The 57,671-nt window shown below is 45.6% G+C and carries 51 protein-coding genes and 1 tRNA gene (2 of these 52 cut by a window edge); 7 read left to right on the top strand and 45 right to left on the bottom strand.

Annotated features, from left to right (window positions below; genetic code table 11):
- The 18 genes from QBE54_RS01705 to QBE54_RS01620 form a co-directional block, all read right to left on the bottom strand.
- A protein-coding gene (locus QBE54_RS01705) for a WecB/TagA/CpsF family glycosyltransferase (protein ID WP_369018637.1) crosses the window boundary here: on the bottom strand, window positions 1-447 show its 5' portion. Its footprint begins 306 nt before the window's first position; the window shows 447 of its 753 coding nt (coding positions 1-447); it begins with the start codon at window positions 445-447; its stop codon lies beyond the left edge, outside the window.
- Window positions 437-1,528 (bottom strand): polysaccharide pyruvyl transferase CsaB, encoded by a 1,092-nt coding sequence (gene csaB, locus QBE54_RS01700; RefSeq protein WP_369018636.1) that lies wholly within the window; start codon window positions 1,526-1,528, stop codon window positions 437-439. The genes QBE54_RS01705 and csaB overlap by 11 nt, the downstream gene beginning before the upstream one ends.
- Window positions 1,529-1,532: 4 nt before the next feature.
- On the bottom strand, window positions 1,533-3,398 hold the full coding sequence (locus QBE54_RS01695) for a DUF5693 family protein (protein ID WP_369018635.1): 1,866 nt from the start codon (window positions 3,396-3,398) through the stop codon (window positions 1,533-1,535).
- Entirely contained in the window at window positions 3,398-3,766 is a 369-nt protein-coding gene (locus tag QBE54_RS01690; RefSeq protein ID WP_369018634.1) for a biotin/lipoyl-containing protein, read from the bottom strand. The genes QBE54_RS01695 and QBE54_RS01690 overlap by 1 nt, the downstream gene beginning before the upstream one ends.
- 6 nt (window positions 3,767-3,772) lie before the next feature.
- Window positions 3,773-3,973 (bottom strand): hypothetical protein, encoded by a 201-nt coding sequence (locus QBE54_RS01685; protein ID WP_369018633.1) that lies wholly within the window; start codon window positions 3,971-3,973, stop codon window positions 3,773-3,775.
- Entirely contained in the window at window positions 3,954-5,513 is a 1,560-nt protein-coding gene (locus QBE54_RS01680; RefSeq protein WP_369018632.1) for an acyl-CoA carboxylase subunit beta, read from the bottom strand. The genes QBE54_RS01685 and QBE54_RS01680 overlap by 20 nt, the downstream gene beginning before the upstream one ends.
- Window positions 5,514-5,535: 22 nt before the next feature.
- On the bottom strand, window positions 5,536-6,384 hold the full coding sequence (locus QBE54_RS01675; protein ID WP_369018631.1) for a hypothetical protein: 849 nt from the start codon (window positions 6,382-6,384) through the stop codon (window positions 5,536-5,538).
- Window positions 6,381-7,476, bottom strand: a protein-coding gene (prfB, locus tag QBE54_RS01670) for a peptide chain release factor 2 (RefSeq protein WP_369018630.1) whose coding sequence is annotated in 2 segments (ribosomal slippage) — window positions 6,381-7,409 and window positions 7,411-7,476 — 1,095 coding nt in all. Because the reading frame shifts where the segments join, the coding sequence is not laid out codon by codon here. The genes QBE54_RS01675 and prfB overlap by 4 nt, the downstream gene beginning before the upstream one ends.
- An 18-nt stretch (window positions 7,477-7,494) precedes the next feature.
- Window positions 7,495-10,062, bottom strand: coding sequence for a preprotein translocase subunit SecA (gene secA, locus QBE54_RS01665; protein ID WP_369018629.1), 2,568 nt, complete (start codon window positions 10,060-10,062; stop codon window positions 7,495-7,497).
- Between the two features lie 38 nt (window positions 10,063-10,100).
- The gene (rsmA, locus tag QBE54_RS01660) at window positions 10,101-10,913 is read right to left on the bottom strand and encodes a 16S rRNA (adenine(1518)-N(6)/adenine(1519)-N(6))-dimethyltransferase RsmA (RefSeq protein ID WP_369018628.1); all 813 of its coding nucleotides are present in this window, start codon (window positions 10,911-10,913) and stop codon (window positions 10,101-10,103) included.
- 6 nt (window positions 10,914-10,919) lie between these two features.
- Window positions 10,920-11,120, bottom strand: coding sequence for a hypothetical protein (locus tag QBE54_RS01655; RefSeq protein WP_369018627.1), 201 nt, complete (start codon window positions 11,118-11,120; stop codon window positions 10,920-10,922).
- Between the two features lie 35 nt (window positions 11,121-11,155).
- Complete coding sequence (locus QBE54_RS01650; RefSeq protein ID WP_369018626.1) at window positions 11,156-11,503, bottom strand: Asp23/Gls24 family envelope stress response protein; 348 nt, start codon at window positions 11,501-11,503, stop codon at window positions 11,156-11,158.
- 1 nt (window position 11,504) lies between these two features.
- Window positions 11,505-11,987 (bottom strand): TIGR00725 family protein, encoded by a 483-nt coding sequence (locus QBE54_RS01645; RefSeq protein WP_369018625.1) that lies wholly within the window; start codon window positions 11,985-11,987, stop codon window positions 11,505-11,507.
- Complete coding sequence (locus QBE54_RS01640) at window positions 11,977-12,468, bottom strand: bifunctional nuclease family protein (RefSeq protein WP_369018624.1); 492 nt, start codon at window positions 12,466-12,468, stop codon at window positions 11,977-11,979. The genes QBE54_RS01645 and QBE54_RS01640 overlap by 11 nt, the downstream gene beginning before the upstream one ends.
- Before the next feature lie 74 nt (window positions 12,469-12,542).
- Entirely contained in the window at window positions 12,543-13,337 is a 795-nt protein-coding gene (locus tag QBE54_RS01635) for a TatD family hydrolase (RefSeq protein WP_369018623.1), read from the bottom strand.
- Complete coding sequence (metG, locus tag QBE54_RS01630) at window positions 13,334-13,666, bottom strand: methionine--tRNA ligase subunit beta (RefSeq protein WP_369018622.1); 333 nt, start codon at window positions 13,664-13,666, stop codon at window positions 13,334-13,336. Before metG (QBE54_RS01630) ends, QBE54_RS01635 begins: the two co-directional genes overlap by 4 nt.
- 21 nt (window positions 13,667-13,687) lie before the next feature.
- The gene (gene metG / locus QBE54_RS01625; protein ID WP_369018621.1) at window positions 13,688-15,220 is read right to left on the bottom strand and encodes a methionine--tRNA ligase; all 1,533 of its coding nucleotides are present in this window, start codon (window positions 15,218-15,220) and stop codon (window positions 13,688-13,690) included.
- A gap of 90 nt (window positions 15,221-15,310) precedes the next feature.
- Window positions 15,311-16,765 (bottom strand): radical SAM protein, encoded by a 1,455-nt coding sequence (locus QBE54_RS01620; RefSeq protein WP_369018620.1) that lies wholly within the window; start codon window positions 16,763-16,765, stop codon window positions 15,311-15,313.
- A gap of 154 nt (window positions 16,766-16,919) precedes the next feature.
- Here QBE54_RS01620 and QBE54_RS01615 point away from each other — a divergent pair, with 154 nt between their 5' ends.
- From QBE54_RS01615 to QBE54_RS01605, 3 genes are all read left to right on the top strand, one after another.
- Window positions 16,920-18,023 carry an alcohol dehydrogenase catalytic domain-containing protein gene (locus QBE54_RS01615; protein WP_369018619.1) on the top strand — a complete coding sequence of 368 codons (1,104 nt, stop codon included), beginning with the start codon at window positions 16,920-16,922 and terminating at the stop codon, window positions 18,021-18,023.
- Window positions 18,024-18,145: 122 nt separating this feature from the next.
- On the top strand, window positions 18,146-19,276 hold the full coding sequence (locus tag QBE54_RS01610) for a 5-(carboxyamino)imidazole ribonucleotide synthase (protein WP_369018618.1): 1,131 nt from the start codon (window positions 18,146-18,148) through the stop codon (window positions 19,274-19,276).
- 38 nt (window positions 19,277-19,314) lie between these two features.
- Complete coding sequence (locus tag QBE54_RS01605; RefSeq protein ID WP_369018617.1) at window positions 19,315-20,064, top strand: metallophosphoesterase; 750 nt, start codon at window positions 19,315-19,317, stop codon at window positions 20,062-20,064.
- A gap of 37 nt (window positions 20,065-20,101) precedes the next feature.
- Here QBE54_RS01605 and QBE54_RS01600 read toward each other — a convergent pair whose 3' ends face one another.
- The 8 genes from QBE54_RS01600 to QBE54_RS01565 form a co-directional block, all read right to left on the bottom strand.
- Complete coding sequence (locus QBE54_RS01600; protein WP_369018616.1) at window positions 20,102-22,180, bottom strand: methyl-accepting chemotaxis protein; 2,079 nt, start codon at window positions 22,178-22,180, stop codon at window positions 20,102-20,104.
- A gap of 13 nt (window positions 22,181-22,193) precedes the next feature.
- Complete coding sequence (locus tag QBE54_RS01595; protein WP_369018615.1) at window positions 22,194-22,688, bottom strand: chemotaxis protein CheW; 495 nt, start codon at window positions 22,686-22,688, stop codon at window positions 22,194-22,196.
- Window positions 22,689-22,927: 239 nt separating this feature from the next.
- Window positions 22,928-24,166, bottom strand: coding sequence for a uroporphyrinogen decarboxylase family protein (locus QBE54_RS01590; protein ID WP_369018614.1), 1,239 nt, complete (start codon window positions 24,164-24,166; stop codon window positions 22,928-22,930).
- Between the two features lie 12 nt (window positions 24,167-24,178).
- Window positions 24,179-25,048, bottom strand: coding sequence for an ABC transporter permease (locus QBE54_RS01585; protein WP_369018613.1), 870 nt, complete (start codon window positions 25,046-25,048; stop codon window positions 24,179-24,181).
- 49 nt (window positions 25,049-25,097) lie between these two features.
- Window positions 25,098-26,615, bottom strand: coding sequence for a sugar ABC transporter ATP-binding protein (locus QBE54_RS01580; protein WP_369018612.1), 1,518 nt, complete (start codon window positions 26,613-26,615; stop codon window positions 25,098-25,100).
- A 72-nt stretch (window positions 26,616-26,687) separates the two neighbouring features.
- The gene (locus tag QBE54_RS01575) at window positions 26,688-27,878 is read right to left on the bottom strand and encodes a sugar ABC transporter substrate-binding protein (RefSeq protein ID WP_369018611.1); all 1,191 of its coding nucleotides are present in this window, start codon (window positions 27,876-27,878) and stop codon (window positions 26,688-26,690) included.
- A gap of 186 nt (window positions 27,879-28,064) precedes the next feature.
- Window positions 28,065-29,159, bottom strand: a complete 1,095-nt coding sequence (locus QBE54_RS01570) for a uroporphyrinogen decarboxylase family protein (protein WP_369018610.1) — start codon at window positions 29,157-29,159, stop codon at window positions 28,065-28,067.
- A gap of 24 nt (window positions 29,160-29,183) precedes the next feature.
- Window positions 29,184-29,957 carry a DeoR/GlpR family DNA-binding transcription regulator gene (locus QBE54_RS01565; protein ID WP_369018609.1) on the bottom strand — a complete coding sequence of 258 codons (774 nt, stop codon included), beginning with the start codon at window positions 29,955-29,957 and terminating at the stop codon, window positions 29,184-29,186.
- A 249-nt stretch (window positions 29,958-30,206) separates the two neighbouring features.
- Here QBE54_RS01565 and QBE54_RS01560 point away from each other — a divergent pair, with 249 nt between their 5' ends.
- Complete coding sequence (locus QBE54_RS01560; protein ID WP_369018608.1) at window positions 30,207-31,430, top strand: IS256 family transposase; 1,224 nt, start codon at window positions 30,207-30,209, stop codon at window positions 31,428-31,430.
- Window positions 31,431-31,774: 344 nt separating this feature from the next.
- Here the strand turns inward: QBE54_RS01560 and QBE54_RS01555 are convergent, their stop codons facing one another.
- The 3 genes from QBE54_RS01555 to QBE54_RS01545 all read right to left on the bottom strand — a co-directional run bounded on the left by QBE54_RS01555 (window position 31,775) and on the right by QBE54_RS01545 (window position 34,172).
- Window positions 31,775-33,037, bottom strand: a complete 1,263-nt coding sequence (locus tag QBE54_RS01555) for a uroporphyrinogen decarboxylase family protein (RefSeq protein WP_369018607.1) — start codon at window positions 33,035-33,037, stop codon at window positions 31,775-31,777.
- A gap of 99 nt (window positions 33,038-33,136) precedes the next feature.
- The gene (locus tag QBE54_RS01550) at window positions 33,137-33,799 is read right to left on the bottom strand and encodes a peroxiredoxin (RefSeq protein ID WP_369018606.1); all 663 of its coding nucleotides are present in this window, start codon (window positions 33,797-33,799) and stop codon (window positions 33,137-33,139) included.
- Window positions 33,765-34,172, bottom strand: coding sequence for a transcriptional repressor (locus QBE54_RS01545; protein ID WP_369018605.1), 408 nt, complete (start codon window positions 34,170-34,172; stop codon window positions 33,765-33,767). Before QBE54_RS01545 ends, QBE54_RS01550 begins: the two co-directional genes overlap by 35 nt.
- A gap of 295 nt (window positions 34,173-34,467) precedes the next feature.
- Between QBE54_RS01545 and QBE54_RS01540 the strand changes: the two genes are divergently transcribed.
- From QBE54_RS01540 to QBE54_RS01530, 3 genes are all read left to right on the top strand, one after another.
- A tRNA-Arg gene (locus tag QBE54_RS01540) sits at window positions 34,468-34,544 on the top strand.
- A gap of 781 nt (window positions 34,545-35,325) precedes the next feature.
- Window positions 35,326-36,087 carry an HAD-IIA family hydrolase gene (locus tag QBE54_RS01535; RefSeq protein ID WP_369018604.1) on the top strand — a complete coding sequence of 254 codons (762 nt, stop codon included), beginning with the start codon at window positions 35,326-35,328 and terminating at the stop codon, window positions 36,085-36,087.
- A 79-nt stretch (window positions 36,088-36,166) separates the two neighbouring features.
- Entirely contained in the window at window positions 36,167-36,487 is a 321-nt protein-coding gene (locus QBE54_RS01530) for a cupin domain-containing protein (protein WP_369018603.1), read from the top strand.
- A gap of 27 nt (window positions 36,488-36,514) precedes the next feature.
- Here the strand turns inward: QBE54_RS01530 and QBE54_RS01525 are convergent, their stop codons facing one another.
- The 16 genes from QBE54_RS01525 to larB all read right to left on the bottom strand — a co-directional run.
- Complete coding sequence (locus QBE54_RS01525) at window positions 36,515-37,105, bottom strand: YbhB/YbcL family Raf kinase inhibitor-like protein (protein ID WP_369018602.1); 591 nt, start codon at window positions 37,103-37,105, stop codon at window positions 36,515-36,517.
- A 114-nt stretch (window positions 37,106-37,219) separates the two neighbouring features.
- Complete coding sequence (locus QBE54_RS01520) at window positions 37,220-37,606, bottom strand: VOC family protein (RefSeq protein WP_369018601.1); 387 nt, start codon at window positions 37,604-37,606, stop codon at window positions 37,220-37,222.
- Window positions 37,607-37,620: 14 nt separating this feature from the next.
- A complete protein-coding gene (locus QBE54_RS01515; RefSeq protein WP_369018600.1) occupies window positions 37,621-39,897 on the bottom strand; it encodes a glycoside hydrolase family 3 N-terminal domain-containing protein in 2,277 nt (758 codons plus the stop codon).
- 6 nt (window positions 39,898-39,903) lie between these two features.
- Window positions 39,904-40,899 (bottom strand): ABC transporter ATP-binding protein, encoded by a 996-nt coding sequence (locus tag QBE54_RS01510; RefSeq protein WP_369018599.1) that lies wholly within the window; start codon window positions 40,897-40,899, stop codon window positions 39,904-39,906.
- Window positions 40,883-41,887 carry an ABC transporter ATP-binding protein gene (locus QBE54_RS01505; protein ID WP_369018598.1) on the bottom strand — a complete coding sequence of 335 codons (1,005 nt, stop codon included), beginning with the start codon at window positions 41,885-41,887 and terminating at the stop codon, window positions 40,883-40,885. The genes QBE54_RS01510 and QBE54_RS01505 overlap by 17 nt, the downstream gene beginning before the upstream one ends.
- Window positions 41,888-41,894: 7 nt before the next feature.
- Window positions 41,895-42,749: an ABC transporter permease gene (locus tag QBE54_RS01500; RefSeq protein ID WP_369018597.1), complete on the bottom strand. Its 855-nt coding sequence runs from the start codon at window positions 42,747-42,749 to the stop codon at window positions 41,895-41,897.
- A gap of 12 nt (window positions 42,750-42,761) precedes the next feature.
- Entirely contained in the window at window positions 42,762-43,766 is a 1,005-nt protein-coding gene (locus tag QBE54_RS01495; protein ID WP_369018596.1) for an ABC transporter permease, read from the bottom strand.
- A 64-nt stretch (window positions 43,767-43,830) separates the two neighbouring features.
- Window positions 43,831-45,729 carry an ABC transporter substrate-binding protein gene (locus QBE54_RS01490; protein ID WP_369018595.1) on the bottom strand — a complete coding sequence of 633 codons (1,899 nt, stop codon included), beginning with the start codon at window positions 45,727-45,729 and terminating at the stop codon, window positions 43,831-43,833.
- 207 nt (window positions 45,730-45,936) lie between these two features.
- Entirely contained in the window at window positions 45,937-46,944 is a 1,008-nt protein-coding gene (locus tag QBE54_RS01485) for a LacI family DNA-binding transcriptional regulator (RefSeq protein WP_369018594.1), read from the bottom strand.
- A gap of 225 nt (window positions 46,945-47,169) precedes the next feature.
- Complete coding sequence (locus tag QBE54_RS01480; RefSeq protein WP_369018593.1) at window positions 47,170-49,941, bottom strand: family 78 glycoside hydrolase catalytic domain; 2,772 nt, start codon at window positions 49,939-49,941, stop codon at window positions 47,170-47,172.
- A 123-nt stretch (window positions 49,942-50,064) separates the two neighbouring features.
- Window positions 50,065-51,450, bottom strand: coding sequence for an alpha-glucosidase AglA (aglA, locus tag QBE54_RS01475; RefSeq protein WP_369018592.1), 1,386 nt, complete (start codon window positions 51,448-51,450; stop codon window positions 50,065-50,067).
- Between the two features lie 86 nt (window positions 51,451-51,536).
- Entirely contained in the window at window positions 51,537-52,379 is an 843-nt protein-coding gene (locus QBE54_RS01470) for a carbohydrate ABC transporter permease (protein WP_369018591.1), read from the bottom strand.
- Window positions 52,380-52,404: 25 nt separating this feature from the next.
- A complete protein-coding gene (locus QBE54_RS01465) occupies window positions 52,405-53,082 on the bottom strand; it encodes a carbohydrate ABC transporter permease (protein ID WP_369018590.1) in 678 nt (225 codons plus the stop codon).
- 290 nt (window positions 53,083-53,372) lie between these two features.
- Window positions 53,373-54,653 carry a sugar ABC transporter substrate-binding protein gene (locus tag QBE54_RS01460; protein ID WP_369018589.1) on the bottom strand — a complete coding sequence of 427 codons (1,281 nt, stop codon included), beginning with the start codon at window positions 54,651-54,653 and terminating at the stop codon, window positions 53,373-53,375.
- A gap of 35 nt (window positions 54,654-54,688) precedes the next feature.
- On the bottom strand, window positions 54,689-57,157 hold the full coding sequence (locus tag QBE54_RS01455; protein WP_369018588.1) for a hypothetical protein: 2,469 nt from the start codon (window positions 57,155-57,157) through the stop codon (window positions 54,689-54,691).
- A 376-nt stretch (window positions 57,158-57,533) separates the two neighbouring features.
- On the bottom strand, window positions 57,534-57,671 hold the 3' end of the coding sequence (gene larB / locus QBE54_RS01450; protein ID WP_369018587.1) for a nickel pincer cofactor biosynthesis protein LarB. It continues 609 nt past the right edge of the window; 138 of the gene's 747 nt are visible here — the last part of the coding sequence; its start codon lies off the right edge, out of view; its stop codon occupies window positions 57,534-57,536.

The raw sequence follows: 57,671 nt of genomic DNA, 5'->3' as shown, positions 1-57,671 counted from the left end.
AACCACTCTGTGGTCGTCGTCAAAAAAGCCGTGATGAAAACCCACTATCTGCACACCTGGAAAATCCATTCTTGCTCTCTCAACTGCTTTACGCACCACCGCCTCTTTGCTCCCCAGGAAATAGAAAGTCCAGCCCCTTTCCACCCCTCTGGCAAGAAGAGCCCGTAAAAGCTCAATACCTGCTATCCGTTCAGTCGGTTTCTTCCCCAAAAATCTGGAAGCGAGAATGATCCCTTTTCCATCGGGAACCACAAGTTCACCGGAAAGTAAAATATGGTAAAAAGAGGAATCGAGCAAACCATGGGCCATTATTTCGGGATTTAAGGTAATGACATGCATTTTTTCGTTTCGCGAAACTGCTCCTTCGATTAAAGACAGCGCTTCTTGAAAACTTCCTCCAAAAACAGGAACCCCCAGCAGGTCAAACCACCGACTATCAGGAAGCATCCCCACCTGCCCGCCTTTCCATTTCCGCAACCAGATAATTGAGCAGCGATTTTTCCGTCTCAAGATAACTCTCTACCAGGGATTGCCGAACCGCCGAAATTTTCTCTCCGAGAGAAGGGACACACTGCAAGCATTCGCTCAGTTGACGCGCCGCAAAATCGTCAAGAGCAAGCAGGTTGTTAAATCCCAGGCTGTCAGAAAAAGCCGCAATCTTGGGATCTATATCAAAGGCAAACCAGGGTATTCCGAACAAGGTGGCTATTATCAAAGGATGCAAGCGCATTGAAAAAACCATCTTTAGAGAAGAAAAATAATCCCATATCTCCTGCGGTTTAGAAAAAACTCTGTATGAACATCCCGCTCTTCTTGCAATTTCCGAAAGGAAGCGCCCATCTCTTGCTTCGTGAAAAGCCACAATCTCTACCCTTTCCCCACTGAGCTTGGCGAAAGACTGCAGTTCCCGGGAAACCTTTTCCATAGTCAGCCCCTCAGAACGCAGGAAAAAGGCAACTCGTTCGCCCGAAGGGTTCCGAGCTGGCAGGCGATTAGACCAGTAAAGCACCGGATCGCCCCCCAGTACTACTACCTCTTCCAAACCTCTCAAAGAGGTGAGATACTGAAAGGTTTCGGTATCGCGGGCAACGAACAGAGAAACCTTTTGCAACAGTGCATTAACCATCACGCGGCTGAGGGTGCGCTCCAGGGGACCCAGACCGCATCCATAAAAAATGACTTTTTTGCGCCAGCAAAGAGCCAGTCGCAGAAGAAAGAGATAATAAAGAAGAGAACGAAAACTGGTTTTATCCTGAAGCAAGCTCCCCCCAGCAACCATCACGAAATCAGCCCTGCGTAAAGCCCTGAAAATTGCTAACCACTCTTTGCGCTCTACAATTTGGACCTTACCAGGAAAAGCTATCAGCGGCTGTGTTGAAGCATAAAGCACTTCTATGGAAAAAGGCACACCAGTTTTTTCACTAATTTGGGAAAGCGTCTCTATGCTGGCCAGAAGGCTTAACTCGTCACCCCAGTTTCCAAACCCGTAATAACCCAGGAGAAAAAAGCGTACACCCCGAGAAGACAAACGGTTATTCACCCCAGCTTTTTATGTAATCCCATACCCACAAAAAGAATTTCAAGACCAGAAAATACACTGCAAATACTGGAAAGCTCAGCAAAAGGGCGTTAAAGAAACGAAGCAGGGTAAACAAAAAAGGTGTGTGCAGATGACAGAATGAGTTAAAGAACGTCGTAAATCCAATACCAACCGCAATCCAGAGTCCCAAACGATAAACCGGTAAAATCTCCCGCTTTTGCAGCCACCAAACCAGCCAGAGCGCCGGGTATCCTACCAGGAACTCTTTGGTGCGAGGACGAGCAAACAGCAATTTTTCCAGCACCAGACGCATTTTGAGTTCCAGGTCAGAAGCAGGAAGCAGGGGAAAATTGCCCGACCTGAACAGGTAAAAAGCAAAGCCAACTGCAAACAAACCAGCCAGGAAAAGCTCCACTCTCCGTAAGCGCCCCAGAAAAACCTGCTCCAGGGTAACGCCTGACAAACCAGCTCTAAAGTAATAGAGCACTATTATGAATAGAGGTACCAACAAGGATACTTTAACCCCCTGGTACTGCTCTATACGCAGGACAAAAAGAGGATTGTACAGCGTTGATGCGACAATAAAACCCCCTGCGAAGGCTAAACCAAAAGCGGTTAGCAACTTCAAAAGGAATGGTCGGTGTTTGAGTGCAGGGTCCATTAAGAAAAGCACCGGTAAGGCGGGACAAAAAACCCCTGCCAGCATCCCCAGCAAGGTAACGCCCTGGAGCCAGCTTCGGGCAACCACCAAGCATAAAAAGCCCAGCACAGGCAATCCCAACCAAAAGCCCCGGGGGAAGAAAAACCAGAATACCAAAGAAGCAACCACAGATACCAGCCCACAGAAAACAAATAATAAGGGATAAGAAACCCTGAAATCCCGGGGAGTACCTGCTGAACCCAGCTCAAAACCAGCCTTAAGCAACGATGACCTGAGTTTGCTGAGGTATTCCAGGTTCTGTTCCAGAGGCCTGGGAGCGAGATCCCTGAAAAAACGCACATACAAGACACCCACTGAGCGCTCTTTCACCGCCCGCAGAAATCTCTCCACCGCCTCAGGAGGAGTATAGCGCTTGAGTTCTTCAAGGGGAATGCTGTGCACTCTAACCACAGAAGAATAAGGCAGGGAATGAGCCAGATACAGCTCACCGCGCTGGCCCACAAACTCCAGATACCCCCAGTAAAGAGAACGTTTCTGGAAAAACTCTACTACGCTATTCAGGTTTTCAGAGCTACCAAAACCAAGCACTTCCTCCCCACTAAAAATAACGCCTTTACCCAGACCCCAGAATTCTTCCTGGAGATATCTCTTCAAATTGTCAGCAGGAAAAAAGGGCCAGTTTCGAGGACGGAAAATCACCCCATAGCCTTCTTCTTTAAGCTGGGCAAGCAACTCTACATCAAAACCTGTGCCCAGCCGTTCTTCTTCTTCGGGAAAAACATTGCTACCCAGAACATGAGTGTCCACAACCCTGACTTTTTTACCAAGAAGTAAAAGTTGTCTTTCAATACGCTGAGCCAGGTCAGCACTGGAAACGCGAAAATACCGCAAGCCATCCTCTCCATCAGGGAACTGGATTAACTGAATCAAACCTCTGTCTCTCAAATCTTTAAAAGAAGGTTCGCTCACACCCACGGTCTGGAAACCTTGTTTCTTGAGTTCCTGAAGGAGAGAAAAGACGTTAGTGCCTGTGATACCTGCCAGGTAGGTAACATCGTTAAAATCAACTACCAGTTCGACTTTTTTCCTGGAGAGCTCGTCCCGGATCCTAACCCCAAGGAGAGGCAGGCTAAAGAGCAAAGTCAGGATGAGTAGTAACCACCCCAAAAGAAGCCTTTTGTTTTCAACGGAACGCATTAACGCAACTCCTCAATCTCCGCCAGAGGATCTCCATGGTCGACAACGTCATTCTCTTCAACATAAACCTGGGTAACCGTTCCAGCATTCTCAACCACGATTTCGTTCTCCATTTTCATGGCTTCCAATACAAAAGCAACATGTCCTGCCTCAATCTTCTGCCCCTTCTGGACATTAACTTCCAGAATTCTGCCTGGCATGGGAGCCCGCAGTGTAGTGGTTACCTTAAGGGAAGACCCAGAAGTGCTTTGTGACTCCACCTTACGCTCCGGTTTCTGAATTTTCAATTGAGGAACGGTTTCTTCCTGTAGCTCACTGACTTCAACTTCAAATTCTTCTCCATTTATGCGAACTCGAAACCTGCGCATTTCGGGCTACCTCCTTAAAGAGAATTCGAAACATTGCTCCTGCAAGGCAAGCCTTCTCCAGGAGATGCTCTTTCTTTTAACGTAAGTGTAAGCTGGCGAACCAGGAGCCTTTTGCTCCTCCTCAAGATAAGCCAGAATGGCACCAACCACCGCTGCAACTTTTTTGAGCTCAAGGCCCTCGGGCATCTCAAACCGGGAAATTACCATGTTTTTTCCCCTTTCCAGTTTCTCTTTTAGTCCAGAAAACTTCAAGGGCTCGAGCAATCTTGAGCCTGGTATATTGAGGATCAATCACCTGATCCACATATCCCCTTCGGGCAGCCTGGAAGGGATTATAAAACTCTTCTCGATATCTGGCAATAACTTCCTGGCGCTTTAATTCAGGATCCAGAGCCTCCTCAATCTCTTTACGAAAAACGATATTCACTGCACCTTCAGCCCCCATTACCGCTATCTCTGCAGTCGGCCAGGCAAAAACCATATCAGCCCCAAGATGACGACTGCACATGGCAAGATAAGCGCCACCATAGGCCTTGCGAATGATGAGCGTAATCTTGGGCACTGTTGCTTCCGAGTATGCGTAAAGCATTTTAGCTCCGTGACGAATGATACCTCCAAACTCCTGATAGCTACCCGGCAAAAATCCGGGTACATCCACCAGGGTGACCAGAGGGATGTTGAAGCAATCACAAAAGCGGATAAACCTTGAAGCCTTATCGGCAGCGTCAATGTCCAGGCACCCAGCCAAATGCTGGGGCTGGTTAGCTATGATGCCCACCACATAACCCCCTATCCGAGCAAAACCAACCACAATGTTGGGTGCAAAGTGGCGGTGCACTTCCAGAAAAGAATGGTCATCAACCACTTCCTGAATAATTTTTTTCATGTCATAGGACTTGTTGGGATTAGCCGGCATCAGGTCGTAAAATAGAGTATTTCTTCTGTCTACGGGGTCACTGCACTCCTTAAAAGGAGGGTCTTCGGCGTTATTGGAGGGCAAAAAACTCAGCAATTCACGCACCATCCGGAACGTGTCTTCTTCGTTTTTGCCCACGAAGTGGGCAACTCCGCTTTTTCTGGCGTGAGTTTCCGCACCACCCAGCTCTTCAGCGCTTATCTCCTCACCAGTAGCCGCTTTAACCACCTGAGGACCGGTAACAAACATTTTGCTAACTCCCTCAATCATGAAAACAAAATCCATGAGGGCTGGGGAGTACACTGCTCCACCAGCACAGGGTCCAGCAATGACCGCTATCTGGGGGATTACTCCTGAAGCTTGGGTGTTGCGGTAAAATATCTCCCCATATCCAGAAAGCGAGTCAATGCCTTCCTGAATACGAGCCCCACCAGAATCGTTAATACCAATGAGCGGAGCACCAACTTTTTGAGCAATGTCCATCAACTTGCAGATTTTTTTAGCGTGCATCTCACCAAGAGAACCACCCATCACCGTGAAGTCCTGGGAATACACACAAACCAACCTTCCATCCACAGTGCCCAGGCCAGTCACCACACCATCAGCAGGAAGTTCTCTCTTGTCCATTCCAAAATAGGTAGAGCGGTGAGCAACAAAAAGGTCTATTTCCTCAAAACTCCCCGGATCAAGGAGGAGTTCCAGGCGCTCACGGGCAAAAAGCTTACCTCCCGCATGCTGCTTTTCAATCGCTTTTTTGCCTCCACCTTCAAAAAGCACATTTTCTTTCTGTAGAAGCTCTGCTACCAGCTCGCGAAGCGTTTTGTAAGCCATGCTCTTTCACTCCATACAGATCTTATTTACTGACTACTGAAACTTCTCTGGTAACAAAATCAGGCTTTACTCCCACGATACCCTCTATATCCACATCTATCCGGCGCAGCTCCACACCAGTAAGGTACATTACTCGATCCTGCAGACTCTTACGCAGTGTATCACAAGCAGAGGAAATGGACCTTTCTTTTCTGAAAACACATCCCACCACTACCACAACTCCCCCCGCTTCCCAGTGAATATCAATACGATTCACAGTCTCTATAAAGGTCATGCCCGCTAACAATTTAAAAATTAATGAGCGAAGAGCTCGCTTGCTGACCACCAGCTTACCAAGATAGCTGAAAGGGGGCCGCACCACAGTCTTGCCACGATACGAATAAAAGAACCTCCACACCGCAGACGGTAGCGAATCCACAAGGTTACCCCACAAATTGCGCTTAATTTCTACCAATGGAACCGGAATAGTGTGTTTACCTTCCAGCTCCCTTGCTGAGCGAGCCAACTCTATTTCTTCAACACTAACAATATTTTCGATGTTAATCACTTCTTCGGGAAACGGCAACTCCAGCCGTTCACAAATCTTGCAAACCATCTGGTAAGAAATACCCAGTATCAAAATTTTCTCGGGCCTCAACTCTCGAATGGCCTGTTTGACTTGTTCGCGATGTTCAGGGAAATAAAAAACGGCCACTTTAGCCGCCCGTATCTTGCTGATTTCTGCCTTCGCCGAAGTGCCAGCTATGATTTTTCCCTGAGAAATTAACAGACCATCGTCGATAATACAATCAATGCCCAGCTCCTGAGCAATCTGAGGCGCACGATAGCTTTTACCAGTCCCGGTTGCTCCAACCAGCGCGTAAACCTTCATATCTTTGCTTCCTCTTTCAAAAAAGCCTCTATGAAATCATCAATTTCTCCATCCATCACTCTCTGCACATTGCCCACTTCATGCCCGGTGCGATGGTCTTTGACCAGGTTATAAGGATGAAAAACATAAGTGCGGATTTGATTCCCCCAGGCAATATCCTTGTGTTCGCCTTTAATTTCCTGCAACTTTTGTTTCTGTTTCTCTTCATAGTACTTGTAAAGCCTGGCCTTCAAAATCTTCATGGCAACTGCCTTGTTCTGGTGCTGGGAACGTTCATTCTGGCACTGCACAACTATGCCAGTAGGTAAATGAGTAATTCGAACTGCAGAATCAGTAACGTTGACATGCTGGCCCCCATGTCCCCCGGCCCGGAAAGTCTCTATTTTTAAGTCCTGGGGGTTAATCTCGATATCAACTTCCTCGCCCATTTCCGGAATCACATCCACCAGGGCAAAAGTGGTGTGACGTCTACGATTAGCGTCAAAAGGAGAAATCCGAATAAGCCTGTGCACTCCGTGCTCTGACTTGAGATACCCGTAAGCATAGTCGCCCTGCACGATAAACGTGACATGCTTAAAGCCAGCTTCTTCACCCTCTAAAACATCGGTAACCGTTACCGTAAACCCTTTTCGCTCGCAAAAACGAGTATACATTCTGAAAAGCATTTGCACCCAGTCTTGTGATTCTGTACCTCCAGCTCCAGAATGGATGGTCACGATTGCATTTTTAGCATCTTCTTCTTCCTGAAAGAAAATGCGAATTTCCAGGTCTTCACTCATGGCTGAGAGCTCTTTGACCTCTTTAACCAGCTCTGAATACTCCGGGTCAGCAGGCGAAATGAGTTGCGCAAACTCCTTGCTTTCCTCAAGTTTTTTATTCAGCGATTCAAAGCTATCAACCAGGTTACGGTAAAACTTGTATTCCTTTAAAACCCGATTCTGCTTCTGGGGGTCATCCCAGAAGCCGCTCTGGGACATTTCTCTTTCCAGTCTCTCAAGGCGTTCCCGAACTCCGCGCCGGTCAAAGATACCCTCCGATTTCTTTAAGTTTTTCCTCGATCTGCTGCAATTCAACGTTCAACTCGGTGTTCATAACAGCATCACCCTTTCTCTATTTTTTACCGCAACAATATTTATACTTCAAACCACTACCGCAGGGACAGGGATCGTTGCGACCCACCTTTTTTCGTCCTTCTTTCGGAAAAGCACTCGTAGCTGAAGTAATCCGGGAAGAAACTCCGCTCTTCACTTCCTTACCCTGGGAGGAAGAACGCAAAGCCGAAGCTTTGGCAACTTGGGAACTTTGAGAACCACCGGTCTTATCAACTACGCGAATCCGCAAGAGATAACGCAGAGTGTCTTCCCTAATGCGAGCAATCATGTCCTGGAACATATCAAACGCTTCCAGCTGATACTCCACAAAGGGGTCTCTCTGGCCAACAGCACGCAAGCCAATACCTTCCCGAAGGTGATCCATGTTGTGCAGGTGATCCTTCCAATGGGTGTCCACAACCCTTAAGAGAACGTAACGTTCAATCTCTCTGAAAACATCTTCACCAACCGATTGCACTTTTTCCTGGTAGGTGGTTTTCAACTTCTCCAAAATAAGCTCTCTCAGTTTATCCCTATCAAAGGAAGGCCTCTCTGCTTCGGCAATCCTCAAACTCCATCCAAAAAGGTAATACAGCCTCCTATCCAGACCTTCCCAATCCCACTCTTCAGGGTACAGCTTTTCATCGGCATAAGCTCCCAGAATCTCTTCAACCACTTCTTCCATCATTTGCAAAACAAAAGGCCTTACGCTATCAGCAAAAAGAACCATTCGCCGCTGCGAGTAAATAACCTCTCGTTGCTTGTTCATAATGTCATCGTAGCGGAGAAGCGTTTTTCGTAAACCAAAGTGATAGCTCTCCACCTTTTTCTGTGCCGACTCAATCATTCTGGTTACCAGAGGATGCTCAATGGGCACCCCTCGCTCAACGCCAAAGCGGTCCATAATGTTTGCAATTCTTTCGGAACCAAAAAGGCGCAGCAGATCATCTTCAAGAGAAAGAAAAAACTGGGAAGAACCAGGATCGCCCTGCCGACCAGCCCTGCCTCGCAGCTGATTATCAATGCGTCGGCTCTCGTGCCGTTCGGTACCAATTACATGCAACCCACCCAGTTCAGCAACACCCTCACCAAGAACGATGTCGGTTCCCCGACCAGCCATGTTGGTGGAAATGGTCACCGCTCCTCTTTGCCCAGCCTGGGCAATTATTTCAGCCTCTTTCTCGTGGTTCTTGGCATTGAGAACTTGGTGAGGAATGCCCTTTTTATGTAGCATTCTGCTCAACCGTTCTGACTTCTCGATGGAAACCGTACCCACCAGAACAGGCCTGCCCTGGCGGTGCAGTTTTTCTATTTCTTCCACCACCGCCTCAAACTTCTCTTCTTCGGTGCGGTAAATGACATCCTGCAGGTTAGTGCGCCGCAAGGGCTTGTTGGTAGGAATGACCACCACCGGCATCCCATAGGTAAAAATGAATTCCTCTTCTTCCGTCTTGGCAGTACCAGTCATTCCGCATATCTTTTCATACATGCGAAAATAATTCTGATAGCTGATTGAGGCCAGGGTCTGGTTCTCCTCCTTAACCTGTAGCTTTTCCTTGGCCTCAATTGCCTGATGCAAACCATCGCTGTAGCGGCGACCATGCATCAGTCTTCCTGTAAACTCATCAACAATGATAACCTCGCCATTTTTCACCACATAATCCACATCTTTCCGATAAAGGTGGTGAGCCCGCAGAGCCTGCCTCACCAAGTGCTCCAGCGTTCCCTTACCCGTATCTTCATAGAGATTGTCAACGTGGAGTAGCTTCTCTACCTCTCGCACACCTTCTTCGGTAAGCCATACCGCCTTGGTTTTCTCTTCTATGTCAAAGTGTTCTCCCTGGCGGAGCCGCCTGACCACCCGGTCAATCTTATAATATATTTCAGTAGATTCCTCAGCAGGGCCAGAAATAATAAGGGGAGTCCTGGCCTCGTCAATCAAGATGCTGTCCACCTCGTCGATAATGGCATAGTGCAGTTCCCTTTGCACAATATCTTCGCGGCGCACCGCCATGTTGTCCCTGAGGTAATCAAAACCAAATTCAGTGTTGGTACCATAGGTTATGTCACAGCTATAGGCCTTTTTGCGCTCCTCCCGTGAAGAATCGTGTTGAATAAGACCAACGGAAAGACCCAAAAACTCGTAAATAGGTCCCATCCAGAAGCGGTCGCGTTTGGCCAGATAGTCGTTGACGGTGACTATATGTACACCCCGCCCAGTCAGAGCATTCAAATACGCAGGCATGGTAGCCACCAGGGTCTTTCCTTCACCAGTTTGCATTTCGGCGATTTTGCCCTGATGCAGGACCACTGCACCCATGATTTGCACGTCAAAGTGGCGCATGCCCACCACGCGCTTCGCTGCCTCACGAACCACAGCAAAAGCTTCTCGAAGCAAATCGTCAAGCGTCTCCCCCGCTTGAAGGCGTTCCCGAAACTGGTCCGTTTTAGCTCGAAGCTCCGCATCGCTGAGGCGAGCAATATCACTTTCCAGAGCATTGATAGGTACCACATACTCTTCATAAAGCTTCTTTATTAAGCGATCCTGGGTTTTCTTTGACCAAAATTCTTTTAAAACACCAAGCATAAAAATGCCTCCTGAAAAACTCTATCAATTATAGCACATCACTCACCAGAACCCTTTTCCATAGCAGGCAGTGCTTTGATCAAGGAGAGCCAATCTGCTGGCGATAAGTCCTCAGCTCTGGCGTTTTCAAGGCCAAGTTCGTTGAGGATTATTCTCGGACTCAGCTGTGGAAAGCACCTTTTCAAAACCGTACCCACCTTCTTTCTGCGTTCAGCAAAGAGGCACTGAGCAATCCGCCATAATTTATCGAGCAAAGGCTTATCCAGTTTCTCCCGTTTAAAACAAAGCTTAACAATTACCGAATCAACTCTGGGCATAGGCCGAAAGGCGGAGCGAGGAACTGGCCACATTCCTTGCACCTCCACTATGAAAGGCACAATCACCGATAGTGGCCCTCTTTTCCTGCGTGGAATACCCAAAAAAGTCTTTTCAGCAAATTCACGCTGAACCATAAGCACCGCCAGCTGCCAGTCCACGTTACAGAAAAGCACTCTGGTTATAATCTCCGTCGAAAGATAATAAGGCAAGTTGGACACCAGTTTAATGTTGTCCTTCGAAAATCTTTGCAGCAAAAGATCGAGGTCAAGTTCGAGAACGTCAAAACAATGGAGAAAAACGTTATCAAAGTTGCCAAGCAACGCCACCGCTTGTTCCAAGAGTTTTGGATCTTTCTCAATTCCAATTACTCGGGCACCACTTTTGGCAAGGGCTTCAGTCAAAAAACCTGTTCCCACGCCAATTTCCAGTATTACATCTTTTGCAGAGAGTTCCGCTAAGGAAACGATAAAATCCCTTATGCTGGGATTTATCAGAAAGTGCTGGCCCCACCTGGCAGAGGAGCGACCACTCATGAAAAGCTACAGATTGGCTTTCGAGCTGTTCTCGATATCTCCTTCTTTTTCGGTGTGAGAAAGGTGGTCAGGGAAGAAATAATCACAGCGCTCAACCGGAGCAGTACGCTCTTTTTGTTCACCAAGCAAACAACGATAAATACCCTTCTTTTTCATCTCCGCATCACAGTACCGACAAACCTGACACAAACCCTCTGGATTATACAAGGCAAAAACCCCCTTTTCACGATGTTAAAACCCCACTATGACCACACTACTTCCTGCACTCCAACATTGACCCGTCGAGGAGAAATACCAAAATAGTCTCTTAACGCTTCAAATACTGCTTTCTGCACTTCGAGGGCAACCTGGTGGAACTGGCAATCTTCTCGAAGCGTGAGAACCAAGTTGATTTCTAACACTCCGTCTTCAAGAGGTACTTTATCGCTGGCATTGAGCGGCTGTTCCCTAACTACCACCCCTGCTTTATTACGCGGCATCTGGACGTTGACAACTCCTGGAATCTTTTTGGCCGCTACCTGTACTATATCGAGCAAGGTAGAAACGCTAACCCTGGTAACACCCTCTTCTCTTTCAAACTCAGCGATCAATTTAAACCTCCAGACGTTTAAAAAGGTAGGCAACAGCTTCCCTGGCACTTTCAAACTGAGGGAAAAAGCCCTCCTGCCCACTCCCATTTCGAAGCTGCCAGGTACGCAAGCCTGCCAGGGGTTTGCCATGTTTGAGGGCAAAGGCTATCTCGCTCAAAGTGCCTGCACCACCTCCACAGGCCACAAGAGCTGAAGAAGAAAGAACAATAATTAAATTCCTGGCTTCTCCAAGACCAGTAGCAATACAGTAATCTACAAAAGGATTGGCCTCACTAACTGAGCTTCCAGGGAGAATACCAATGGTGATTCCCCCCTCCTTTTTAGCCCCCCGACAGGCGGCTTCCATAACGCCACCTAAGCCTCCACAAAGCAACACTGCACCCCGCCGTGCTATCTCACGCCCCACCTCAAAAGCCAGCTCCACAATTGAGGCATCGTGTGAAGAAGCTGTGCCTATAACTCCAATGATTGGCTTATTCTCCATAGCCCAGGTACTTCTTCAGGTCTTCAGGCTTGAGGTTATCCAGGAATTGACGGAATTCTTCGATTTCTTTATCATCTATTTCCCCTACAGCAAGGGTAGTAGAGCTCCGGATTTCTTCCGAAATGTAAATGGGTGCCTTCATGCGTAAAGAGAGTGCAATACCATCGCTGGGTCGAGAATCAACGGTAATTTCTTTGTCCCCAACTTTAAGATAAAGGAGCGCATAAAAGGTGTTATCAATAATCTTGGTGATCACAACTTTCTCAAGTTCTGCTCCCAAACTGCGAATAACCGAAGCCATCAGATCATGGGTAAGAGGGCGAGGAGTTGCTACCTCTTGGAGCCCCAGAAGAATGGCTTGTGCTTCAAAGGGACCTATCCAAATGGGCAAACTCCTTTTCTCTTCCTCGTCGACCAGAACCACCACAGCCATGGAGTTCTTCTGGTCAAACATTAAGCCCTGAACCTTCATCTTCAGCATGGATCCGGTCATCCTTCTCTTGGTAGTCTTTCTTAAAACCTATCCTTACATCATATTATAACGGAAGTCGACCTTTAAAGTTCCCCAAATTCCCCCAAAAACTTCTCTCGTCCAAAAAAAGCAAAGAAATTGCTGATGAGTAAGTTTTGGAAGTCCTCCACAGGAATTCCCAGAAGTTCACAGAGAAAGGTCGCGGTATAAACCAGAAAAGCAGGTTCGTTTCTTTTACCCCGTTTTTTTTGAGGAGCCAGATATGGTGCATCGGTTTCCAGAAAAAGACGCTCGCGAGGCACAGAAAGTACTGTTTCTCTAACTCGATGAGCCTTGGGAAAAGTCAGTACACCTCCAAATGAAAACCCAACTCTCATGGGTAACAGTTTCTGAACAATCTCCCGGTCTCCAGAAAAGCAATGCCAGATAACAGGAATATCCCGGGCATACATTTCAAGAATGGAGAGCACATCTTGCTCTGACTCTCGAGAATGAACTATTACCGGTAGACCATAAGTACGTGCCAGCTCAATCTGAGTGAGGAAAGCCCGCTTCTGATTCTCAACATGGCTTTTATCCCAGTAATAATCAAGCCCAATCTCGCCAACAGCTACAACCTTGGGGTGTTGGAGATAATCGGCAAGTCTTGAGAAATCAGGCAAGACATCTTTAATTTCCTGGGGATGAATACCCAAAGCAGCATAAACTCCGGGGAAACACTCAGCTATGGCAAGCGTCTGGAGTGCAGATTCCAGAGACGTTGCATTGCTCACAATGATTTTTACTTTCGCTTCTTCCGCTCTTTTTATGACCTCCTCAATATCCTTTGCAAAGCCGGGATCATCAAGATGAGCATGGATATCAATCCAGAAACTCATCTCACCCTGCTTCCCGGCTCAATGTCCCGGTCCACGGTCAGCAAACTAACTCCACCTTTGCCGTCATCAGCAGCAAGCAGCATCCCTTGAGAAACCACTCCCCGGATAGTCGCCGGTTTCAGGTTGGCAAGAACAATTATTTTTTTCCCTTTTATTTCTTCCGGCCGGTAATACGGCGCAAGGCCAGCAACCAGAGTCCTTTCTTCCCCACCCAGAGAAATTCGAAGTTTTAAAAGAGCCTTGGTGCCCTCCACGCGTTCTACATCAAGCACTTCTGCCACCCGCAATTCAATTTTCTGAAAATCTTCCAGGTTTATTTCGGGAGCCATATACCAAAACCTCCTATTCAGTCAGTTTTCTATTCTCGGGAAAAGGGGAGTTGGTTTTTCAAGATTAAAGACCTCCGGACCACTTTCCCAGCTTACTTCTCGTTCAAAGGAGTCAAAACCAGGAAAATCCCCCAGGCCCAGAGCTTTCCACAGCCTGCTACAGGAGCGAGGACAGAAGGGATAAACCATCACAGCAAGAATGCGTGCACAATCCAGAAGACGATAAAGAATACTGGTAAGCTCCTCTTTCTTTTCGGGATCTTTGTTCAATCTCCAAGGTGCCTTTTGGTCAATGTAGCGGTTGCCAAAGTGTACCAGCTTCCAGATACTTTCCAGAACCTGCGCAAAACCAAAGCGCTCGAAATAAAAGGCAACAGAACTTTTCACTTCTGCAAGCAGCTTCTCCCACTCTTCATCCTGATATAGAGAAGGTCTTTTCACTTTTCCGCCCAGGTATTTCCAGGCCATGCTCGACGTCCGATGAACCAGATTACCAAAGTTATCGGAAAGATCTGCGTTAGTACGCTCTATCAAAGCCTTTTCCGAAAAGTCACCATCCAGTCCAAAGGTTACTTCACGCATCAGAAAATAGCGGAAACGGTCCACACCGTAACGCTCGATGACCTCATTTGGGTCCACCACGTTGCCTTTGGACTTGGACATTTTTTCTCCTTCCACTGTCCACCAACCGTGAGCAAAAACCATCTGCGGAAGCGGCAACTCAGCAGCCAGCAACATGGCCGGCCAGAGAACAGCGTGAAAGCGCAAGATATCCTTACCCACCAGATGCCTGACCTGAGGCCAGAAGGTTTGAAACTTTACCTCATCACTTCCAAATCCAGCCACGGTAAGGTAATTTACCAGGGCATCAAACCAGACGTAAAAGGTATGTCCGGGATCAGAAGGAACTGGTACCCCCCATTTTACACCAGTACGAGAAATACTCTGGTCTTTCAAACCACTCCGAACAAAGCTCACCACCTCGTTATAGCGGCTCTCCGGCATGACAAAAGAGGGATGTCTTTCGAGATAATCGAGCAACCTCTCCTGTAAGCGCGACAGGGCAAAGAAATAGGTTTCTTCTCTCACTTTTTCCAGAGGACGGCCACAATCAGGACATATCAGTTCCCCGCTCAACTGCCCCTCAGTCCAGAAAGTCTCACAGGGAACACAGTACCACCCCTCATAGTCGCCTTTGTAAATGTAGCCTTTTTCATTGAGCAGAGAAAAGAAGGCCTCCACTGTGCGGGTATGCCTTTCTTCGGTGGTGCGGATAAAGTCGTCGTAAGAAATATCCATCTTCTTCCAGAGATCCAGAAAGCGCTCAACCACCTGATCCACCAGCTCCTGAGGAGTAATCCCTTTCTCAAGAGCTGCTTTCTCTATTTTCTGGCCATGTTCGTCGGTACCAGTAGCAAACAATACTTCTTCTCCCAACAAACGATGATAACGAGCCAGAACATCTGCAGCACAGGTAGTGTAGGCGTGCCCAATGTGAGGAACATCATTTACATAGTAAATTGGTGTTGTAATGTAAAAACTGCCTTTTCCCATGCCTCACACCATCCTTAACCCATTTCTCTGTGCAAAGGTGACCGCCAAAAGAATGCACGTACATATGCGGCAGTATAAAAAATAAATCCTTCATTTGCAAGCCGCAACACTCTGCATATTGGTTTCCCTCTTTTCACTGTCTCTCACTATCTCCTGCCAGTATGAAGCGTTGAACTTGCAACCCGGATCAGGACCCAGGTAATCACCAAAGTAAGCATACGCTCTGGCCCTACATCCACCACATACTGCACGGTAGTCACAAACACCACAATTCCCTTTAAACAAAGAACGTTCCCGCAAAGCCACCAGCACCGGAGAAGTGTCCCAAATTTCTTTAAAGGGACGTTCGAGGAGTTTTCCCACTGCTATGGGCATGAAAACACAGGGAGTAACCGTTCCATCAGGCTGAAAAGCACAGTATGCTCTGCCTGCACCACACCCTCCAACATACTCCGCTCCAACTCGGGCCAGCTTGCCTTCAGCAGAAGAGTAATGACCGGTTATCACCAACCCTTCGGGATTCTTTTCCAAGCACTTTCTGCCAAATTGAGGGCTGGTACTGAACACTGCAATTTCTTTCTGCATCAAGCAATCGTAAAGTATGTCAAGCATTTCTTCGCGCTCTTCAGGGCTGAGGTCCCACTGCAAAATGTCCTTGCCTCTCCCGGTAGGAATAAAGTTGAAGACATAAAAGCGATGTACACCCAGGCTCCTGGCAAATTCGTACAAGCGTAAAAGCTCGGAAAAATTCCTACGGGTAATGGTGGGAGCAACACCGACCAGCAAGCCAGCTTTCAAGGCGTTCTCGATACCCGTCACGGTCCTTTTCCACAAGCCAGGAATGCCTCGAAACTGGTCATGAAACTCTGGGTCAGCGCTTTCCAGGCTTATCTCAATATAACTCACCCCACAATCACAGAGTCTTTTGCACACATCCTCACTCAAAAGAGTCCCATTAGTAGCCACAGAGAGGTAGATTTCTTTTTTAGCCGCATAGGAAGCCACTTCAAAAAGTTCAGGATCACAAAGGGGCTCTCCACCTGAAAAAGCAAGGGTCGGCACAAAGTTCCGATCCAGTTCATCAATGACCATCAGACGCTCTTTAAGGGTTAACTGTCGGGTTTTTCGGCCAGCATCCTGGTAGCAGTGTTTGCATTTGAGATTGCATGCATTAGTAAAATTCCAGACCACAAGTAACGGGCTGGCAAATTTTTGGGGTTGCGTGGCGCCATACTCGGCAACACTCCTTGCCAGGTTTATGGTTGCCCTGCGAATGTTGCGCGGGCCAAATATCTCACGGATGAGATATTCTCTTTTCCAATGCAGTAAAACCCGCAAAACCTCTATGGCAAGATAAATCCAGAAAAAAGTTAATAATTCCATCCAGGAAAGACCCTTTTTACTCTTACCATAATAAAGCAGTATTTTTTCCAGCCTTACCTGCCCTTGGCGGTCCACAGAAGTTGCCCAGCGGAAAAGATAACGCACAACTCTCGAGTTGAGAAATTTACGAACCCTATTAGGATTCATAAAAGCGCGATGCACGTTACATCCCCCCTCGTTGCTTCCTATAATCATTTTAGCAGGAAAAGCAAGCTTTATAGGCAGTGCAGAGGGTGAGTGAGAAAAATTTCATTTCCAGAATTCACCGCATTGAGATAGAATGGTAGTGGTCAGCTTTTTACCGGGAGGTGTAAAAATGTCTAAGGTAGAAACTCTGTTCGAGCTTCCTAAAAAGATGAAGGCAGTGGTCGATTATGCACCGGGAGATTTTCGTTTGGAGGAAGTGGATGTTCCCGAAATTGGACCTGGCGAAGTACTACTCAAGGTTGGGGGCTGCGGCATATGCGCTGGAGACATAAAGACTTTTCACGGCGCTAAAAGGATCTGGGGTGGAGATGGACAGCCCGCTTACATTCGCCCTCCAGTGGTACCCGGCCATGAATTCTATGGACAGGTAGTAGCCCTTGGTGAAGGAGCTTCCGAAAAATACGGTCTTTCCTTGGGAGACTGGGCAGTCTCTGAGCAGATTGTGCCCTGCGGTCAGTGCCGCTTCTGCAAACGTGGAGAATACTGGATGTGCCAGGTGCACTATATCTATGGCTTTTTCCGGGGTGAAGCTGATGGTGCCTTTGCAGAGTATGTCCGGCTCCCTAAGAATGCCCTGAACTGGAAATTGCCTGAAGACTTCCCACTTGAGGCAGCTGCCTATGTGGAACCTCTGGCCTGTGCCATTCATGCCGTAGAGCGAGCCGATATTCAACTTGAAGATGTGGTGGTCATTGCCGGCCTGGGTGCTCTGGGTCTGGGCATGCTGCAGGTGGCCCGCATTAAAAACCCCAAACTACTCATTGGAATTGACATCAAAGAAAAACGTCTGGAACTGGCTCAGAAACTGGGTGCCGACCTGGTGTTAAACCCTGCCAGAGAAGATGTGGTAGCTAAGGTTAAAGAGCTTACCGACGGTTACGGTTGTGATGTATACATCCACGCCAGCGGTCACCCCAAAGGGGTCATTCAGGGCCTGGATATGATTCGTAAGCTGGGTCGCTATGTGGAATTCAGCGTATTTTCAGAACCTACCACTGTGGATTGGAGCATCATTGGAGATGTAAAGGAAATCGACATTCGAGGAGCACACCTCAGTCCCTACACCTACCCCACTGCTATACGGCTTCTCAAAGAAGGAACCGTTAAAGCAGACGAAATTATCACTCATGAATTCCCGTTGGATGAATTCAAAAAGGCCATGGAAGTTGCCGAAAAGGGAGAGGATGCCATTCGAGTAGTATTGAAGCCATAGAAAACCTCGATAGTTTTTGCTTAACCTTCCTCCCAATCCAAAGGGGCTTTCAAAGCCCCTTTTTTATTTCCTGCCACCTCGTGTTAAAATAGCCCTCAAAAAGAGGAGTGACGCCATAACCCATGCAGCGCAAATACCCCTTCTTCAAAATCGGCATAATTGGAGGGGGACAGCTGGCCAAAATGATGACCCAGGAAGCCAAAAAAATGGGCTTCTGGGTTGGCGTGCTTGACCCCACTCCTTCTTCTCCTGCTGGACAACTTGCTGACCGACAGATAGTAGCCGATTTCTACAACCCTGAAGCCTTAAAAACGCTTGTGGAAGAGAGCGACGTTGCCACTTACGATATTGAGCACGTAAATACTCAGGCTTTAAAAGAAGAAAGCTTACGTCGAAAAGTCTTTCCTTCGCCTGAGCTCTTGGAAATCATTCAGGATAAACTGCGGCAGAAAGAAACCCTATCCAGAGGAGGCATACCTGTACCACGTTTTTTGCCCGAAGTAAGCCACAAAGCACTCCGGGAGTTAGGAAGCCCTGCCATATGGAAAGCTCGCTTTGGGGGATACGACGGCAAAGGTGTGGCAAAAATAGAAAAAGCAGAGGACCTGGCTTCCCTACCCCAAAAAGAGGCCTTTATGGAAGAGCTGGTTACCATAGAAAAAGAGCTTGCAGTGATTGTGGCCCGAAGCCGTTCAGGAGAGACAGTAGCTTACCCGGTAGTGGAAATGGTTTTTCACACGGCAAACCATATATGCGACCAGGTTTTCGCCCCCGCACGGATTTCTGAAGAAACAGCCCAAAAAGCACAGGAAATCGCCCAGAAATGTGTGACTCTCCTTCAGGGAGTGGGCGTTTTCGCAGTAGAAATGTTTCTCGACCAAAGCGGCAAGCTCCTGGTAAACGAAATAGCACCTCGTCCTCACAACTCCGGCCACTTCACAATTGAGGCCTGTGTTACTTCTCAGTTCGAACAGCACTTGCGGGCAATCTGCGGATTACCACTTGGTTCAACCCAGCTTCTTGTACCTGCGGTAATGGTGAATCTCTTAGGAGAAAAAGGAGCGGAAGGAGTTCCGGTCGTTGAGGGGCTTGAAGAAGCCATGGCCATAAAAGGGGTATCTTTCCACTTTTACGGCAAAGCGCAAGTTCGTCCTTTTCGCAAAATGGGGCATGTCACCATCGTAGATACTGATTTAGAAGCCGCAATCCGCAAAGCTCAGAGGATAAAAGAGATCTTGCACATCCGCTCCTAAAAAGCTTTTTGTAGCAAGTGAACAAGGAGGGCAACACCATGAAAATAGCGGTTTTTTCTGATATTCATGGAAACATATTCGCCCTGGAAGCAGTGTTGAAAGATATAGAGAGACATCGCCCAGAGGTTACAGTATGTTTGGGCGACCTGGTAGGCTACAACCCCTTCCCTAACGAAGTAGTTCAGAAAATTCGCGCCCTCGCCATCCCCACCATCATGGGCAACTACGACCAGGGAGTAGGTTTCGATCTCGATGACTGCGGATGTGCTTATCGAAGCAGCGAAGAGAAAGCCAGAGGGCATATTTCTCTCTCCTGGACCAGGAAGGTGGTAACCCCGGAGAATAAAGCTTTCCTGAGAAATCTATTATCCCGTTACGAAATCAAGCATTCAGCATACCATTTGCTCTTTGTGCATGGCAGCCCCCGCCGCATCAACGAATACCTTTTCCCAGACCGGCCCGATTCCAGTTTCCTCCACGTGATGCAGAACGAAGAAGCCAACGTCCTCGTTTGCGGACACACCCACATTCCGTTCGCAAGAGAAATTGGTACCCTGAAAGTGATTAACGATGGGAGCGTAGGCCTTCCCAAAGACGGCAACTGGAAGGCCTGCTGGGTGCTGATTGAAATTGAAGAAGGTTTTAAGGTAAGCTTCCAGAGAAGTAGTTACGACTGGGAGTTCCTGCGGGAAGGATATAAGAACAACCCAGAACTCCCCTTCTTTGCAGAAGAACTCATGAAAGAGCAAGAAAGCGAATCAGAAAAGAAAGGTAAGGGAAACCCCTGAAGGATTCCCCTTACCTGCTCCACAACCTTAGATAGCCTTAAACCTGAAAAATGGCAATCTTACTTTTCAGGTCCTCTGCAAGTTTAACCAGTGTCTCGGTAGCAGAAGTAATTTCCTCAAGTGATGCATTCTGTTCTTCCGTAGAAGCAGAAACTTCCTCACTGGATGCGGCATTCTCTTCAGCAATGGAAGCAACAGAAGCAATTTTTTCGGTTATACTCTTAATGGATGCTGTCATCTCTCCAAGAGAACGGCTGTTCTCTTCGGAAAGATTGGCTATCACCTCTGCCTCTTCGCTGGTTCTGGAAAGTAACACTTTGGCCCTGTTGAGAGATTCAGAAAGAGCATCAATCTCGCTTAGTGTTCTCTCCACCGAAGCAATGATTGCCTCGAAGTTCTGATTTACTTCTTTTTGTTGTTCAACCCCTTTCTGTACCTCATTCTGTGCCTCACTCATGCTGGAAGAAACTTTTAGCATGTCCTTGCGAACTTCTTCAATGAGGTAAGCAATCTGGTCAGCAGCCCGAGAGGATTCTTCAGCCAGTTTGCGCACTTCCTCAGCCACCACGGCAAAGCCTCGTCCAGCATCACCAGCTCGGGCGGCTTCGATGGCAGCATTGAGAGCCAGGAGGTTGGTCTGCTCGGCAATGCCAGTGATAATACCCACTATACTGCTTATCTCCTCAGAGCGAGCACTCAAAGTGCGAACCGCTTCAGCTACCTCCTGAGCCGCAGAAGATATGGTCTGGATGTTTCCACTCAGACCTCTAAGGAGCTCCTTACCCCTTTCGGCCTCTCTTTTGTCGTTCTGAGCCTCGTCAGCGGTCCGCCTCAGCGCATCCTCAATGGCAACCATTGCAGCCAAATTTTCTTCCATATGAGAACGAATGTTGCGGACTGCTTCCACGTTGCGCTCGGTAGTCTCCAGGAGAACATCGGCCTTCTGAGCAATACCAGAAACCTCTTGTTCGACGGCTCCCAACTCTTCGCTCTGATGATTAGAACCTTCCGCCACCTGGGAGATAGTCTGAGCTATTTCCTGGGTAGCTTTGGAAACCTCCTGAACCGATGTAGCAAGCTCTTTTGCAGAGTTGAAAAGCAAAGAAGAAGCATTGAGAGTTTCACCAACAATACCTTTTATGCTCTGAACCATCTTCAAAAACGCTCCGGCCAAAACGCCTACCTCATCATGCAACTTGCGCTGAATAGTTTCCAAAAATCCAGTATCAATCTTCAGGTTGCCTTGGGCCACTTCCTGAACCAAGTATGTGATTTTCCGAAGATTACCGGTTACCCGACCTACGATAATGGTAGCCAGAACGGAAATCAAGATAGCTACGGCGATAATAACCAGAATAACCATTTTGCGCATTGCAAATACATCTTGATACACAGAAGCAACCGGTACTTCAGCAACCACTCTCCAGCCCGAAGTAGGAGAAAGGGCAAAGGCTAATAAAGAAGCAGCATCGCCAGAGTTAATTTGTAAGACCCCGACATCGTTGCTAAAGAATGCTTCACTCTGGGAACCAAGCAAGTCTTTTATGTTAGCCTTAAAAGCTATTTCCTCCTCTGGATGCAGCATAACCAGCCCATCACTGCCAACTAAATAGAAAACTCCTCCTTCCCCTATGGACAGACCAGAAACCAAATCCTGGATATCCCTTCCTTCAACCTCAAAGACCATCGCTCCAATTACCTGGTCTTCAACAAGTTTGGGAGTAGCTAAATAATAAATCAACCTACTGCTTCCTGGATTCATAAAAAGGTTAGAGAGGTTCGCCGTGCCCTGTTGAATAGTTTTTGTAAAGAACGGATACTGCGAAAAATCAACCCGGTTGCCTAGGCTATCAGTAGCTTCCCCGCTGGGATTGGCCCAAAAAGAGTTAAAAGCACTCAGTTTACCTTCTTCTGCTTGGCGTATCTTTTCTTTGAGGACCACTTCTATGGACTTTGCTCCCAGATTTACCAGGCTACTTATCTCTCTATTGGTCTTATCCAGCAATGACTTCTGAAAACTGGAAAGACCATAAAAGCCAATAAAACACAGAGGCAACAAAGAAAACAACAAAAACCAGAAAAGTAGCTTTCCCCTAAGGCTACTTTTTCTTTTCATTTAAGCTTCTCCCCTAATTTTCTTTGTTTTCTTCAATTTCCTCGAGCTTGGCTTTTTCTTCCTTGCTGAGCACTTTCTGAAGGTCCAGAATTATCACCAGTTTGTCCTCAAGCTTGCCCACTCCCTGGATATATTCTTCCTGAATGGAAGCAATAAGGGGTGAAGGAGGCTCAATTTTGTCCTCAGAAATGCGCAATACCTCATCAACGGCATCAACTACCATGCCCACTGTATGAGGAGCCACTTCAACCACTATAACCCGGGTATCCTTGGTAACTTCCTTTTCGGACAACCGGAAGCGTTTACGAAGGTCTATAATCGGAATAACCCGTCCCCGCAAATTAATAACACCTTCGACAAAAGAAGGCGCTCCAGGAACTTTAGTTGGCGACTGAAAGCGAATTATTTCCTGCACCTGATGAATATCTACGCCGTAATATTCCTTACCCAGCTGAAAAACCACCAGCTGTACCTCGTTAAAGTGACGACTACTCTCCTGAGCACTCATTTCAGCAAATCCCCCTTTCTAACAGTCCTCGAATTTAAATATCGGCAAAAGAGCCATTTTTTTTAGGGGAAAAAGAGCGAGCTTGTCAAAAATCTTTCGAAGAGCAAAAATAAAAGATGATTACAAAATCTAATTTATCGAAAGAGATCCCCTGCAAACATGATATGGGATGGCAATATTTCCAAAAGTCTTGAAAATCAATCTTTTTAAGCTGGACAATTTCCGTTTAGCAATAACTTTTAGTATCTTCCAGATTTTTCAATCAGCTCGTTAAGTTTCCGCCGATAATAAGTGAATTCACTAAATCCTACCTCAGGCGGGATAAGGTGATCTCCAAAAGGTATATATCCCCCGCTTTTAAGAACTTCCCAAACTGGTTCTAAAATCTGATCAATTCTCTCTTTCCCCTTGGCAATCTCTCCCTTGGGAATACCTCCAAGCAGTTGAAGTTGAGGAAAAGCCTTGCGTACTTTTAAAAGGTCCATTCCACAACTTACTTCAATGGGATACAACCCTGTAATACCACCTTCTAAGAGTAAAGGAATGATATCGAAACAATAGCCATCAGTATCAAGAAGAATAATGTCAACACCTTTAGCCTTCACAAAATCGGTCAAACGACGATAATAAGGAACCATGAAATTTTTGATGATCGCTGGGGAGATCATAGAACCTTTTCCAAAAGACATATCCTCCCAGATATGCAGAGCATCCACTTCTACTTGCGATAGCACCTCTTCGTACACTGCACACCACAGATCAGTAAAGGTTTGTAACATATCGTGAATCAAGTCAGGGTCATCATAATAAGCGAGGAACAGTTTGTCGTACCCCATAAGATGAGCAAGGGTCCCAAAAAGACCATGAGGATAGCCACCCAAAACCAGAGGAAAATCTCTTTCTCTATACCATACGAGTAATTCTTCCCAGTTAGGCGGAAAGCGATTCTCAATGCTATCCAGGCGCAAACGCTCTTCTTTGAGCCTTAACCAGCTTTGCTTATCTTTAATTGGATATTCCAAACCTGAAGGTAAAACACCTGTGGTTTTCAAAAAATGCCTTTTGACGCCATCGATGTCTTGATAGACAAGGTGTTCTTCATCTTCCTCCAAAATAACAATTTCAAAAGGAGGAGAAAATAAAAGATTCACGTTAACCAAAATCTGACCTTTGTCCATCTCAAAATAATTCCTAATATCATAATCAAGCGGAAAGCCTTGAGTAGGCCAATACAAGCCCCCACCAGTAATGGCTATACCCTCCGGAAGGCTATTTCCAGCAATGGAATTCCAGGCAGGCACATAAAGGCTGGCAGTAGGAGTGCTTACCTTGTCAGGAACTCGAGGATAATACTTTCGGGGTAAGCCCTCCTTATAAAAGCGGTCGACAGTACCACCCCAATACCCAAATTCCCACTTTAAAGCACACACTTCCGTGTTGAAATGCATAACTTCGTGAAAGCGTTCTCGAGCATTCACTTTTTGACCCTCCTAACGTCTTCTCTGCCGAAGCTGATCTATTCCTACTGCACCGAGCAACACAATACCCTGAACTACTTCTTGCCAGAAAGAAGAAACATTCAGAATAACCAACCCATTGGTCAAAGTACCCAAAATTAAAACACCCAGTAGCGTACCCCAAACATTGCCCGAACCACCAGAAAGACTAGTTCCTCCAAGAATTACAGCAGCAATTACTGTCAAAATAGTCCCGGATAAAGCAGCTGGTGCCGCCGCACCCAGCATCGAAGCAACCAGAATACCGCTCATGCTACCAGCAAATCCCCCAAACACAAAAAGAACAGTAAGTACTTTTGCATTATTGATGCCACACAGTTTGCTCGCGGTCGGGTTACCGCCAACTGCGTAAACTGAACGACCGAAAGGTGTATATGCCAAAAGAATAAAGAAAAATAGGAAAAAAGCCATCATCAAAATAATGGGAAAAGGTATCCCCAAGAAACTACCCATACCCAGAAACTGAAACTCGGGAACCAAAATACTCACTGTCAACCCACCCGTTAAAACCAACGCTAACCCTTCTATAATGTTGAGCATTCCCAGTGTAGCTATGAAAGGATTGATGCCAACTCTGGTTACCGAAAGAGCATTTCCAAATCCTACAATCACACCAATACCAAGAGCAAAAAGCGCCGCCAGCCAGATATTCCACCCCGCCGCATAAAGAATACCAGTCAGCACACCTGCAAGCTGAGCCGAGGCCCCCATTGACAAATCCATGGCTCCTCCGATAAGCAACGGTGTTTGTGCTGCTGCCATAATACCGATATAGGCCATGTTGGAAGCAATATTGGAAAAGTTTCGCAAAGTGAGAAAAAAGGGAGAAAGAATACTGAACACGATACATAAAACTACGTAAAAACCCAGAAGGAACAGAACCCCAGAGATCCTACTCCACGGATACCTTTTCTTTTTCTCCACCCATGGCAAGGTAGAGGATAGTCCGCTGGTCGACCTCTCCCTTGGCAAATTCTCCAACGACCTTACCCCCTTCCATGACAAAAATGCGATCACTTAATGCCATAACTTCTGGCAAATCCGACGAAAAAATCAAAATACCAATACCCCTCTTTGCCAGCTCATCGAAAATGTGGTAAATTTCTACTCTTGTCCCTACATCAACGCCCTGTGTGGGCTCAGAAGCGATCAAAACTTGGGGATCGTTTGCCAACCATCTTGCCAGAACAACTTTCTGCTGATTACCACCGCTGAGGGACTTAACCGGTTGATCCCAATCTGCAAATTTTATTTGCAGCTTTTTCGCCCACTGGTACACACAATCCAACTCTCTTTGGCTATTTATAAATCCATAACGGGTAGTCTTGGGCAAAGCTACCAGAGAAAGATTCTCCTTGACACTCATCTCAGGAACAATTGCTTCCTGCTTGCGGTCCGAAGGAATGAAACCCAATCTGAAACGCCGAGCATGACCTGGGGAACGTAAAAATAATTCTCGTCCTTTCACCATCACCTTACCACGAGCAGGATGAGCACCAAAAAGAGCCAAAGCCAGTTCATTGATGCCTGAACCTATAAGGCCGAAAAATCCAACAATTTCACCAGCATGCAGAGTAAAACTTAAGTGATCATAGAGTCCTTCCACTTCTAAATCCTCAACCCGAAGAATTTCTTCGCCCTCCCTAATACTACTTTCACGAGCAGGATAAAGCTCTTCAAGAGACCTGCCAATCATTGACTGAACTAATTCCCGCCACGAAGTATTAGCAGTCCTAAAATCGCCAGTATTCTTTCCATCACGAAGAACAACAACCCGATCACTTATTTCGAAAACTTCTTCAAGGCGATGAGTAATATAAATGATACCCACGTTTTGAGCTTTCAAGCGCCTAATAACTGCAAAAAGCCTTTCCACCTCTTTTTGGGTCAAGGTAGCCGTTGGTTCATCCATGACGATAATATTCGCTCTACCAGCAAGTGCCCGTGCTATCTCCACCACTTGTTTTTCAGAAACCGTTAATTCTTTAACCAGAGCATCGGGGTCAATGTTCTCTCCCAAAAGCTCCAACAACTCCCTGGTCTTCCGATACATCTCCCTTCGGCTGACCACAGGCATAAAAACAATTTTATTCCGAGGTAAATCACCCGCAAAGATATTTTCAGCAACGCTCAGATCTGGAAAGACCTCCAATTCCTGGTAAATGACCCGAATTCCTTTCTTCAAGGAATCAGCTGGACTATGGAAATGAACCTCTTCGTCTCCTAAAAAGATTGAACCAGAATCCTTACTGTAAAACCCACTCAAGATTTTTATCAACGTAGACTTACCCGCACCGTTTTGACCAAGCAGAGCTACTACCTCACCTCTATCCACGCTGAAATTTACCTGGTCTAAAACTCTAACTCCAGAAAATGACTTGACAATTTCTTTCATCTCAAGATAGCTCACCGTTATCACCCTTTATTTGCAAAGCTGCAGGCCTCACTTAAAAGACCTGCAGCTTTGCTTCATTACTCCACCCTATTCCATATTTTCGGGAATTAGCTGTGCATAATCAGGATATTTTTCTCTCAAGCTCTCCAAAAATGCGTTATACCCGTCCTTGGGGAACTTATACTCAAGTTGAGGATACCCCTCAGGAGTGCTACAGGGCCACTTAGGATAGTACTCACAGAGATTCATAGGGGTGACTATCACGTGTTGCACAAAAATGCCCTCTGGAAGTTCCATACCAGCCAGTTTCATCAAAGCAGCTGGAATCAAGTAATTACCGTAACGCTCGGGGAAGGAAGCAGGATCGGCAACGTAGATATTTCCCTCTTTCGCAAGCTCTTCCTGTCCAGTTTCATCGCAACCTAACCCAACCACTATAGCATCCTTATCGCGCTTGGTAAATTGAAGCGCCCTTACAATGCCAGTTGCTGACTGACAATTTATAGCAGTACACATTATGGGAACACCCTCAGGTATTCTGGCCAGTACGTTAACCATCTGACTTCGTGAGTAGTCAAGTGTGTTTTTGGTATCAAAGGTGATAACATGGTCTTCGGGGAAACCTGGCACCGAAGCCAAAAATCCAGCAATCTGGCCTTCGGTTCTCATAGCTGGAACTACACCTGACTGGGGGAGAGCGCCAACTACCAGATAACCTTCTTTAACCTTGTCAAGTCCCCATTTAGCAAGTGCTGCCTGGCCCAGATAGCTTCCACCAAGAAAACCTGCCAGTGGGTTGTTTACGCCAAAAAACGTTGCTCCAGGCATAGGTATATCGATAGCAATTACCGGAATTCCAGCCGCGTTAAACTTTTGCATAATTACTGGCCCAAACTTGACGTCAGTCTGGAATTCAATGACGAAATCTACATTACGAGTAATAAAACTCTCTGCATTCGCCAGCGCCGTGGGACCGCTTAAGCGGTTGTCAGCTATTACCAATTCTATTCCTGCAGCTTCGCAATTCTTTTTAATCCCCTCTTCAACTGCCATGCAGAAAGTTATGTCTCTCTGAAGGTTAGCAAAAGCAAAAACGTAATTTTTGCCATTCTTAGGAGGAGTAACTTTCATGGCTTCCTGAACCATGGCCTTAAGCGTATCAGAAGAAAGCATTTCTCCTTTGAATTTAAGCGGATCGAAACCCATAAACTCTGCTGCAAAAGCCATGCTACTCAAAAAAACTCCCAGCAATAAAGCTACAACTAAAAATTTACGCATTTCATAAACCCCCTTCACTTAAACCTAATGTTTTTTTCATAAAATTTTCACAAAAAACACTAACGACTTATCTTTCAATTCAACAGAAAAAACCCACGTCAACCTCCCAGGATATTTCTTAAAAAGCACTTTTACATTCCTTCTATCACCTCCCTCTTTGCGATAACCTCAAGTTCAAAATTTCAATTACGAGGAATACCTACAGCTTTTTACTGCATCAAAGTAAGCCAGAACATTTTCAAGTGGCGTATCCGGTTGAATATTATGCGAGGGAGCTATAATGTAACCCCCACCTTTCCCTGCCTGTTGAAATCTTTTCCAAACCTCTTGTTTCACGTCCTGGGGAGTTCCAAAAGGTAAAATCTCCTGCTCATCAACGCCGCCAAAAAGGCATAAAATACCATACCAATCTCGCTTGATTCTTGCCAGGTCCATTCCAAATGCTTTGGGCTGAATGGGATTCAAAATGTCAACCCCTACCTCTACAAGATCGGGAATAATAGGAAAAATAGAACCACAAGAATGATAAGCAATCTTGAGTTCCGGATTAAGCTTTTTCCAGCGGCTAATGAGAGAGGCATAACGAGGCTTAAAATGTTTTCTCCAAAAATCGGGAGAAATAAGCATACCTCTCTGGGTCCCAAAATCATCACCTATCCAGAGAACGTCAACACCCATATCAACTAATTTCTTACCACAGGGAAAAGCGTAATCCTCCTGGATACGGTCCAAAAGGGTAAAAACGTACTCTTTTTTCATGACTAAATCTATAAGAAACTTTTCCATCCCTACCAAATTCCAGGATAACTCAAAAATGGTCGCCTCAAGATCCCCTATGATGGCATAGGAAGAAGAATACTTAGCAATCATCTGCTCCGCTTTTCGCCACCTCCAGGTATCAAGAGCTTCAGGAAGAGGGTAATTTAATACATCATCGGCGGTTTCGGCTTCTTCCAAAGGACGTTTGATAATTTCATCATAAAACTCCGTCCCCTTACAAACAAAGCCAAACTCGTCAATAAGAGTTCCATCCTCACAAAGACGAGTCTCTTTACTCTTGCCCCTTCCTGGTCCTACACCAACCGCGTCATTGCCCAAAGACAAAAGAATCTCCGTATGCGAAATTCTGGTAGAAAGGAAAGAATCCTCTGGCTCAGAAGGCAAACCCAAAAACCTACCAAGCTTCTCAGCAATTTGAGGAGTCAAATTAGTGAAAGTCGGTACTCGATCTGGCTCTTCAAAACGAAGAGCCTTCAACATTCGTTCTCGTGGACTTAACAAATCCTCACCCTCCTCCCTTACTCCTCAGCTATCTCTGGCTATCCTTACCTCAACACCCAGTTCTTCAAGTTTTTCTACAGCTTCTTTATCAACATCGCCATCTGTAACCAGGATATGAATAGCAGAAAGATCAGCAATTTTAAAGAACGCCTGTTCCTTAAGCTTACTGCTTTCTGCCACCAGAACAACTTTTCTCGTTGATTGGATCATCGTTTTTTTGAGGTGCGCCTCAAGCTCAAAGACATCGGCAATAGCCATTTGTTCAAGAGAAATAGCCTTTGCACCCAGAAAAAGACAATCTGCGAAATAGTTGCGAATTGCACTTTCTGCCTGAGGACCCACAAAGGAAAAAGAAGGAGCGTGGAGAGTTCCTCCAGTAGAAATAATGTTAAAGTTCGGATTATGAGCAAGTGAGATGCATATATCCAAAGAAGTAGTGAGAATGGTAACACGCTTGGCAGGATCTATGCTACGTGCAACTTGTAAGGAAGTGGTACTGGCATCAAAAATGATAGAATCCCCTTCTTCGATAAGCTTCACAGCTTCTCTACCAATAAGTTCTTTAACTTTTCGGTTAGAAATCTCTCGCAAAGAAAAGGGTATTTCAGCGCTACTTTTGCCTATCCGTACCGCTCCTCCATAGGTGCGGCGTAGAAGTCTTTGTCTATCGAGAACCCTTAAATCCTGGCGAATAGTATCTTCGCTGACGCCAAAAAGCTTGACAAGCTCTTTGACCGAAACAGTCTTTTTTTCTTCTAATACCCCTAAAATCTTAAGTCGACGCTCTTCGACAATCATCGAAACTTAGGAGCACCTCGACAAACTGTTAATAGTATACATTAAATAACCAAACATTAGCAATATAAATTCCTAGAAATATAGTGTAATTTTATAAAAACTTTTTCCTAACTAATTAGTAATTTTTAGTAATTTTTTAGCAATCAATTAGCTTTCCTTAACAAACAGAAAGGAACAAAAGGGACTGTACAATAAACTGTGTAAACCCCTTTGGGAAAAAGATAAACTTTTACCAAGGGGGTTATGAAAATGAAAAAGGAAAAACTATTAAGAAAACAGCTTCGAGAGTTCATCAAAGAGAACAACCTGGTCACGGCCCAAGACGCCCAGGACGCTATTAAGTCCCTCATGGGCAAGCTCATCGAAGAAATGTTAGAAGCTGAGCTCGAAAACGAACCGGGCTACAGCCGCTATGACTACCGCAACAAAAAGACAGACAACGCAAGAAACGGTCACAGCAAAAAGAAGGTAAAGACTGAACTTGGACCCTTAGAGATAAGCGTTCCCCGCAACCGTAACGGCGAATTCGAGCCGATAGTAGTCAAGAAATACCAGAGAGATATCTCTAGCATAGAAGACCAGATACTGTCCATGTATGCCAAGGGAATGAGCACCCGCGACATACAGGAGCACCTGGAAAGGATATACGGGGTTCACGCCTCGCCATCCCTGATATCAAGCATTACAGACAAGATACTTCCGGTTGTCAGGGAGTGGCAGAACAGGCCTTTGCAGCCGATATACCCGTTCATTTTCATTGATGCAGTGCACTACAGCGTGCGGCAAGACGGCCAGGTTGTTAAAAAAGCAGCCTACGTAGTAATAGGCATCGATCTTGACGGCCGGAAAGATGTTTTGGGTATATGGATTGGCGAAGCCGAAAGTGCCAGGTTCTGGCTGTCGGTATTAAGCGACATAAAAAACCGCGGAGTTGAGGATATACTGATTATCTCGGCTGACGACCTTGCCGGGATAAGCCAGGCCATCAAAGCCATCTTTCCTCAAGCAGAAGTGCAAAAATGCGTAGTCCATCAGATAAGAAACTCTGTGCGTTACGTCAGCTACAAAGACCGTTCTCAGTTTGTCAAAGATCCCAAAGCCATTTACAAGGCAGTGAACCAGGAAGAAGCTCTCAGCGCCTTGCAAGCTCTAGAAGACAAGTGGCAAGCCAAGTACCCGTTGGCGGTAAAATCCTGGATTAGAAACTGGGACGAGTTGTCCACCTGCTTCAATTATCCTCCCGAGATACGGAGGTTGATATACACAACCAACATCATCGAGGCTTTTCACCGCCAACTGCGAAAAGTAACTAAAAGCAAAGCGGCGCTTCCCAATGACGATGCCCTTATCAAGATCCTGTACCTGGTCACCATGGATGTGACCGAAAAGTGGACAGTGTCAGTGAAAAACTGGGGACTGATTCTATCCCAGTTGATAATTCTGTTCAAAGAAAGGATTGAGCCTTACCTCTAAACTAGTTACCAATTAAGGGGTTTACACAAAAAACTTGACAGACCCGAACAAAATCAGAAACCTTACCCAAAATTCTCGAAAAACGCGAAAGAAGTTTAACCACCCAGGAGAAACACAAAAATCGTCTGGTTATTTTATGATTTCGGAACATCAAGAAACCCCGTGAGTAGACAAACAGTCAAACTTCTTCCGTTCCAAAAAACCAAAAAAAGCAATCCCGGAAATTCTCAGGCTCTCAATAAGACAGGACGGGTGTCCCTTCTTTCTTACTCCTTTTTGGGACGCCCGTTGTTGCTGATATTTATTCTCTAAGCCTTATAACTTGTCAGCCTAATGAGTGTCCTTCAACGATACTCATTCACTGCCTCAAACAAAGCTAGCAGGTTTTCAACCGGGATTTTGGCCTGAATGTTATGCACAGTGGCGAAAACAAAGCCCCCACCTTTTTTGAAAGTTTCTATAAGTCGGCGAACCTCCTCTTTTACTTCCTCAGGTTTTCCAAAAGGAAGAGTGGTCTGGGTGTTCACACCTCCACCCCAGAAAGTAAAATCCTTTCCAAACTCCTCTTTGAGTTTTTCGGGATCCATTTCAGCAGCTGAAATCTGAACCGGGTTAAGGATATCAAATCCGGCTTCTTCCAGGTCTGGAAGAAGAGCATAGATTGAGCCACAGGTGTGAATGAAGGTTTTCCAGGAAGTGTTCTGATGAACCCAATCGTTAATCTTTTTGTGGAAGGGCTTGAAGAGTTCTCGATACAGGGAAGGAGAAATAAAAGGACCATGTTGCGAACCAAAATCCGTACCCGAAATCACAATCACCTGAATGCGCTCTCCCACTGCCTGATGGAATCTTTTTAGGTTTTCAAGGCCGATTTCGGTCATGCGGGAGAACACTTCCTTGAGAAACTCCTTGCGGGTCATCAAAGAAATGTACCACTCCTCTACATCTCGGATGCCTTTGGGGTCTGGAAGAGCCGGACCGGGAACATAGGCAATATCACCTAAGTTGGTACCGGGAACTCCTGAAGATACCACAGCGTAATCGGTTTCTTCATAAAGCCGTTTTGATTCTTGCTCGTAATAGCTCAACTCTTCATCAGTGAGCAGAGTATATTCCTCAATCTGGTCTTCAACTTTGAGCTCCTCATCACGGAAGGGTTTCTGGCGAATCAGGGCATCATGATAGAATCCATCTCTGGGCATTTTGGCAGAAGGTGGGAAACGGGTATCACCCAGGGGGTATTGGTAGATATCACCATTGGCATCGGGAGTGGTGTTGAACTTGCCAGGAACCAAAAGGGGTGTACCGTCAAAAAAAGTCCAGGGTTTCCAGTCAGCATTTTCGAAACCAAAAAAGTTTTTAGGAGGAAAAAGAGGCACTGTATCTATCCCCAGAACCTTGCGTAATTCATCGTCAACCTCTCCCAGCATCTGGAAAGGATCGATAACCTTAACTGGTTCATCCTCTCTGATAAGGCCAAGGGCTACTTTTAATTTGTGGAGGCTGGAAACATGGATTCCAGTAACTAAGGTAGAACCAAGATCCAGAGGAAGAACATCCGTTTCGCGGTGTCCAAGAGAAGCAATAACACGCTCGCGTGGAGTCATAAAAACGCCCTCCCTTGTTTTTAAATTCCAAAACGTTGTACTTAGTTTAGCACAAAAGGGAGGGCGCTAAGGCTATTGAGTCAAAGTTGGAAGCACAAATCAAAGCTCCCGATAACAGAACCACCAGTCAAAACATTCCAACTCGCCTTTCTGCGCTTTTTGCAAGCGCTCTTTAGCTGCCTCCTCGGTTGCTGCCGGTGGAACAATGACTTTGTTACCAATAAGCTCATTGTTTGGCCAGTTTTCAGGCAGAGCCACTTTATTGGCATCTGAAACCTGCAAAGCCTTAACTGCTCTCAAAACCTCTCCCACGCTGCGACCTACTTCTTGAGGATAGTACATCATTAACCGCAAAATACCTTTGTCATCAACTACAAACACCGCCCTCACCGTGTTGGTGCCTTTCTGGGGATGAATCATACCCAGTTGAAAAGCCACCCTACCCAGCTCATCGGCAATTACCGGGAAAGGAATTTTTACTCCCAGTTTTTCTTCAATCCACTCTACCCACTTTATATGAGCAAAAACCTGATCCACTGAAAGGCCGATAAGCTCGGTGTTAATCTTCTTGAATTCTTCCGCTTTTTTCGCAAATGCCACAAACTCAGTGGTGCAAACCGGAGTAAAGTCTCCAGGGTGACTGAAAAGCACAAACCACTTACCCGCATAGTCCCCGGGCAGTTTTTTGATGCCGTGAGTAGTCTTCACCTCCATTTCCGGGAATTTCTCACCAAGAAGTGGCATCCCGGCTTGATTCTCCATTTCCATTTCCCCCTTTTTTCTTTTTGTTATCTAATTTGCACTCAGGGCATAAACCCCTGAGGTAAAGTTCTTTACTTTCTACCTCAAAGTCTTCCAGGCCTTCCCACTGTAACCCTTCAAAGGAAAACCCAAAATCGTAGACCCTACCACACCGAGAACATCTGAAGTGACCGTGCTCTTTCATGTCAGCATCAAAACGTGCCTTATCTCCTTCAACAGTAACCACTTTTACCAAACCGGCTTCAACAAAAGCTCGCAAGGCATTGTAGACCGAAGTTCTGGAAAGAGTAGGCATTTCCTCTACCAGCGACGAGAAAATCTCATCAGCAGTGGGGTGAGTGCGGTGTTCCAATAAGTACTTGAGTACCTGCACCCTCACATGCGAGGGCCGTAGTCCTTTTTGAGTTAAGTATTTCTTAATTTGCTTTTGAGAATACACTGTCCAGTTACCTCTTTACAATAAATTCTATTTTGTAATCATTACAAACTTATTATAAATACACTTTTGTAATATGTCAATACAATTCCCAAACCCTGACCAGAATTTTTAAGAAAAAAATAGCTTCCCTTTTATCTAACGCATCTTTAACTCTGAAAAAACCGGTGCCAGCTCAAAAACACCCAAGTTGACAAAAAAGGGTTTTGGGAGTATATTTTTCACGCAAGGTGCGCCCGTAGCTTAACTGGATAGAGCAACGGACTACGGATCCGTAGGTTGGGGGTTCGACTCCCTCCGGGCGCGCCAGCGAGTGCTGAAGCCCGCTTTATAAGCCGCTCGAGAGCGCAAGCGCCCTCTTTCTGTTGGGGGTTCTTTTTTGGTTGCCAAAACCCCAAGTCCGTGCTTCTTGAATGGCTTAAACTTGTCAATATTTATATTCTTGAACAAAAAAACACTATATAAACAGCGTAAAACAAGGGGGGAAAGATAATCCCCAAAGTTGTCCTTCCTCAAGGAGATGTGCTGACAAAAACGAACTCCGCATACCCCCAAACGCAATCTTCAAGGAAGCATACGGTCCTGAAAACTGCAAAAATCATACTCCTATTCTGGACCATCTAAAAAGACTGTATAGAACCGGCGGATGGAAGAAAAATGAATTGATTGCGTAGGTACAAACCAAACTAACGACCGCAAACTCACGGGAATGAACAAGGTACTGGCTGACCACCAATAAAGAAGCTACGACATGCTTCACCTTTTGAAGTTTTTGAGAAAGAAAAAATATTTGCTATCAAGTAGAGGTAGAACTGGTTGATAATTTATACCAAGAAAAGCAAAAAGGTGCTAACGGAAACCCACGTCTGGTGTGGGTTTCCCCTTGCAATGTAGTGCACAACGCTCACTCACTCCCCAATCTCAATAAAAAACAGAGTCTCCGATAACCTCCCTTTTGGGCTTCACTTGACCTTTTCCAGAATACTTGCTTTTCCTACATCTTAATCAACATGTCATTTACCCCCGATCCAGCGCCTTAAAACACTCTGCTATAGTATAATTAAGCAAAAATCGCTTCCGGGAGGCAAAAATGAACAAAAAGGCCTTCCTTATCGATATGGACGGCGTGCTGGTTTACGGAGACCGGGCTATACCGGGTGCCAGAGAGTTTATAGAAAAGCTGAGGGAAAAAGAATACAAGTTTCTGGTTCTCACCAATAATTCCCAGTATACCCCCTTTGACTTGCAGCACAGAATGAGTCGGGCAGGCATTGACATTGAAGCTGAACGCTTCTTCAGCAGTGCAATGGCTGCCGCACATTTCCTGAGCAAGCAAAAACCAAAGGGCTCTGCCTTTGTCTTGGGGGGTACTGGTCTCTATCAAGCCTTGAATGAAGTAGGTTACTCTTTCACTGATTACCGGCCTGATTTCGTGGTACTTGGAGAAATGGAACATTATCCTTACGATAAAATAATCCGCGCCTGCCAGCTCATTGCTTCCGGCGTGCCTTTTATTGCCACCAATCCTGATCCCTCAGGTCCGGGTAAAGAAGGAATTGTTCCCGCCTGTGGAGCGGTAGCGGCACTCCTTGAAAAGGCCACAGGATATGCTCCCTATTTCGTAGGAAAACCCAACCCCCTTATTCTACGTGCTGCTTTGAGATACCTCGACGAGCATTCAGAAAATGCAGTGATGATTGGTGACCGCATGGATACCGACGTTCGGGTGGGACTGGAAGCAGGCATGGAAACCATTCTGGTTTTAAGTGGGGTGACCAGACCTGAAGACGTTTCCCACTTTCCATACCGTCCAACCCGGGTGGTCCCCTCAGTAGCTGAAATAGAACTGTGACAGAAATTTTGCAGAAACTTTAACCTTACAAAGTCCAAAACATGCTAAAATCCTTAAAAACTTAAAGATGAGGTGCCCTATGAAACCTAAAGTTTATCATTTCTCCTCTCAAGAAGGAAAGTTAATCGAGCGCATTGTTGACCAGGAAGAAGCACAAATCAACCACATAATCCTTCCTTCAGGAGAAAAAGTACCTGAACATCACAGTAACTCTAACGTTTACCTGATAATCATCCAGGGTGAAATGAGCCTCTCTCTGGAAGGTGAAAAAGGGCGGTACTCCCGGGGAAGCATACTTCAGATACCCTATCATACCAGAATGCTGATAGAAAACGAAGGCGAGGAACCCCTGGAGTTCTTTGTAGTTAAGGCTCCTCACCCCGAAAAATATAAAAAATAACCCAAAAGCAAAAGAACTTTCAGGTCGTCACAAAAGCTTTGCTTTCAGGAAGCCTTTCAAAAACTTGCCCAGACTGACCCGGCCAAACATACCCATGAGCTGGGCCTCTCCAAGAATATGGCCTTTAATAAGCTCCAGAACCTGCTTTCTGGTCAAACCAGCTTCTTGGGGCAGTTCTGTATCAAGGGCTATCAGCCTGAAAAAGTAGCGGTGTGGCTTGCCAGGTGGAGGGCAAGGACCCCCATAACCCAATTTTCCAAAGTCGTTTTTACCTTGAAAGATGTGTTCCATAATAACTGCTTCGTTGATTTTGCCCACACCTTTGGGTAAGGCGGAAAGCGAAGGAGGAATGTTGTAAAGGACCCAGTGCGTAAAAATACCTCGCGGGGCATCAGGATCTTCGCAAATTAACACCAAACTCCTGGTACCCTCGGGTAAATTTTCCCAGCAAAGGGGAGGAGAGAGATTTTCCCCTAAACAGGTATACTCGAGTGGGATTTCACTCCCCTGGGAAAATGCCTCGCTTTTCAGCGTGAAAATGGGTATCCCCTCCTGGGCAAGCAACCCGAAACCACTCAAAAGAGGCAAAAGCAAAACTAACCAGCCCAGTCTCTTCACGTCAGACCAACCTCCTTACTGGGCAGCAGCTCGCACTTCCAGTATAATCCTCCACTCTCAGAAAAACAACCAAAAGGCCACGTCTTAAGACGTGGCCTCAGCCCCTTATCAACCTCAAGGTTTTTTCGGTGGCTCCACTATCTCCAGAGTCTCCTGCATAGGTCCTGCAAAATAAGCGTAACGGAAACCATGCGTCTCAGTTAAGGGAAGAACAACCGGTATCCCCTTCGCTTGGAGCGCTGCGAAAGTTTTGCTCGCATCTTCCACCTGGAGTGCTATATGGAAAGAAGAAGAATGCGACCACTCATCATCCGAGGGTGCAATGATCTCAAGCAACGTATTCCCCAAATCCAGAAAAGCTATATCTGCTTTTTCACCCTCATCGTAAAAGCGCTCTGTAACTTTAAACCCCAAAACCTCGCCATAAAAACGCAGGCTCTCCTCCATATCCCGGGTAAAAATTGCCACGTGGTGCAAACCTTTCCAGGATAAAGCGCCCATACATTTCACCTCGCTTAAAGTACTTCCACTTTACTTGCAAAATGCCGATATTTGGTAATCACTTGCTCTCTGACAACTTCAAAAGTACCCTGTAACTTTATATCTTCTGAAGAAGCACCTACCAGCACTTCAAAAACGCCCGGTTCCACCACAAAACGCATATGCTCATCATAAAAGGCGAGCTGCTCGGGATAAAGCGTAAAGGTAACGGTGCGCTCTTCTCCAGCTTCAAGGTGAATACGTTTAAATCCTTTTAACTCTTTACTCGGCCGGACCAAAGAAGACACAACGTCTCTGATGTAGAGCTGTACCACTTCATCCCCGGCAATCCTGCCAGTATTTTTCACCCGAAAGCGTATCTTAACACCCTCCAGAGAAGTGACCCGGTCAGGTTGAATCTGAAGGTCCTGGTACTCAAAACGCGTATAGCTTAGACCGTACCCAAACGGGAAAAGTGCCCGAGCATCAGTTTCAATATACTCGCTGAAAGCGGTGGATTTCCGGTTATAGTAAACAGGTATTTGTCCCACTTTCTTTGGGAAAGAAATCGGCAGCCTTCCAGCTGGGTTGTAGTCACCAAAAAGCACATCAGCCACAGCATTTCCGCCCTCTTCCCCAGGATACCAGGCTTCAAGAATGGCAGAAAGATTTTCCGCTTCCCACCCAAGCTCCAGAGGCCGCCCATTGACAAGAACCAAAACTATTGGTTTTTCAAGTTTTTTAAGCTCTCTGAGCAGCTCTCTCTGCACTCCAGGAAGGGTAAGCTCTGTACGGTCGCTTCCTTCACCCGAAATAGACTGTTTGAAAAGTCCACTTCGTTCACCCATGACTGCTATAATCACTTCCGCTTGCTGGGCAACGTTTAGGGCTTCCTGAAACCCATCCCGCGAGTCATCGCCCAAATCACATCCTCTTGCATATAAAACCTCGGTTTGAGGAGAAACTTTGTTTTTAATGCCTTCAAGGACACTCACTGTCTTAACCCATTCCTTCCAGACGGCCTCCTTGCCTTTCCAGGCCTGGACACTGGGAATATGTGCACTGTAGCTGTAATCTCCGTGGAGGTTAATTTTCTCCGCCGCATTGGGGCCAATCACTGCTATGCTTTTCACGTCTTTACTGAGCGGAAGCACTCCGTCGTTTCTCAAAAGAACCATTGAAGCACAGGCTATTTCTCGGGCCAGAGCACGCTCTTCTTCGGTATCCAAAACTTGAACAACTTTTTCACTTTGCACGGTAACCATCTCTTCTTCAAAAAGCCCCAGCTCAAACTTAACATTGAGAACCCTTCGCACTGCTTCATCAACGACTTTTTCGCTTAACATGCCTTCGCGTACAGCATCAACGATAAACTGGTAACAATCAATATCGGGAAGCTCTATGTCTATTCCAGCTTGAAGAGCCTTTATGGCTGCTTCTTTTGCATCCCGGGCTACTCGGTGAAAGTTCTCAAGCATGCGTACTGCATTGTAATCTGAAACCACAATGCCTTCAAATCCCCACTCCTCACGAAGTATTCTGGTCAACAAAAAATAAGAAGCAGCACAGGGAACACCATCTATATCGTGATAGGCGTTCATGATAGAGCATACTCCAGCTTCCCGAACGGCCACCTCAAAGGGGAAAAGAAAAACCTCACGCAATTCACGTTCCCCTACCCGAGCAGGACCAAGGTTGCGACCCCCTTCAGAAATGCCGTAAGCAGTAAAATGTTTAGCAGTAGCTACAACCCCCTGGCGCAAGTCTTCCCCTTGCAAGCCCCTGATGTACGCAGCACCCATCCGGGAAACCAGGTAGGGATCTTCGCCAAAAGTCTCTTCGGTCCTTCCCCAGCGGGGATCTCGAGGAATATCAAGCACCGGAGCCAGGCCCTGATGAACCCCCAGCGCACGCATTTTCTTACGGATGGTAGTGGTCATTCTCTCTACAAGCTCCGGCGAGAAAGTGCTCCCCAACGCGATAGCCTGGGGGAAAACAGTAGCTCCTCTCATCATCAATCCACTTAAGCACTCTTCATGGATCATAGCCGGAATACCCAACCGCGTTTCTTCTCTTAAGAAGCGCTGGATTTCATTGCCAAGTTCTACTGCCTGCCGAGGATCGGCTTCAGGATCGCCAACCAAACGAGTTATCTGGCCAATGCCATTTTTGAGCAACTCCCGGGCTTTAGTCGGCGAAAATTTCCCGTTTTCGGTAAGGCGATTAGAATGCACTGCGCAAAGCTGGGCTACTTTTTCCTCAAGAGTCATTCGAGAAAGTAAATCACGTACCAGTTCGGATGTTTTGCCCATCTTGACTTACCTCCTTTTTATTCCCTGCCTCTCAGGGAGATTATCCCCATCAGGGCCATAAAGATGACACCTGACCATCCTTCCATCAACAAAGGTCTCAGCAGGCATTTCTTCAGAGCATAGCTTTCCCTTTTCCGGGCAGCGGTTTGCAAATTTGCAACCTTCCAAAAGGTACTCCTCTTGTTCCTCAAGAAGTTGGATAGTGGTTCTATACCGCATTCTGGGATCCGGCTGGGGGATGGAATTCAAGAGTAGCTTCGTGTAGGGATGTTTTGGGTCTCCAAGCACTTTCTCAGTTGGCCCCATTTCAACCAGGTTGCCCCGAAACATAATTCCAATTCGGTCACTGATGTAATAGGCGGTAGCAAGGTCATGGGTGATATAGAGCACACTGACGCCAAAATTGTCGCAGAGTTTCCGAAAAAGGTTAACGATAGACATGCGCAACGACGCATCAACCATAGAAACCGGCTCATCAGCAATAAGAAGAGAAGGATTGGCAAGCAGTGCCCGGGCTATGGAAGCCCTTTGCAATTGACCGCCGGAAAACTCACTGGGGTATTTGCCGGAAATCTCCTGCAAGGAAAGGCCAACTGCCTTTAGCTTTTCATCGATTAAAGAGTATGCTTCTGGGGGAGTAGCTGCCAAATCAAAGTTATGCACCGTTTCAAAGAAATAACTTTCTACTCTTCGCAAAGGATTGAAAGTCTCGAAGGGATTCTGGAAAACTGCCTGCACCTGGAGGAACCATTTCCTCCGGTTTCTAAATCCCTCCACATCCTCTCCCCTAAAAAGTATTTTGCCTGAAGTAGGGGTTTCAAAACCCAGAATCATCCTGGCAGTAGTTGTCTTGCCACATCCGCTCTCCCCAGCAAGGGTGAAAATTTCGGCACTCTGTATGGAAAAAGTAACTTCATCCACAGCTTTGATGCGAACTCGAGATAAGAAACTACCCAGAGTAAAAACTTTGGAAAGGCCTTTCACTTCAAGTAAAGGTCCCATGGTTGGCTCCTCCGTACAACCAACAAGCTACCTTGTGTCCAGCACTTACTTCCACAAAATCGGGTTGTTTGCTGCTGCAAAGCTCTGTGGCTTCTGGACAGCGAGGATGAAAAGCGCAGCCAGGAGGTGGGTCTACCAGGGAAGGTGGATTCCCGGGAGCACTTTCTCTCACTCTTTTGTCACCAATCCGGGGCAGGGAATTGATAAGGTAACGGGTGTAAGGATGAAAGGGATTGGTAAACATTTCTTCGGTTGAAGCTTCCTCAACAATTTTTCCAGCATACATGATGACCATATGGGTGGCAATGTTAGCATGAATGCCCATGTCGTGAGTAACCAGGACTATAGTGTTTTTGAGCTGTTTCTGTATCTCCTGAAGAAGCTGCAACACCGCCCTTTGCGCCACTACATCCAAAGCGGTAGTAGGCTCGTCAGCAAGGATAACCCGGGGGCTAAGCAAGGTGGCAAGCGCTATGGAAACTCGCTGCCGCATGCCTCCTGAAAGCTGGTGTGGATAGGCATCCAGAAGTCGTGGATAAAGACCCAGTTTTCTTAAATGCTCCTCAGCAAGCGCAAGAAGTTCTTTTTTCACCCTGTTTTGCACATGACTTTGCAAAAAATCCAGAAAAGTGGACTTTATCTTCTTCACCGGGTTAAAAACGCTCATCGAGCCCTGAGGAATGTAGGAAATGTAAGTCCAGCGAAGTTTTCTCATCTGCTCAGAATCAAGTTCTATAGCGTTGAGCAAACTATCATTTTCACGGTAGTAAACAGCCCCTTCAAAAATCTGAAGCGGCGGGTCCGCTTTTGCAAAAAGAACCTTAAGCAGAGTCGTCTTGCCGCATCCGCTCTCTCCGGCAATACCATAAACCTGGTCTTCCTGAATATCCAGATTTACACCGTTAACTGCCTGAATCACCTTTTTCCTTCCCGCAACCTGAAGGACATAAAAAGCCCGCAGGTTTTCAGCTTTTAGTACGGTTTTCATTCTACTTTCACCGTGTCCCTATCCTCTGAATCCGCACCCGGGGATCCAGGTATTCACTAACACTGACCGAAAGAAGGTACAGAGCAACCAGAAGAAATACGGTCAATACCAGGGGAGTCAATATCCACCACCAGTGACCAAGAAGCATTGCCTGGTAATCTATAGCCCACTTCAGCATAGTTCCCAAGGTAGGTATCTCCAGTCTGACCAGACCAAGGATGGCCAGAACGATTTCCATGCCAATTGCCCAGGCAATGTTGTTAATCAGAGTAGAGAGTATCAAGGGAATAGTAAAGGGTAGATATTCTTTGGTAACCAGAGGCAAGGTGCCATTACCCGAAAGAAGGGAGGTTTGAGTAAATTCCCGCTCTCTCAGGCTTAAAATCTGGGAACGGATGGTTCGTGCATCCCAAGCCCAACCAAAGAAAGCAAGGAGCAACCCAGTGTTTATCAGGGTCATGGCTTCCCGCAAAAGCATGGCAATCATCACCAGGATGAGGAAAAGAGGTATAACCAGCAGTGCATCAGCAATACCCATGAGCATTCGGTCCACAAGACCACCCCGGTAGCCAGCTATAAAGCCAACCAGCACCGCTACAACCCGTGAAACTATACCAGCGATGAAAGCAATTATCAGAGAATTTCTAATAGCAAAGGTAGCCTCCCAAAACACATCCTGACCTTTGGAATTGGTACCCAGAATATGGGGCCAGGCAGGGGGTTTGTCTCTGGGAACCTGAAGCCAGCGGACAGGATCGTAAGGTGAAAAGAAGGAAAGCACAGCCAGCGCTAAAAGTAAAGAGAGCAAAACAAAACTCACAGTAAAACGGTAATCTCCAAATAATTCTTTTAACCAAACCATGGTTTTCTTCTCCTACCTGTGCCGAATTCGAGGATCAAGAAGTGGATACAGCAAATCGAGCAAAAGAACCGCAGTGGTGATGGTTAAGATAGAAAGTACTGTGATACCCATTACCAGGTTATAGTCACCTCTGGTAACTGACCGATAAAGCAAAAGGCCCATGCCGGGATAGGAAAAAACCATTTCTATTATTAGAGTTCCACTAAAGGCCTGCCCAAACTGTAACGCAAGTTGGGTAACCTGAGGAAGCATGGCATTGGGCAATATGTACCTGAAAATAAGGGTTTTCTCACGTATCCCTCCACTCTGTGCATACTGAACAAAGTCCTCCCTTTTTACATTCTGGACCAAAAGCTTCATCTGCTGAAACCAGGCTGCACCACCCAATATGACTAAAGTAAGTGCCGGTAAAAAGGAGTGTTTCAAAACAGCCACAACCAAAGCAAGGTTAAAAACCACTCTCCTCCCAAACACCAGCCCTCCAAGAGGAAAAATCCTCCAGGCATAAGCAAAAAGGATTAACAGGAGAACTCCAAAAATGTAGTGAGGAATTGGTCGTACAAACATAATTGCTGTATCAAGCGCTTTCGACCAGCTTCGGTGAGAAAAATATCCGGCAATAGCTCCAACTATATTTCCCAGAAGCCAGGCTATCACGGTAGAGGTTAGAAAAAGACCCAGAGTCCAGGGCAGGTATATCCGGAGCAAGTCAGAAACTGGGGTCGGAAACTGGAAAAAAGAAGGACCAAAATCAAAGTGAAGCACTCTTTTCCACATGGTCAGGTACTGCTCAAACATTGTACCTTTAAGACCATACAACTCTCTAAGTGTTTCAGTTAAACTTTTGACCGCTGTGGGATCCAACGTACTACCTTGAACTTGAATTTGAGCAATCATTTCCAGAACTGGGTCCTGGCCGGCTAAACGCGGAATGAGGAAAACCGCCGTTATCCCTGAGAAAACGACCAGCACATACTGTATTAACCGTGGCAGAAGATAGCTTCTCAAAAATCGCATCCCATTTCCTCCCCAGGGGGGTCCGGCACAGAACCCCAGACCCCCCAAACTCAACTGAGTCTACTTACTTCTTCGCTTTCTCTAAGAAAGGAAGCATATACTTGAAGTTCGGCCAGTGCTGATAAGGCTGAGTATAGGGATTTTCTGCGCCAGGATAGTTGGTCCAGTAGTATTCATCCCAGGCCACAGCACCGCAATAGCCGTAAGTGGGGATGGTTGGCATTTCTTTCACTACAATTTTCAAAGCCTCAATACCCAGCAAACGAGTGGTTTCAATGTCTGCAAAGGGATCTGTTATCTCCATCTTCTCTATGATCTTATCAAGTTCTGGATTGGACCAGCGTGCAGCACCACCCGGGCCAACAGCAACCGTCTCTCCAATAGGTACCACAGAACGTGAGTGCCAGGGATCAAGAGTTCTTGACAAATCTACACCTGCACCCCAGGGTTCAGCCGCAGGCCATTGGGTCGTAACTTCAAATTCTCCATTGAATACTAAGGTATTATAGTTTTCAGTTGGTAGCACCTCTGCATCGATGCCAAACTTCCTCCACTCTTCAGCAACAGCAGTCGCATTTCTAAAGTGATGGTGTGTGGGGTCCGGAGAGGAAACAATAGTAACCTTCCACAAAGATCCATCAGGCAAACGCCACTTTCCATCTTCACCCCTGCTAAAACCATTCTTCTTAAGGAGCTTCTCTGCAACATCGGGAGCGTATTTCCACCAGCCGATGCCAAAAAGTTCTTTAATGGCTTCGGGGTCTTCAGGAACCGGGAAGCCTCGTTCCTTGGCAGCCTGAGCTATCTTGAAAGGCACTTCAGGGTCATAAGGCTTAAACTTTTCACCGTTCCCCAAGTCGAGTTCAAACTCTTTCAACCACCCTTCTAAAGGTTCGAAAAAGGCTTCTCGGTAAGCAGGAACCGGTGGAAGGTGGATGGGGCTAACTGGGGCCATCAGGTCAAAAGCTATCGCCATGTAATCGACGATGTTAATAGCCAGAACCAGAGCCCAACGAACCTCCCTGTTGTCATAGGGCTCGACCATGTTGTTAAACATTATCCCAGTAATGCAAGGATCAATGTTTACCACCCAGGGCCACTCTTTCCTCCAGGCTCTTACCGTGTTGCTTTTTTCCAGAACCGCCCGAAGGCCCTCGGGGGTATGCTGGGCCATGTCTAGTTCGTGCCGCACTTGAGCAAGAATTCTCGCTTCTTCTCCTTCAAATCCACGCACAAGCACGTATTTTGGTTTGGGTTCACCATACAGTATCCCGGTAGGGGTTCTCTCCCAATCTTCCCTGCGCTCCCAGAGAGTCCAGAAACCAGCCGGATCATAATCGTAAAGGACATAAGGTCCAGAACTCACCGGCGGGTTGAACTCAAAGGCCAATGGATCTTCTATCTTTTCAAAAACATGCTTGGGCATAATGCGCAAACATCCCCATCTATCCAGAAAATGCGTGTGAAACCTGGAATTTGGACCTTTGAGCTCCACAACTACTGTATGGTCATCTGTTTTGTAAACCTTGTCCACAAACTCAGCCATGGGACCGTGATAAAGAAGACCCGGGGTACGTACATGGAGGTCAATAGTAAATACCACGTCATCAGCGGTAATAGGTACTCCATCACTCCAGTAGATGCCTTCTCTAAGTTTGATAGTCATCTGGGTGAAATCAGAGTTGTAAATGGGTAACTCTGCAGCAAGAGCGGAGATTACTTCACCCGTAGCATAATCTACTATCCACAAAGGTTCAAGCATGAGTTGCTGTATTCCTCGATCCGGCGTTTTCCAACCTGACCAAAGATTGAAATTACCAGGAATTCTTACCCTGCGAGACAGTTGATCTACAATAAGAGTTTCTCCTCGTGATAGTCCCGCTGGAAGCTGGGCAAAAGCAGCTGAAGCCAGAAAAATCACCGCCAGCACCAAACTTACAATAATCAAACTTTTCTGTCTCATGACATACCCCTCCCTAATTTTTAAATTTTCCTAATTACCCTAAATACTCAATACCTTCACCACCAGGATCAAATGTTGCTTTGAAACAGTACATTCTACTTTCTACTTAACCATCCGACACTACCAAATAACGTCTTGAGGCTTATTTCTCCATGGTGTGGTTGCTCTTCTTGCAAAAACAAACCTCCATCACATAACCTTCCCTCATCAATCCCACACTTTCAGCCTGCACGGAAGGATTACCCTCTTAGCCTCACCCCCTTTAATCTTGCCTACCAGAATCTCCGCCGCTTCTTTCCCCAGCTCTTCCAGGGGCTGTTCCACAGTGGGAATGGGAGGATCTGTATACTTAACTGCCTCGATCCCGTCAAAACCGACAATAGCAAGATCATCAGGAACTCTGATTCCTTTCTCTTTAGCTACCTGCAACGCTCCAATAGCCATCTTATCGTTGGCAGCGAAAAGAGCAGTAGGTAGAGGGTTGGTCTTGAGTAATTCCTCCATAGCTTCCCGACCACTCAATCTTCTAAAATTCCCGAAAGCTATATACTCCTTGCGAAGCTCAATCCCGTGTTCAAGCAAGGTATCCATATAGGCACGGTACCTCTCTTCAGCATGGCGGTGATCTTCCGGACCACGAATATGCGCAATACGACGGTGACCCTCTTTTATGAGGTAGGCAACTGCTTCCCTTGCTCCCTGGTAGTGGTCTATATCAACATAACTCACTCCATCTCCTTCTACTCTCTGGTTAACCACTACAAAGGGAAACTTTTCCTTCACAAGCTCGCTGACTTCTGAATAATGAACTGGCCAGTGAGAAAGAATAATCAATCCCTCAAAAAGCCGATTGTGGGCAATATTCAAAAGAGCTTCTCGTTTGTCCAAGGGATGTCCGTTATAAAATTCCCCTTTAACCACTATTTGCAGGTAGTAACCCTGAGCAGAAACAGCGGTTAATAAACTATTCAGCAGGTTGCCGTAAAAAGTGGAAAGTTTTTCCCCTCTGATGAAAGCGCAAAGAAGAACGGTATTGGTTTTGCCCTTGACCAAATGGCGAGCAAGGATATTGGGGCGATAACCCAGCTTACGTGCTGCTTCCAGGACTTTTTTTCGGGTTGCCTCAGCAACTTGGCCTTTTCCGCTTAAAACCAAAGAAACGGTAGCTGGAGATACTCCAGCTAAACGAGCTACGTCTTTAATGGTTACCGGCAAGTTTCTTACCCTTTCTTAAAACGATTTACCTTAGTTATATTTTTAACTATATATTCCCTTTTGTCAATATAAACAGTACTTTTTAAATTTTATTTAAATCGTTTTATTAACTGGTAACTCTTTAACCGTTCTTCGCAAACTTACAAGCAATAAGCAAAATCCTTGAAAAGGCGACTCTCTCAAAACCCTCTATATTCTCTTCAGTAAGATGTATCATTACGTTTTTTACTCCTTCACCCGGTATACCTTGAAAAAATAACTTCCAGAACCGATCTGAAAAACTATATAACGTTCTTCCTCTTCCAAAAAAACCATCTCTTCAGAATTGACACAAGAATCTCTCTTCGTCCAAATTTTTTTATCGTTTTCAAAAATCTCCATATAGTCTGAAGGAAAGAGCTTGGGAAAGTAAACAGTAGCCGTAGTATTAAAAGGCAAGCCTATCCAGATATGCAATAAACCATCTGCCACTTTTTGCCAACTTACTTCAAGCTCCCCAAAAGGAGTAGCTACGAAACCAGAAACAAAATCAATATCTCTTGGCAAATGGGGCTTTATAACACAGTGCTTAAATCCCGGGTTTTCGGGATCAGGCTGGATTCCCAGTAAGTATTTGTATAACCAAGCGTCAATACTTCCGAACATGACGTGATTTTGAGAATTCATACCCTCTCCTGTAAGTTTTTCCCATCTTTCCCATAAGGTGGTAGCACCTTCCTTAATCATGTACCCCCAACTGGGATAAGAATCTTGGACAAGAAGTTGAAAAGCGGTTTCAAGATGGCCAAATTCCGTTAATACATCTAAAATATACTTGGTTCCCACAATGCCGGTATTCAAATGCCCTCCATGAGTTACGGTTATGTCCTCAACTAATCGCTGCACAATCTTCCGCTGTACTCTTGGCGGAGCAAGCCCCCCAGCCAGCGCCAGAACATTTGCCGTTTGACTCCAAACTCCAAAATTTCTCTTTAGCCTCTTTTTCTTCTCACTATCAAGTACCCCAAGAGGCCCACTTATTCTCTCCCACCACTCTTTCTGTTCTATTCCATACCCATCTTCTTTCAAAAAAGCATGATTAAAATCCTCGCCTACCTTCTTCGCTCTCTTCACATATTGCTTGGCACTCTCTCCATCACCGAGTATTGTGGCTACACGTGAGAGAAGGAGTAAAGCTTGGTAAAAATACCAGTGAGAAACTAGCTCAGGAGGAGTCTCTATGGAACCAACATGCCAAGGAGGACACCAATCACCATATTTACCGAACTCAAAAACTCCCTCTCGGTAGAAAGCACAAAGAAAATCCACCCATTTTCTCATCATAGGGTAATTTTCTTCTAAAACTCTCTTGTCTCCAAAATATAAATAAACTATCCACGGGATTATCACACAAGCAGTACCCCAAACCGGATCAGCAGGATACAAAGACCAGTATGGTGGAACAACATCGGGAAGGCTCCCATCCTCATTTTGCGCTACGCGCATGTCCTGGAACCACTTCCTGTAAAAATTAATCATTTGGAAGTTAAAGCAAGCCTCCTCAGCAACCAAATGAGCGTCTCCTAACCACCCCATACGCTCTTCACGTTGAGGACAATCGGTAGGAATGCTCATTAAATTGCTCTTTTGACTCCAGAGTATATTGGAGTGGATGCGACTGACCAAAGGATGAGAAGTGATAAAATGACTTCTTGGCTCTACTGCCGAATGGACTACAATACCTTCAACGTCCTCCAGCCTCGGAACTCCAGGAAAACCAGTTATCTCTACAAAACGAAAGCCATGATAGGTAAATCGAGGCTCAAAAATTTCCAAGCCTTCTCCTTTTAGGATATACACGTCCGTCGCTAAAGCTCCCCTATTTGGTAGAGTATTAATCCCTCCTTTGGAATCTAGAAGTTCACTATACCTTATACGTATTTCCTTACCACGAGGTCCGCAAACTCTGAGGCGGATCCAACCGCTAAAGTTTTGCCCGAAATCAAAAACAAAAACACCAGGACAAGGTGAAAGCATTCTCTCAGGTTGAATAGCCCCGTTTCGCTTAATAGGAGGACACAACATGCCTGAAAGGAGCTTACCACGAGGTGGCATATCGTTTTCTTCAGCAAAGTACCACTTTGTATCGTCGAAACCGGGCTCACTCCAACCTTCTTCTTCAAGGCGAGCATCATACACCTCCCCATCATAGATGTCGTTAAAAAGGATGGGGCTTCTACTCGCCTTCCAAGACCCATCAGACAAAACAATCATTTTACTTCCATCGTTAAACTCTATGTGCAGCTGCAAAATTAAAGTCGGTACTTCACTATATTTCTTTAAAGGATTGGGGCTTTTCTTAACCACTTTTTCGGACGGAGAAAAACGACCATGGCCTAAAATTACTCCAACTACATTCTCGCCCTTCTGAAGAAAACTAGTTACATCGTAAACTGTATAAAGGATGATTTTTTCATAGTCAGTCCATCCAGGATCAAGCACGCGATCACCCACACGCTTTCCATTAAGCCAAACTTCACAATAACCCAACCCTGCCACATAAATCCTGCCCCTTCTCACCGATTTTTCGATATGAAAAACCTTACGAAAAAGAGGGGCAATTTCTTCTCTGTCGGGGGAAACAATCCATCTCGCCACCCAATCTCCAGGATTCAAAAGTCCCATCTCAAAGCTTCCTATCGAACTCCACTGACTACAGAAGCCAAGATCATCCCAAACCTTGACCCTCCAATAGTATTCTTTTTCACTTTGCAAATTTCGCCCCGCATAAATACAAAAAGAATTTTCCGAGATCACCCTGCCACTATTCCAAAAGTCTGCTTTTTCTTCATTAAGCAAGTCTACTTCTGAAGCCACGATAACTTGATAAGCAGATTGTCTTCTCCCACGCCTATAATGCGTTGAAACCCAAGAAAAACGTGGCCTAGGCACATCAATACCCATAGGGTTTTCCATCCACTCACAAAAAACACGAGCCACTTTAAAACTTTCTTGCATCTTTTAAGCCCTCCTTGCTGTAATTACATCTAAATATCCTTCTCACGCCCAAGATTTATCATTCACCGAGCATAAGCAACAAAATATCTCTTGCAAAACCCGACTCCAGGATCAACCCCACCCTCATCGATAACCAAAGTACCTGGCTAATTCCTCATTGATGGGTAAACTCATGATCTCTTCAAGTACTGCCTGAATCTGTTCAAAGGACCTGGTACGGGGATCTCTAACCAGAAATTCTTCAAGTACTCTCTTGTCTTGGCTCAGGAAAGCTTCCAGTGCCCAGCGCATGCGCAGAATCCTGGGCATGAGATACATCTCTTTGATTCTCCAGGTCAAATCGGGCTCCAATTTCTCTGGATACAGACCATCTTTTCTCACCACCACGGGAATCTCTACCACCACATCATCAGGTAAACCAGAAATAACACCCTGGTTTTGCAAGTTGAGAATCAAACGAGCTTCTGGTCCGCCCGAAAGAGCGTTTATGAAGGGAATGTGCTGTTCGCCACTCATCTTCTCTTTGCTGAAGAGCTCCGGATATATCTCGGTGAGTTTGGAGTGGGGATGTTTTTGAATCTCCTGGGCAAGGTCCAGGAGTTTGCGCTTGCTTTCTCTCAACTGCTGGTGATAGCGAGGGCGTTCCACTTCATTATCAATTCCCCCAAACTCTCCATACCATCTTCTCTTGGTCTCCAGGTTGTAGTTGTACTTCCAGCTTCCATTGCGGCAGGTATCCCCAATGGGCAACATACCATAGAAACGGTACATATCAATCACGGCCGGGCTCAACTGGACATCCCAGGGAGTGCGAGGTTTCCAGGAAGAAGCATTCTTCTCTATCCACTCTTCAAGCAGGGGGTAGGCATCCTTTCCCCGGTACAGGAAACGATTCATCCAGATGCCATGATTAACGCCTGCAACCTGCCAATCCACTTCCTGAGGCTCAAGGCCCAGGGCACGGAAAACCTCAAACACCCCTGAAAAACCATGGCAGAAACCAATAACCTTTGCCCTGGTGGTCTGAGTGAGTAATTGGGTAACCTCAAAAACTGGGTTGGCAGTTTGCAACAACCAGGCTTCAGGACAGAGTTTTTCCATGAGTCTGGCAATCTCCAGGGACAGCTTAAGATCCGGATAAGAACAGATGACATAGGAATAGGTGGAAACCATGTTGAACTCCTGGCTGTCAATACCCCGGTAATAACCGTGCTTTTCTCCAATTTCGGTGACCTTTTCGTAACGTTCAGGATAAAGAGGAGCAGCGGTGTTGATTACAAAATCTGCTCCCTCCAGAGTCTGTTCAAGACTGGTGGTTTTTTCAAAGGAAAGCTGAGCACCAAGCTCCTCTGCGTACTTCTGAGCCAGGAAATGAACGGTATGCAGTTTTTCTTGATTTATGTCCATCAGAGAGATAAAAGCTCCAGAGAGGTTTTCAGTCTTTGCTATATCACCTATCAGCTGTAAAGCAAAACGCACACTTCCTGCTCCTACTATGGAGATTTTCATCGTGGGGTACCTCCTTATCCGCACTCTTTATGTTTGTTCTTCTTCATTTAAAAAGAAACCGTAAATCAAGGTAATACTCGTTAACTTCACTCTTTGATCCCCGTAAGCGCTATTCCAGTGGTAAAGTATTTTTGAGCCAAAAGAAACACAACTACCGTAGGTAAAAGTGATATCACAGAAGCAGCCATAAGCTCATTCCATTGAGCTCCCGTAAGCTGCTCACCTTGAAATATGGCCAAACCTACTTGTAGAGTACGCTTATCAGGATCCGTAAGTACTACCAACGGCCATACCAGAGCATTCCACCTATTCATAAAGCCAAAAATTGCGACTGTAGCCAAAGCAGGCTTAGCTAAAGGAAGTATCACCTGAAGAAAAATCCTGAATTCAGAGCAACCGTCGATCCGTGCAGCTTCGATGAGATCATCAGGGAGCATGGAAAAGAACTGTCTAAACAGGAATATAAAATATCCATTAACAACTCCAGGCAATACCAAACCAGCGAAAGTATTAATCAGCCCAAGATTTTTAACTATAAGAAAAAGGGGGACCAAAACGGAAAAGAAAGGAAGCATCATGGTAGAGAGCACGACAACAAAGAGTAAGTTCCTCCCAGGGAATTTGAGCTTGGCAAACACATATCCACCAAGGGAGCAGAGAATGAGGGTTGCACAAGTCCCCACCACCGCGAATATCGTTGTATTAAGAAAGTAACGACTAAAGCTCGCCTTTTCCCAGGCAGTAAAATAATTTTCAAAAGTAGCTGGCGAAGGAATAAGCCGCGGGGGGTACTCATATACTTGCCCACTCGGCTTCAGAGAAACGCTTATCATCCAAGCAAAAGGAAGAAAAAACCACAGAGAGACGAAAATCATTATGGAGTAAGTTAAAATCTTTAAAAAGAAAGAATCTTTTCGCACCTTTTTCACCTTTTCCAAATAGTTAAAACCAACTTTAATCTTTTTTAAAACTTGCCTTTATATAAAAGCTCATTAAACCCAACACTATTAGTGCCAACATAACCGCCAAAGCAGAAGCTTCCCCAAATTTCAAACTCCTAAAAGCCTTTACATATATTAAATAAGCCAGGGTATAGGTAGAATTAGCCGGACCTCCCTCAGTCATCCCGTATATTTGCTCAAATGCCTGAAAAGCGCTGATCGTAGAGGTTACCAGCACAAAAATTGTAACCGGCTTAAGCAAGGGAACGGTGATATAGAAAAATTTTTGCCAAAAAGTAGCTCCATCTATCTCTGCGGCTTCATACAACGAAATTGGTATTTCCTGAAGCCCTGCTAAATATATGATCATGTTGTAACCCAAAGTTTTCCATACTGAAACGAATATCACTGCGGGCATGGCTAATTTAACGTTGCTAAGCCACTGTTTGCTCTCAATACCCACCATGCTGAACAGATAGTTCACCAGCCCGCTGGGAGAAGGATCCAGCATAAACTTCCACGCAAATGCTACAGCAAGCATGGGCGTTACCACAGGCAAATAAATAATGGTCCTAAAGAGGCCTCTTCCCTTAAAAGGCTGATTGAGCAAAACCGCAAATACAAGGGATAATACAACACTTAAAAGCACAGTCCCTGACGCAAAATAAACAGTGTTAAACAAGCTCTTCAAACTCAAGGGCTCCTTGAGGAGAAACCGATAATTCCTGAGGCCAACCCATGTTGGTTTGTCAAAACCGGAGTAACGAGTAAAACTCAAATACCCGCTGTAAAACGCAGGAATAACAACAAAAACGATATAAAGCGAGAAAGGAATAAGTAACAAAAGATAAGCTGCACATGCTTCTTTTCTTGAAAGTCCACCTCTCAAGATTATATCCCGCCTTCCCAGAGCTTGATCCAGTGCAAAGGTTGGGAGTCTCAAACGTTTGAGACCCCCAACCTTGTTGCCTTCCCCACTACTTATCTTTGCAAAATCTCGTTAATCCTTTTCGTCATGCTATCCAATGCTTCTTGAGGAGACTTCGCGCCCCTCACAGCAAGACCAAACTCTTCCGTCATTATATTTCCAATTTCTTCTCCTTCCATATGCCAGTGATATATGGGTGATATCATTTTGTTTTTACTCACTATTTGGGCCAACTTACGAAGGAAAGGATCTTTCTGATAAGGTTCATATGCTGGAGTTGCAGGGGGAGTTACCAGGATATCTTTGAAAGGAGGCAATGTACCATACTTGCCCTGGTAGAGTAACGCCGTAGCTTCTTTTGAAGCGTAAGCTTTGCAAAGTTTCCATGCAAGATCTTTATGCTTCGAAGTCACCGGTATGAAAGCCCCATCTCGAGACACTCCGGCTAATACCGCTTCTCGCCCTTCAGGTGGAGGTAACAGCGAGAAGTCAAATTTAAAATCCGGATAAGCCTCGGGTCGGAACATGAACGCATCGTTAGATTGAGTAATCCACATCGCTGTATAACCAGTAACAAAGGGTTGTTCATTATTAGCAAAAATAGCTGCTCCGCTCTGATAAAGCTTGGCCAAATCTGTTAGTCCCTGGACACCCTCAGGAGTGTTGAGAGTCAACTCCTTAACGCTGTGGTTATAAACTTCAACATCTCGGGCCCCCCGATTGTAGAGAAACAAAATCATGTAATCAACATATTCAGATATCTGAACTCCTCGCTGTACGAACTCGCCTTTTTCATCCTTCACGGTAAGTTTTTCAGCAAGAGCTACAAACTCTTCAAAAGTTTGAGGTATAGAAGCTCCTGCCCCTTCCAATATAGAAAGATTGTAGAACACTCCATAAGGTACCAAGTTGTGGGGTAAAGCATAAATTTTTCCTTCCCACATATGGGCAGCGTTAAGAGCTCCATCTACATATTCACTCAGGTCCAATCCGTCTGGTCCATTAATAAAATCATCCAGAGGAACAAGCATTCCTCGGGAAGCAAAGCGAGGAGCGTACCCAAATCGTATTACATCAGGGGCCGTACCTGCAGCAATTGAAGTAATAATCTTTTCCATAAATTGACCCCAAGGAATTCCTTCAAATTCCACCTTGATGCCTGGGTTTTCCTTTTCAAACTTTTCAAATATCATCTTGCGATAAGGATCCCTAAGAGGAGCAGCCGTATCCCATATTTTAAGAACCACCTCCCCTGCTGCACTTACAATACCCGTGATCACAAACACACAAATCATAACCATCATACTTACGATAATAAAACTTCTCTTCCGCATCGTTTCTCCTCCTTTTACAAACTTAAATTTATAAATCAAAATCTAAGCTCAAGCCTCTTGCCCTGATGTCGTATAGCGATCAACCCTCTTCCAAAAAGCGAGCGGGCCCATGAGCTCTTTATCAAATAGGGACTATTAAGCTTAATGGGTTTACCATTCAAAGTAGGATCTTTTTTCCAGCCCACTGAAAATTCTCCAATGGAAGGAGAATGGTAAGTTAACCCCTCATCCCCTTCTATGATTTTTGAGAGTGAAACTCCGTTCACAAAATTCTCAAAAGATCCCCACTCGCTTTCACAACCGCATTCCACCAACCATACGTTGTCAGGATCGTAACACACTATTTCCCGTCCCGCGTATTGTCCTTTTTCCGCAAAAGACAATCCCTTTTTAGAGAAAATCCCCACGTATCCCTTTCCTGCCCTGGCAAACAACCACCTCCCTTCCCTCCTAATTTCGTCAAACTTCGAGGGTTCAAGAAAGCAATGACTCATCCAGAAAAAGTTGCCCCTACGCCAGATTAAAGCAAGGACGTTACGATACTGAATAACTCTTGGAAGTACCACGTTTCCCGACCAGTAATCAGGACGCACACCAGCACCTTCGCTTGAACTGTAAGGAGAGGACCAAAACACAACCGCCTTGTTTTTAAAGGTAATTTGTGCCACATGGGTTTGAGGAGCACAAACGCCTTTTGAGTAATCCAGAACGCTCGAAAGCATGTATTCCGGCGTGCGATATACAACGATATTAGCGGGATCTTCAAAACCCTGGCGTTGCCTGGATTCCACAATTTCTGAAGAAGCAGCAATATCAGCCAAGATTCTGGGGAGTTCATATTTACTGGTTGCCAAACTTACTGCTCCCATTCCACTCCCGCCCCACAAACTTCCTTCTCCATAAAGCAACCAGCACAGAGAACCAGTGTATTGAAAGTCGGGGTATTTAACATAAGGGCTGTAAGTCCTGCCACAGGGCGTACCAAAAACTCCGTGAAAAGAATCCTCGGCCAGAATGAAAAACATAAAGTCAAGTACTTGCTTAACCAGCTGGCGCAAAATAAGGTCTTCCTGCGGAGCAAAATCATAAACGTTGACAAGGGGAGCAACATTCACGGTATAGTAACAATTGGAATTCCATTCATCAAACCCAAATTTGCCTCTTTGGCGAAGCCATTCAATCAAGTAAGTTCTTCCCTTCAGAGCATGAAAAAGCCCATCTTGGCCACTGTTGTAGAATACTTTATCTGGAAAAAGCTGACCTGCCAAAAATTCTGCCGCATGCAGGAGAACCCGGTGATTTTCAGAACCCATGTGCATTAAACTCTCTCCAGGTTCGTCAACCCAGAACCTGAAGTTGAGAATCGCCTTTTTCATAATTTCTCTAACTTCTGGTTCCAGCCTTTGCTTTTCCCTGTCCCAATACATAAGACGTAAAATAGCCTGGAGCAAGAACTCGGAGCAATCTTTTTTATTAAGGATGAACTCGCACACATCAACAATAACCTCGTTGTCGATTTGAGAGTATAAACCGAGCGCATACTTAGCCACCTGAGACCAAATTTTTTCCCTTTCCCCCAGGATATAACCCGTTATCGGACTCCATAACTCTTTGTAAAGAAAGTTTGGGCTCTGAGGATTTTTGCTGAAATGTTCGAGTGTCATATATTTTCTTCTCTCCAAAAAGTCAAAACCTACAAGGTCCTCGGTAGGGGTTATTTTTGCAATGTTAAAAGACGTGTTAGTAACCTCTTGTTTCCTGTTTTTGTCAAGCCAGATAAGCCTGAACTGATACTCTCCGTCGGGAATATCTTCACCTCTGCAAAAAACAACTTTCTTTCCTCTTTCAAGACTTACTTCTTTTAAAAGCTCACCTTTTAAAGATAAAAGCTGCGCCTTTAAAGTAACTGAGGGCACTATTTTATCTATCGAAAAACCTATCTCATGGCAGGGATAGAAAACATCTCGATCGAGGCGTACTGAATTCACCTCTTCCTCAATTCTCTCTCTCAATCCCACATCCATATCACCGCGAAAAGGAACAACAATCTCAAGATCCGTATCGCACTTCATAGAAAAATTAACTGCAGAGGTACGCCCCATTCTAAAGAGTGATACAAAAAGAGCATTAGAACCCTCCCCAAGTTTCGCTTCAAACTCGTATTTACTGAGATATCCATAACCAAGCCTTACCCTTTCCTTTAATGCGTAACTTTCCTCATTAAAGAAAAAGCATTGTCTCTGGCCTTTCCCTTCCAGAAACATTAAGACCCATGCACCGGTCAACAGTTCGAAACGAACAATCTTTGAGCGTGTGGGAAAAAGGGTGGTAAACAGAAATACAGAACAAACATGATTGGAAAAATTATAACGACCCCAGGAGAAAAGCCTTTCTCTGTTGCGCACCAAAACCCAACTACTTTCTTCGTCCATAAAACTAATTTTCTCTCCTTCAAAAGGAGAAAGGGGAAAGATTTTTCGCGCCTCCTCTACGACTTCGCGCATAACGTCTTTCCCTGCTAAAGATCCAGGGTTTTCGAAAAAGGAAATAGTTTTTACTCTTTCCCCAACATCCTTATAAAAAGGTCCCGCCATCAACCATGGTTTAATATTTTCTCCTCGCTTAATCTTAAGAGACAAAAGGGAAATATTTATCACTCCTCTCCTTTGGACTTAGTTCCATAAATACTTTTACTTTTCTTAAAACGATTTATGCTAGTTTTATTCTACTCATATGCTCTTTGTTGTCAACATAAATAACAATATTTTCCCAACTTACTAAATCGTTTCAAAAACTCTGGCTAAGTTAAAAACCTCTTATAGAGATAAAAAATCCCTGAAATTCGAGAGAAAAAAGAAGGAAATAAAAAGAGGACTTTCCCTATCCTCTGTTAATCAAGCTGGCCAGATACCCGGCACCAAACCCATTGTCTATGTTAACCACAGCCACTCCACTTGCACAGCTATTCAGCATAGCCAAAAGTGCAGCCAATCCTTTAAAGCTGGCTCCATAACCTAC

The organism is Thermatribacter velox (assembly GCF_038396615.1).
In the GTDB taxonomy this organism is placed as follows: domain Bacteria; phylum Atribacterota; class Atribacteria; order Atribacterales; family Thermatribacteraceae; genus Thermatribacter; species Thermatribacter velox.
The sequence above is the reverse complement of the archived record's forward strand: the minus strand, read 5'-3'. Positions and strand labels throughout refer to the sequence as shown.

Coding starts and splice junctions, on each gene's coding strand:
- secA (WP_369018629.1), bottom strand. CDS start 10,062: ATGCTTGGTGTTTTAAAAGAATTTTGGTCAAAGAAAACCCAGGATCGC.
- QBE54_RS01565 (WP_369018609.1), bottom strand. CDS start 29,957: ATGATTGTCGAAGAGCGTCGACTTAAGATTTTAGGGGTATTAGAAGAA.
- QBE54_RS01515 (WP_369018600.1), bottom strand. CDS start 39,897: ATGGGCAAAACATCCGAACTGGTACGTGATTTACTTTCTCGAATGACT.
- QBE54_RS01490 (WP_369018595.1), bottom strand. CDS start 45,729: ATGAGACAGAAAAGTTTGATTATTGTAAGTTTGGTGCTGGCGGTGATT.
- QBE54_RS01640 (WP_369018624.1), bottom strand. CDS start 12,468: ATGCTGAAGATGAAGGTTCAGGGCTTAATGTTTGACCAGAAGAACTCC.
- QBE54_RS01635 (WP_369018623.1), bottom strand. CDS start 13,337: ATGAGTTTCTGGATTGATATCCATGCTCATCTTGATGATCCCGGCTTT.
- rsmA (WP_369018628.1), bottom strand. CDS start 10,913: ATGAGTGGTCGCTCCTCTGCCAGGTGGGGCCAGCACTTTCTGATAAAT.
- QBE54_RS01480 (WP_369018593.1), bottom strand. CDS start 49,941: ATGCAAGAAAGTTTTAAAGTGGCTCGTGTTTTTTGTGAGTGGATGGAA.
- QBE54_RS01675 (WP_369018631.1), bottom strand. CDS start 6,384: ATGAAGGTTTACGCGCTGGTTGGAGCAACCGGGACTGGTAAAAGCTAT.
- QBE54_RS01595 (WP_369018615.1), bottom strand. CDS start 22,688: ATGAGTGCTCAGGAGAGTAGTCGTCACTTTAACGAGGTACAGCTGGTG.
- QBE54_RS01695 (WP_369018635.1), bottom strand. CDS start 3,398: ATGCGTTCCGTTGAAAACAAAAGGCTTCTTTTGGGGTGGTTACTACTC.
- QBE54_RS01605 (WP_369018617.1), top strand. CDS start 19,315: ATGAAAATAGCGGTTTTTTCTGATATTCATGGAAACATATTCGCCCTG.
- QBE54_RS01520 (WP_369018601.1), bottom strand. CDS start 37,606: ATGGGCGCTTTATCCTGGAAAGGTTTGCACCACGTGGCAATTTTTACC.
- QBE54_RS01505 (WP_369018598.1), bottom strand. CDS start 41,887: ATGAAAACCGTACTAAAAGCTGAAAACCTGCGGGCTTTTTATGTCCTT.
- QBE54_RS01610 (WP_369018618.1), top strand. CDS start 18,146: ATGCAGCGCAAATACCCCTTCTTCAAAATCGGCATAATTGGAGGGGGA.
- QBE54_RS01685 (WP_369018633.1), bottom strand. CDS start 3,973: ATGGTAATTTCCCGGTTTGAGATGCCCGAGGGCCTTGAGCTCAAAAAA.
- QBE54_RS01690 (WP_369018634.1), bottom strand. CDS start 3,766: ATGCGCAGGTTTCGAGTTCGCATAAATGGAGAAGAATTTGAAGTTGAA.
- QBE54_RS01455 (WP_369018588.1), bottom strand. CDS start 57,157: ATGCGCGAAGTCGTAGAGGAGGCGCGAAAAATCTTTCCCCTTTCTCCT.
- QBE54_RS01500 (WP_369018597.1), bottom strand. CDS start 42,749: ATGGTTTGGTTAAAAGAATTATTTGGAGATTACCGTTTTACTGTGAGT.
- QBE54_RS01495 (WP_369018596.1), bottom strand. CDS start 43,766: ATGCGATTTTTGAGAAGCTATCTTCTGCCACGGTTAATACAGTATGTG.
- QBE54_RS01460 (WP_369018589.1), bottom strand. CDS start 54,653: ATGCGGAAGAGAAGTTTTATTATCGTAAGTATGATGGTTATGATTTGT.
- aglA (WP_369018592.1), bottom strand. CDS start 51,450: ATGAAAATCTCCATAGTAGGAGCAGGAAGTGTGCGTTTTGCTTTACAG.
- QBE54_RS01680 (WP_369018632.1), bottom strand. CDS start 5,513: ATGGCTTACAAAACGCTTCGCGAGCTGGTAGCAGAGCTTCTACAGAAA.
- QBE54_RS01550 (WP_369018606.1), bottom strand. CDS start 33,799: ATGGAGAATCAAGCCGGGATGCCACTTCTTGGTGAGAAATTCCCGGAA.
- QBE54_RS01555 (WP_369018607.1), bottom strand. CDS start 33,037: ATGACTCCACGCGAGCGTGTTATTGCTTCTCTTGGACACCGCGAAACG.
- metG (WP_369018622.1), bottom strand. CDS start 13,666: ATGGCTCCCGAAATAAACCTGGAAGATTTTCAGAAAATTGAATTGCGG.
- QBE54_RS01510 (WP_369018599.1), bottom strand. CDS start 40,899: ATGGGACCTTTACTTGAAGTGAAAGGCCTTTCCAAAGTTTTTACTCTG.
- QBE54_RS01560 (WP_369018608.1), top strand. CDS start 30,207: ATGAAAAAGGAAAAACTATTAAGAAAACAGCTTCGAGAGTTCATCAAA.
- QBE54_RS01530 (WP_369018603.1), top strand. CDS start 36,167: ATGAAACCTAAAGTTTATCATTTCTCCTCTCAAGAAGGAAAGTTAATC.
- QBE54_RS01600 (WP_369018616.1), bottom strand. CDS start 22,180: ATGAAAAGAAAAAGTAGCCTTAGGGGAAAGCTACTTTTCTGGTTTTTG.
- QBE54_RS01575 (WP_369018611.1), bottom strand. CDS start 27,878: ATGCGTAAATTTTTAGTTGTAGCTTTATTGCTGGGAGTTTTTTTGAGT.
- QBE54_RS01645 (WP_369018625.1), bottom strand. CDS start 11,987: ATGGAGAATAAGCCAATCATTGGAGTTATAGGCACAGCTTCTTCACAC.
- QBE54_RS01535 (WP_369018604.1), top strand. CDS start 35,326: ATGAACAAAAAGGCCTTCCTTATCGATATGGACGGCGTGCTGGTTTAC.
- QBE54_RS01615 (WP_369018619.1), top strand. CDS start 16,920: ATGTCTAAGGTAGAAACTCTGTTCGAGCTTCCTAAAAAGATGAAGGCA.
- metG (WP_369018621.1), bottom strand. CDS start 15,220: ATGGGAAAAGGCAGTTTTTACATTACAACACCAATTTACTATGTAAAT.